Origin of the sequence: Anaerostipes sp. 992a, from assembly GCF_001940245.1 — a bacterium.
Taxonomy (GTDB): domain Bacteria; phylum Bacillota; class Clostridia; order Lachnospirales; family Lachnospiraceae; genus Fimousia.
Map to the genome: position 1 here is coordinate 1,440,824 of NZ_MJIG01000004.1, position 57,671 is coordinate 1,498,494.

The window sequence follows — 57,671 nt, forward strand, 5'->3', positions numbered from 1 at the left end:
TGCAATTGCTCTTGGTATAAGATGAAATGCATCTCACAGCTTCTTTTGATGTAATACCTTTATATTACATGAATATTCTATTGAGCAGATTTCTATTATACTATGCAACGTTATTGTCAATTTGTCTATGGGTTTCGACCACGATGGATGGTTTAAATACGAACATAACCAGTAGACGGACCTGCACCTACTTTTGCGATATATCCACTTTTAACCAGTTTAGTCAGAGTCCTTTCCACAGTAACCTTGCTGATATCCGGGCATAGTTCCATGATTTCTTTCTTGGTAATTTTCCCCACTTTATTATCAATCACTGCCTTGATTCTGTCTGGTTTAGAAAGACTTCTGTTTCTTAAGTGTTCTACACGCCCCTCAAATTCGTTATATGCTTTCAGGATAATTCCCAAATAGTATTTTACAAAAGGCTCATAGCTGTTTTCATTTTCGTGCCATCCACTGGAACTTGCCTGCAATGCTTCATAATAAGTTTCTTTCGTCTTTTCAATCAACATCTCAATACTGACATACTTTCCAACAATATATCCTGCTTTATAAAACAGAAGAAGCGTCAGCAGACGACTCATACGTCCATTTCCATCATTAAATGGATGGATACACAGGAAATCAAGAATAAACATAGGTATAAGAATCAGCTTATCTATGTGATCTGCTTCCCACGCTTCCAAAAAATTTTGGCATAGTTCATTCATAGCTTCTGCCGTTTGAAAAGCAGAAACTGGAAGAAAACGTGCTTTCTGATGACCTTTTGCATCTGTTTCTGCAATTACATTATCTGAATTTTTATAACTTCCACCGACATTCCCTTGAGAATATGAGTATAAATCCCAATGCAATTGTAAAATAATATTTGGTCTTGGATTGATATACCCATAACTTTCATGGATTGTTGCAAGCACTTCCCGGTATCCTGATATTTCCTGTTCAGATCGGTTACGTGACTCTGCGTTCTGGCTTACTAATTCTTCCAAACGTTTGTCAGTAGTATAAATACCTTCAATTCTATTAGATGCCCCTGTACTTTGAATCAAAGCAACCTCAAGCAAGGTTTTCAATTCATCTATATTGGCTTCGAGAAACAATTCCTGCTTACCTTTATGTTCGTGTATGCTTCCAACCATCTGAACAATTTCAGGCTTTAACAACTGCTCAGGAGTTTTTATATAATCGAAACTTCTCATAGGAATCTCCTTCATTTCAATATTATCTCCATCATTTTACCATCAAATGATGGAGATAAAACTCTGATTTAGCATTGTCATTATTGGCATGGGAATATACATCCGTGACCATGCTGACCTGAGCATTTCCGGAATGTCCCTGAACTGCCTTGATATCGCCACCATTCAGTTTCAGTAAAAAAATGTCAAGATAAGAAAAAAGGCAAAAAGAAACCTCCATATGAAAGAAAAATCATACGAAGGTAATATGCAATAATTATTCTGTTTTTATTTCAATTTACCATATACATCATCATTCACAGGTTCTAACCATTCGTTCGTTCCTTCAACACCAGGTACTTCAATTGCATCCTTGCCCTCTTCCTGATAATAACCTCTTCCTGCAACGCATACAAGAATCTGACCGCCGCCTTGCTTTGCGTGATGGATATGCCAGTTATTTCTACATCCCGGTTCAAAAGTTACATTAAAAATTCCCACCTGGCTTGTTGAGATTGGCGCAAGATAACTTTTTCCAATAAAATACTGAAAAAATGCATCATTTGGCTCTCCGATAGGGAATACCATTTCTTTTGCATTCTGTAAATGAAATTTAAGTGATGAATCAGTAATTCCCGAAGACATTAGCGCTACCACGTCATTTTTACATCGATATCCTGATTGTTCCAATTCTCTCCGAAGAGTACATCATCATTAAAATGAGCAAACTCGGGAGCAAATTCACCGAGTGCTGCTTTTCCTGCTGTCTGTACAATTTTAGACATCTGTGTCAACCTCCGTTACATATTCTGCTTGAAAAAATCGTCCATTTTATGAAAAGGAATCACATCCAGATTATCATAAAGATCTGTATGGACCGCACCGGGAATCACTAACAGTTCCTTATTTTCTGTGTATTGACTATCCTGGATCATGGCATCATAAGCATCCTTTCCAAAATAAAAACTGTGTGCCTTTTCACCATGCATGATAAGCACAGCACTTCTTATTTCATTGCTGTATTTTAAGATCGGCTGATTCATGAAAGACTGGCATCCAATACTATTCCAACCATCATTGGAATTAAGACTTCTTGCATGATAACATCTGCCCTTATAATACTCACTGTAATCCTTTACGAAAAATGGCACATCCTCAGGAACCGGCAACGGCATACATCCGCCTCCTCTGGAATACTCGCCCATTTTATACTCTTTGGTTCTAAGAACATTCAAAGCCTGCTTTTTCTTAAATCTGGATTCCTCGCTGTTTTCAGAATCAAAATAGCCATTTGCATTTACCCTGCTCATGTCATACATGGTAGACACCACAGTGGCTTTCACTCTTGTATCGAGGGCAGCTGCATTCAGGGCCATTCAGGGCCATCCCGCCCCATCCGCAAATACCGATGATACCGATTTTCTCAGTATCCACACAATCCTGCACGGAAAGGAAATCCACTGCTGCCATGAAGTCCTCCGTATTGATATCCGGTGATGCCATATATCTGGGAATTCCACCACTTTCACCTGTATAGGATGGATCAAAGGCAATGGTAAGATATCCCCGTTCTGCCATGGTCTGTGCATAAAGACCGGAACACTGCTCCTTTACCGCTCCAATAAGTCTATCCAGCTAACAATCCCTCATAAATCTCTTTATCCAAATCCTTAAAAACGTTAAAAATAATCTTGATCTTACTACCCGTTTCTTCTTTATATTTCTTCACAGTATCAACTGCAATCTGCGCTGCTCTATCATTAGGGAAACAAAATACCCCTGTGGAAATACAGCAAAAAGCTATACTTTTCACATTGTTTTCATCTGCGACTTTCATGCACGATTCATAACATGATGCAAGCAATTTCTCATGGTCCTTTGTCAATTTTCCCTGCACAATTGGTCCGACTGTGTGAATCACATAATCACAGTTCAGGTTGAACGCAGGTGTAATCTTCGCCTGGCCTGCAGGTTCCTCAAAACCCTGTTCATCCATCATTTTCTGACAGTAATTGCGTAACTGAATTCCGGCATACGTGTGGATACAATTGTCTATACAAGAATGACAAGGCTGATAACACCCAGTCATTCCGCTGTTGGCAGCATTCACAATGGCACCTGCATGGAGCCTTGTTATATCTCCTTGCCATATGTACAAATCATCCTGCACCGGTGTCAGTTCTTCTATACGCACAATACCTCTTCTGGCATTTTCCTCCTTAAGATACTCATCCTGTATTTTCTCAAATTCTTTGGTGATCGGGGCTGCCCATCGGATATTCATAAGGGAACGCAGTAATTTCTTTTGTTCCTTTTCTGCTCCTGGAATTCTTATCCGATTTTTATATTCAGGTTGTTCCTCAAGAAGTGTATCTATCAGGAATCTTCTTCTCTCAAACTGGTTCATACTTTTCACATCCTTTTCTCGATTGCTCCGACTGGACAATCTGAAAAACAATTGCCACAGTGCAGACAGTTACTCTGGTTTATTTTAACATGTATAGTACTTATATCAATACATTTTTGAGGACATTTCAAATAGCAGAGCTTACATCCAATACATGTATCTGTAACAAAATATGTCTATAACAGAAAAATCAGAATTTACCAACTCGAAAAATTGGAATTTGAAAGGTTGCTGTGCTGAAGTATTCTATCTCAGAATAGTTCAGGATGATTCTCCAATGAATCGGCTTCTGTTATTTCACGAACTACATGGCATGGCACTCCCACTGCAAGCGAATTGGGTGGAATATCTCTTGTAACTACACTTCCCGCACCGATAACACAACCATCACCAATAGTAACTCCTCCGCATATGGTGACATTTCCTGCAATCCAGCAATTGTTGCCAATAGTAATTGGTTTGGCGTATTCTTTATCGGCAAGAGTGCCGTCCTGCTTTACATACTGATTTCTGTCCTGCCAACGAAGCGGATGTATAGGTGTAAGAAGTGAAACATTAGGACCCAAAAATACATTTTCGCCAATTGTCACAGGGCAACAGTCAACACAAGTAAAATTGAAATTTGCATAAAAATTTGTTCCAATGGATGTGAAGCAACCATAATCGAATTGAACAGGTCCTTGAAAATAAAAGGAATCCCCAGCTATCCCAAGTTCCTTTATAATTTCTGCACGCCTTTCATCTGTTTCAAGGAGCTCGTTGTATTCTTTACTAAGCCTATGAGCTTTTGTTCTAAGTGCCACAAGTTCTTTGTCGGAAGGGTCATATATTTTTCCCGCTATCATTTTTTCTTTTTCAGTCATCTTTTATTTCTCCTTTATATATCAGGTCAAACGAAATAAATTTTACTTAGCGTATACATTATCAACGCTGCTATGAAAATTTTGATTTGTCAAATTCATAAAATCGGAATTCTATTCTTCATCAGGCGCCTGTCCGTCATGTGCCAACCACTTACATTCCGTTAATTCCATATTTGTAAATGTAGCCTTAAAAGATGAATCTTCTGGGCTACAAGCATAAATTCCAAACTGTATTTCATCATTAGCCTTATACACATGGCAAATTCGCATCTGCTTGTACGTAATTCCATCTTCCGAACACTCAATACAATAATCATCCTCTCGTCTACTAAATCTATACCACATAGACTTGATTCCTGCATCTATTTCGGTTGTTGCCCAATCCGAATATCCATTATTAGTCACTACACTTCCTAAATGCTGAAATTCTTCGTTCTCATACTCAATTGAACCCTTAAGCCAGTTCTCGCTATCAAGGTACATTACAATACCACACTGGTCAAAACGCACCTTGCTCTCAAACTCAGTTTTAACTACGAAAGAAAAGAATTTCTCAGATGTTTTCATCTGAAGCACAGGAGCATTATCGTTCCTGAAATGATAATAAGTACGCTGCCACAAATCAGTATGCGGATTAGTAATTATCTCAATCTTGTCCTCTGATATTGAATACTGCTTAGGTTCTCTTGTCCATTTCCATTGTTCTTTATTTATCTTCATTTTCATTTCCTTTCAACGTAAAAATTGGAAGTTACCGATGTGCTATTATAAAATGGCTACTGTTATATGCATAACGAGAATAACTATAAGAAATATCGCTAAATGTCTGTGCATATTAAACCATTTAGATTTTAATTTGGTTCGTGCATAATAGGTCCGTGCCAAAAGGACAATCAGCACCCATAAAAGAACTCCCGATATATTTTACAAGAAGAAGAATACACATTGCAAGAGATATCCACCTAACGATGCCATTCCATCGTATATTCTTCTTCTGATGTATTGGCATCTATTTCCTGATTCACAATTTTGAATCCGCAATGCTTGTAAAACATTACTGCTTTTGTATTTTTCTTATAGACATTTAAACTCAAAACTTCTCTTGTCTCCATGACTGTATGAAGCAATTCTGTTCCGATTCCTTTCGATTGTTCTGCTGCTTTTACAAAAATTCCTGCTATAAATCTTCTAATCATTTTCATGTTCCATTTCTTTTTTCTGGATGATTGCATCTCTGTCACTTAAGATAGCAAGCATCTCATCCACCAGATCCTCGATCCGGGGATTGCTTACCCGATACAACATTCACCCCTTTAATTTCGTAAATCTATTAAATCAGAATTCCTTCCAGATGATCCAGCTCATGCTGACAGATCTGCGCTGGCCAGCCGCTGAGCTTCTGTCGCTGTTTTTTCCAGTTCATATCATAATATTCCACTTCGATATTTTCATATCTTGTCGTTTTTCTCACACCGGTAAGAGACAGGCATCCTTCTTCTGTTTCATACGGAGTATCCTTACTCAACAGGACCGGATTAAACATCACGATATCTACAAATCCCATATTTACAATGATTACTCTCTTTTTCACACCGATCATATTGGCAGCCATGCCTACACAACCGGCACGATTTGCCTGTAAGGTGTCCTGTAGATCCTTTCCCACCTGCAGATCTGCCTTTGTAGCAGGTTCTGACTTTTGGCCCAGAAAGAACACATCTTTCATTATCGGTTTTACCATCTGTTACTCCTCCCTATCAAATCATTTCACATTCCAATTATAGCAACAAAATCATATTTCTACCATAGCGAGGTTTTTCTTTTCCATGTTGTATAAGGGGTTCTCTTTTCCCATACCCTCGATAACTGATTACTTTTGTGGCTGGAATTTCCATTAAGATATTCACAAAGTTCATACTTTTGCTCTGTGCACTTAAGATCAGGATTATTTCTTTTACAATATCCTGATATTTCATTTCTTTATCCTCCAAAATATAATTGATTATGGAGAGGCGAATATTATTATCCTTTTTAATGAAAACAAAATTTCACATAAATACTGGTCAACAAACGATTTCTTATAGCTCTCAATGATGGGGTTGGCAAAATATCATCTGAAAATTGGTATAAAAGAAGACCCGTAATGTCCAAAATCTTTGAACTTACGAGTCTTACTGCCGTTCCTTGCGGGAATCGAACCCACAGCTAACGCTTAGGAGAGCTCTGTGGTTCTGTCAATCCCTGTCAAGAACTGATATGTTTAGCCTTTTATTATCAAGGACTTTTTTTATTTTCGAATCAAATTCTGGTAATCTGAATACCCTTTCTGTCAAGACCAGATAAGACCTGAAAATTAGCAGATTCTTTGCAGCTGCTAACATCCGGGGAAAGCTCTGTTGTTACTGACAGATATCATCTTCCGGCTACCATCCCCTTACAAGCGGGAATGATAAACAATATTCAATTGACCAGATTTCTATTATTACTATACACCGTTATTGAAAATTTGTCTATGGTGTTTCGACCACGACAGCCGACTTAAATACGAACATATCCAGTTGCCGGCCCGGCACCTACTTTTGCGATATATCCACTTTTAACCAGTTCCGTCAGGGTCCTTTCTACAGTTACCTTGCTTATATCCGGACATAACTCCATGATTTCTTTTTTGGTAATTTTTCCTACCTTATTATCAATCACTGCCTTTATACGATCCGGCTTTGAAAGGCTTCTGTTCTTCAGGTGCTCTACACGCCCCTCAAACTCACTGTATGCTTTCAGTATAATTCCCAGATAATATTTTACAAATGACTCATAATTGTTTTCATTTTCGTGCCATCCATTAGAACTTTCCTGTAATGCCTCATAATAAGTTTCTTTTGTCTTTTCAATCAGCATTTCAACACTGACATACTTTCCGACAATATAGCCGGCTTTATAAAACAAAAGAAGTGTTAACAGGCGGCTCATTCGCCCATTTCCATCATTAAATGGATGGATACACAGAAAGTCAAGAATAAACATAGGGATAAGAATCAACTTATCTATTCGATCTGCTTCCCATGCTTCCAGAAAATTTGTACAAAGTTCATTCATAGCTTCTGGAGTCTGAAATGCCGGCACCGGGATAAAACGCGCTTTCTGATGACCTTCTGCATCTGTTTCTGCAATTACATTATCCGAATTTTTATAATTTCCACCAGCATTTCCTCCGGAATATGAGTATAAATCCCGATGCAATTGTAAAATAATATTGGGTCTCGGATTAATATACTCATAACTTTCATGGATAGTGGCAAGAACTTCCCGGTATCCGGATATTTCCTGTTCAGACCGGTTACGCGGTTCGGCTTTCTGTCTTACTAATTCTTCCAACCGTTTGTCGGTAGTATAAATACCTTCAATCCTGTTAGAAGCCCCTGTACTTTGAATCAAAGCAACTTCCAGCAGAGTTTTCAATTCGTCTATATTGGCTTCAAGGAACAATTCCTGTTTACCTTTATGCTCATGAATGCTTCCGACCATCTGAACAATTTCAGGTTTTAGCAATTGCTCCGGAGTTTTTATATAATCAAAACTTCTCATCGAAATCTCCTTCATTTTAATATTATCTCCATCATTTTACCATCAAATGACGGTGATATCAATTAGCATGATGGAGATATATTTTTAACATTCCTTTTAACGAAACCCGTTTTTCACTAAAATTACACTATTTTTCACTTCATTGTCTTCGCCAGTGACGTAAGAAGTGCTGCCATCTCAGGATTATTAAGGACCTTTGCAAGCAGCTCTGCATCCACGCCTTCCGGAACCGCTACCGTGTTTTGTGCTGTATTCGGATGCATCTGCGGATCCAGATCTTTTTTCTCATAAAATGCCTCTTCAAATAATTCTGCATTTTTCTTCCGGTCGTCATCCAGGATGTGGGAATATACATCCGTAACCATGCTGACCTGAGCATGTCCGGAGTCGCCCTGAACTGCCTTGATATCTCCACCATTCAGTTTCAGCTTATAGGTAACACTGCTGTGTCTGAGACTGTGGAAAACAACCGGTGGGAGATCATAGTCCTTAATCAACTGATTTAATGGCTTCCGGATCGCGCCATCCCCCAAAGGAAGACCAAACGTACTTGCCATGACCAGGTTATAGTCCATGTATTCATCTCCAAGAACTTCCTTTGTCTCATCCTGTTTTTCTTTCCATTCGATCAGCATCTTTGCGACAGACTTTGGAAGGAAAACCTTTCGGACACTGCTGTCTGTCTTCGGTGTTTTCAAAACACGGACTGTTTTATTGGTCTTGCTTTTTTCCGGAAATATCAGCAGCACATCTTTTGCATCCAACTCTTTTAAAGCGGATTTGCTCACTCGCTGGGATTCCTTATTGATAAACAGATATGCCCGGTTTTCCTCAATTGCTTCCTCCGAGATGTCCACACAATCCCAGGTAAGCCCCAGAAGCTCACTGATCCGGAGAGAGCAGGAGAAGGAAAGGTTCATTGCCAGCTTTAGCCGATCATCCTCACATACTTCCAGTGCGTACATCAGAGTTTCGGCAGTCCAGATCTCCCGTTTCTTTGTTTTATGTTTTGGTACGGTCGCATAGATACAAGGATTCTTCTCCATCAGCTCCCATTTGACAGCCTGTTTAAAACAGCTTCGGAGAAGTTTATGGATATCTCTGATGGTACTGGTAGATACATATTCATTCTTTCTTTTCCCAATTATAGGATTGACCACAGCCGGAGCTTTCAACAACCTCTGATAATATTTTTCAATAAAACGGGTATTGATCTCCGACAGTTTTTCATCCCCGATGATCGGAAGAATATAATTATTTATGAGAGAAACATTTCCATCATACGTGGATAATGCCCAGTTGTCCTTCCCATACAGAGCAACGTATTCTGCCAGAAGGTCCTTCATGGTTTTACACTGCGGGATTGTCATGGATCCCATTTCTTCTTTATACTCGATTTCTTTCTTGCGTTTCTTTGCCTCTGCCTTTGTAGCATAAGTTTCCCATTTCTGCTTCCGTTTCCCGTCTGCATCAGTATAGGAATAGATCACATTAAATTTTCCGTTTCGTTCTCTGATCGATGCCATAATCTAACAGCCCCTTTCTGTATTTCTCTTTTCCAGCCATGCTTCAAATTCTTTTCGTTTAATCCGAACATGATTCCTTATTTTTACAACCGGAAAATATCCTTTTGTGTACCAGACATTTATCATGGACCGGCTGACCTTTGCCATAAAGGCTGCTTCATCTATAGTAAGATACTGCAGATTGCCATTCCTTCCTCGTTCCCCGGTCTGTGCCAGTTTCTTTCTCCGATAATTCGCCAGTGCCACATTTTCTTCCATTGCCAGTTCTTCATAATCGTTCGCCGGATCCAGATGATATTCATCCTGTCCGTCCAGAAACTTCTGAAAGCTTTCCTTCGTGATTCTTTTTCGATCAGCGATCGTGACGAACTCAAAGAAATGCTGATACTTTTGACTATTCAGGATGCCATATACCTGATTTCTGGTGATTCCCAGCTGTCTGGCCATTTCCGGCATAGTGAGAGTAGCGGCCTCCATTTCCGCGTCCCTCTTTTTATCCTCCTTCGTGCGGTATCTGGACTGTCCGTCATACCATTTCTGAAATGCAGCTTTTGGTACACGTTTCCAGTAGTCCACAATCACGACTTCGATATTATTCCGCTTGATCAGGTCATAAACGACACCATCTGTAAGCTCCAGCATTTCTGCAAGTTCCGGAACAGAATAAGACCATTCTTTCAATTCCTTTCCCGGTTCTTCTCCGTTGACTTTATGATATTTAATCTGATTCGCATACCACTTTTCAAAACTCTCAATATTGACCCGCATCTTTCCGGCAATCTCTTTGGTCTCAAAAAAGTTTTTATGTACCAGCCAATACCGATCCGTCTTTTTAAGCCCCAGGAGCTCGCCCATCTCAGAAACACTCATCCATTTCTTTTTCGCAGAAGACAGCCTCTTGTATGGGCTGTTTGCTTTCACTTCCTTTATCAGTTCTTCGTATTCCTCGGTATTCTTTTTTCCCTTCTCATCCATGAAGCTTTCCTCCTTCTTCCCATACCATACCGCACTTTTTCAAAAAAATTTAGGATGTCGTTTTTTCATCCGGATAGGAGATTAGTTGGAAGATTCCGGCAGCTTATCCAGCCAGTCATCAAAGCTCTTTTTGGAAATACGGTACTTTCCGCCATCCAGCTGGATCCACCGGAACTCATTTTTCTTCAGAAGGTTATATATTGTCGGTCTGCTGACTCCAAGGATTTCCTGTAACTCTTTTACTGTATAACATCTTTTCTCTGACATATGTCATTACCTCACATTTCATCAATATAGAAGGTCAAATAAAAGTCCTTCTATATATCCAAAGATTCGGAGTGTCTTATACAACATGTTTTAGTAAAAAAATGTCAAGATGAGAAAAATTGGCAAAAAGAAACCTCCGTATGAAACAAAATCATACGATGCAAAAAGATTTATTATGTCATTTCTGAACATTAAAAGTATATTTGGAGAAATACACAAATTGGAATAGTTATTGTCGCAAAATAATCGAAGATTTTAACATCTCTTCAGTGATAATATAAACATTAATTTGTTCCTATAAAATCAGAAAACCACCAGTAGCCCTGCACTTTCTACTGGTGGTTCTTTTAATACGATGAATTATTTCTGTGTCTTTTTGAATACAATATTTTTCTTTCCTGTTCTACGAATCAATTCATCTTCTGTAATAACTTTTACCAAATTAATAATTTGTTTCCCAAGTGCCTCTTGATCATGGTAAAAAATAGTAGTCTTTACATTCTCAGCTGTAATTAATGTCGCTAAGATATCTTTGTCAGTCGGTCATTTTTTGCGGACAGTTCATACATGCTATCCTTTTCTGTTCTCTGCTCCTGCGTTTGCTCTCGTTTGATTTCTCCCTCCGTATCTTCTTGGCACAAGCAGGACAATACCTTGATGCACCAGAGCCCGGGACATATTCAACGCCGCACACCGTACAATTTTTAGCGGGCATTGCTGCCCACCGTTTTGTAGGTATGATATGTAATTCATCGACAAAGCCGATGAATTTATAGTAAATCTTGATTTCCTGCTTCACTGTTCCGTCTGCCATCTTCTCACGCTCCGAAACAAGTATCTTGTCTATGAGTGCGTTTATAACTGTTGCATCCAGTTCTTTTAAGCCTTGATAATTTCGGATAAGGGCGAGGAAGTCACGGATTCCCCGTGATTTCTCGTAGCTTTCATTAAGAGTTTCCGTCACCTCTTTCAGCCTTGCTTCAATTTCAAGCTGCTCTTTCTGGTATTTCCCCGACATCATCTCAAAATTCCGCTCGGTAATACGCTCCATGACCTTATCCTCGTAGAGAGAGGAAAACAGCCTGTCCAGTTCCGCAAGGCGTTTGTTCAGCTTCTTACGTTCTTTCTCTAATGCTTTCGCCCTGCTCTGGTCTGTTTCCGTGAGCCGCTTTTCTATGGCCCTGACCGCCTTTTCATCATTCACTGCCATATCCGCAAAACAGTTGATGTCGGCAAGAACGGCATTGAATAAATCCCTTGCTTCTATATTGTGGGCACTACACTCGCTTCTTCCGTTTCTTGCATAATTATTACATGAATACTGTACACAGTCGATAATCTCTGGGCGTTTCCTCCTGTGTACGTTCATTGCCCGCAGAGCACATCCGCAGTCCACACACTTGATAACGCCTGCAAAAATATTTACAAATCCTCCCTTGTTCTGTGGAAGCCTACGACTTGTAATAAGCTGTTGGACAATATCAAATTCCTCCTGCGTGACTATTCCCTCATGGGTATTGGGTATCACTTCCCATTCTTCGGGCAGCTTAGAGGGGCGTTTCTTGCTTTTCATATTGGCGGCAATCCGTTTGTAGCCTACAAGATTTCCCGCATATATCGGGCTTCTTAAAATGCTCCTCACGCTGTTCCCACTCCAAATATAGCGTTTGTCCTCGTTCCCCTCAAAATGACGTTCAAAGCCTGTTTCGCCACGCTCCGCCGCATAAGCGGCAGGGCGTAGGATATGCTGTTTATTAAGATGTCTGCAAATTTTGGCAACTCCATTCCCTTTTAATGCAAGGTCGAATATCTCTTTTACAACATGTGCCACTTTATCATCTATCAGCAGATGGTTGTGGTCGGCAGGGTCTTTGATATAGCCATAAGGGGCGGTAGTTCCCATGAATTTCCCCTGTTGAAACCTCGCCCGATATGCCGATTTTATCTTAACAGATATGTCAGCGGCATACATTTCGTTTAAAATGTTGCGGAAAGGCGTGATGTCCATAGCAGATTTATTCAAGGTATCTACGCCGTCATTGACCGCTATATACCTCACGTTATGCTCTGGGAAGAAAACTTCCAGATATAACCCACAATCAAGATAGTTTCTCCCCAGACGGGATAAATCTTTCGTAATCACGCAGTTTATCAGACCGCTTTCAATGTCTTTTATCATATTCTGGAAACTTGGTCTTTGGAAATTTGTACCAGAATAACCATCGTCCACATACGTTTTTGCTATGTGCCATCCCTGCTTTTTCACATAATCCGTGAGGATGGATTTCTGTGTCGCAATGCTCGCACTCTCGTTATCCGTACCATCGTCTTTAGATAAGCGGCAATAAATGCCGACTAAATAGATTTTCTTTTCTTCTTTGATTCCTGCCATACTGTAAAACCTCCGTATCTGTCCTATCTGTTTTCATGTCCCATTGCGTACATTCTAAGCGGACAGCCCCTCATTGTCGAAGGTGTCGCCCTCGGCAATCTTCTTCCGAATATCCTCGGAGATAATCGGGACAAACGCTTCTGTAACGGTCTGTGTGCCGACATATTCACGGCTGATTATCATCTGCACTGGTGCTTTTGGCACGATACGCTTTCTCTTTTTATCTGCTTTCTTATCCTCGCCCATACTTAAATCTTCCTTTCCAGACAGGGCAGGGAAGAGTTTGGAAATGTCCCCGCCCTGCCAATCAGATACCATTAATCCTCGCTGTTTAATTCTTTCTGTAATGCTTTAAGGAGTGCCGCCGCTTCATCAGCGTTCAGCGTGATTCCCTTGCCGCACTTTTCACGGTTCGGGGAAAAGCTGCGGATGTCATACTTCGGCTCTTTCCCATTCCATGAAATGAGATTGATTTCCTTTGTGTAGCCACTGTCGCCCGTAGACAATACTGCGATTTCCTTTACGATTTCATACTGGATTTCTCTCATTCTCCATACCTCAACTCTCTGTATTTACTTCCCGAAAAAAGAAGATTAGCGGCTGTCACGGTTGCGTTTCCTCTGCAACTCACGCTCCAAAAGTTTGATGATGGTTTCCTCCATCTGCTTCGGCGTTGTGTTCTTCGGAAAGTATTTTTTCAGCTTGCTTGTGTTGATTTTCAAGGTTTCTTTCTGGTTGCCCTTTTCCTCCGTCATAATCGCAAATATCGTATCCATGTCAAGCCGCCCGCTCTGGCTTAACTGTTTCATCCGCTGTGCCTGTGAGAGTGAGGGCGTTGCTTCTTCGCTCTCCATCGTGGCAAAGAGGTTTTCCTGCTCGTCTTTCTTCAAGAAGGACAGTTCCACCGCAGGCGTGAGGGCGATTTTCCCCTCGTCCACCATCTGCAAAATCGGCGGTATCAGTTCCGTCAGGCGGATAAAACGCTGCACGGTCATCCTGCCCACGCCGAAGCCCTGTGCCACCTTGTCGTCCGTCCGCAACTTCGTCACAACTTGTGACGAGGTTAAGTCTGTGCGGAAACCCTGCCGCTTCATGGCTTCGGATTTCATCTTGTAAGCAAACGCCCGCTCCGATGGCAGGATATTCTCACGCTGCAAATTGCTGTCTACAAGGGTGATGATGGCTCGGTCACGGTCTAAGGGCAGGACAAACGCAGGCACGGTATTTATCCCTGCAAGTTCAGAAGCACGGACACGCCGCTGTCCTGCAATCACTTCATAACCGTCCCCGTCCTCTTTCGGGCGTGTGATTATCGGCGTGACAATGCCAAATTCCTTGATGCTTTCCGCTAACTCTGACAGTGTTTCATCTTCTGCCACATGAAACGGATTGTCGGGGAACGGGTACAAGTCTTTGGTCTTTAACACCTTAAAATCCTGTTTCTTCATTCACATATCTACCTTTCTTTCGCTCTGCTTCTATGATTTTTCTGCAATTCTTCCAACACTTCGGGCGGTATTTTTGACAGCAGCCGCCCCATCTGCTCGTTGGTTCTCTGCAATTCAAATATCTTCTGATTCGCTTTCTGCACCTTTAGTTCCTGCTCGTACTTTTCATCACGCATACGCCCCGCATAGTCTGATTCCTGCCCAATTCTCTCTTTCAAACTGTCGATATACGCCTGCTGTTTCCCGATTTCCTTAGAGAATTTCTCCACGTCTGGCAGCCATGCAGAGAGTAAATCTAACGCTTTATCCCTTTTCTTCCCTGCGTTAAAGGCGTTGATGTCGGATAGGGCAGACACGATTTCTTCATACTGTTTATCAAGCCTGCCGCCTAATTTATAGAGCCATGTGGGGACGTGTTTCCGCTTGGTTTCCATTGAGGACTGCCCCCGTTCAAGCTGATTCCACCGTGAGGACATCCGCTCATGGTAGGCGGTCTGCCACTCGGATAATGATTTCTGGTTGCCTAAGATAGCTTTCGCTGACAGCTTATTGTCTGGCGTAATCGGCACAAAGCAGAGGTGCATATGGGGCGTTCTCTCGTCCATATGGACGACAGCGGAGAGGATATTCTGCTTTCCAACACGCTCCGAAATGAAGTCAAGAGCCGTCTGGAAATACGCTTTTTGTTCTTCGGGCGGTAACTGGTTCATAAATTCTGGTGAAGCTGTGATGAGCGTTTCCACCATCATCACGCTGTCTTTCCTTGTCCTGCACCCCGCTTCGGCTACCATGCGGTTAATCTCTTTCTTGTAGGTGTACTTTGGTGGTGCTATGAGATGGTAATTGTTTTTAGAGCGTTCCATATCTATATCTGGGTTGCTTTTGTAGGCTTCTTTCTTCCGCTCGTTGTGGCGTTCACAAGCCGCAACGCCGCCCGCTTTTCGTTTCTGGAAACGCAGGATTGCATAAGGCATAGGCGGATTCCTCCTTTCTTTCGGCGGGTGACCGTCCTTTGGGGTGACAGCGGTGACGGTGGTGACAGCAGTTTTGGGATACCCCCTGCCGACTGCCGCAACTGTCACCCTCACCCCCTGCATGACGGTCATGTCGATGATGACGGTGTTTTTGGGATACCCCCCTCGCAAGAGCCGTCACCGTCATGCCGCCATTCTTTTATCCGAAGCCGTAAGGCGTAGGATAGCAGGGCACAGCCCTGCCTTAAGGGAGTCCAGAGGGAACGTCTGGCACACGACTTTGCAGGGCAAAGTGTAGTGTGTTACACCCTGTAAACGCAGTCGGAAAAATCGGAATGATTTTTCTGACCGCAGGGGTGGTTTTACACGACCGAAAAGGGCGAGTAAATCTCACGCCTGCATTTTGCGTTTACGGGGTGTTCTCCCGTAGGGATGACAGCGGCAGGGTATCCTAAAATCACTGTCACCACCGTCACTGCTGTCACCCGCAGGGCAGAGCCGCCAGCTTTACATGGCTTTAAGCGTCAATGACAGTAACAGGGGGGTATCCTAATATCGCTGTCACCACCATCACCGCTGTCACCCGCCCTCCTTGCAAGGGCAATCCGCCTGCCGTCTTTCCTGCGGCTGTACTGGTAGCAGATACGGTTCTCGCTTAAAAATGTGGTGCGGTATTCATTCAGCCATTTCGTAATCACCGTGGGTATGGTTTCCGTTTCCCCCATAGCGGCTAACAGTTCCGTTGCCGTGCCTATCCATTCTTCCTTATCCCTCATAAAATCCACCAACCGAAAAAGGACATCTGGTATCGTTTCTTTCGCAAGCTGCTCCTGCGTTTTCCGCTCCACAAGCTCCCAACGGCAATCACGGAAACGCAGCGTGTATTCCTGATAAGGCGTGTCCCTGCCCGTCACATACAGCTTGGCGGTGTCAGACGCACGTTTCTCCTTTTCCAGAACAAAGGTAGCGTCCGCACTCCCCGTTAATCCTGTCGTCCCAGACACCTTGTTGAACACGTCGCTGTCATTCTGCTTTCGGATGTGGTGTACGACAATGACCGCCAGAGAGTGCCTGTCGGCAAAGTCTTTGATGAGGGAGATGTCCCCATAGTCGCTTGCATAGGCATTGTCTTTTGAAGCTGTACGGACTTTCTGCAAGGTATCAATGACAATGAGCCTGCTGTCTGGGTAATCTTTCAGATAATCTTCAAGCTGCACGATAAGACCGTCTGACAGCTTGCAGCTTGCCACGGCAAAGTGGAGCCGCCCGCTTGCTTCGTCCGTCAAACGAAATAACCTGTCCTGTATGCGGCAGAACGTGTCCTCAAGGCAGAGGTAAAGCACATCGCCCTCCATTGTCGGCATATCCCATAAAGGGATTCCCTGCGACACGCATAAGCATAGCTTCAGCATGAGCCAGCTTTTGCCTATCTTTTGTGAGCCGCAGAACAGCGATAAGCCTGTCGGGATAAGGCTGTCCACCACAAAGGATGGTTTCTCAAGCGGTTCATAAAGGAGCGTTTCGGCGTTGACTGTCTGTAACTTCTGCATGGCTTTCCTCCTTTCGGGCGGTGTCTTTGTTTTCGTTGCACATAGGCGTTGACCTCCTTAAAAATAGATTTACTCCCACGGAAAAAAGTGAGAGTATGTAATGCCGCCAATCCCACACAAATAAAAAACAGATTTCTTTTTCGGGCGGTGTCGGTCACGGTTGGAGATATTTCTTCAATTTCCGCCTTTACTTTCTCCTTTGCAATCGCAACAGATTTCTGTATTGCCGAAGCGGTGCAATGCTCCATAGCGGCGATTTGGTAAAAATTGAACTCATACTCGTAGTAGAGCAGGAAACGCCGCCTTTGTATCTCTGGAAGGCTCCCAACCGCCTTATAGAGCGTTTCATTCCGTTCTTCCTCAACCATGCGTTCATCAAGGCTCTTAGGCACACGCAACGCCCGTCTGTAAAGGGTTTCGTCCCATACCTCGTTAAACTCCCTGTGCCGCTCGTCCCATTAGAAAAGATTCCTGTTCCTGCGCTCCATCTGCCGAAACTCCATAAAGAACTGTTCCGACACTTCCAACTCGTGGGATTTGCCCTGCCCGTCCTTAAAGCTGATAAAATACCTTGTGCCGCTTTCCGTGGATTCCTCCCGAAGCGTGTATGCCTTAACCCTGTATGCCATCCTGTTGTCCTCCTGCAAATCGAGTAGGAGGAATTTCTCTTGATTGAGAAATTCCGACCTCTCACACCACCGTGCGTACCGTTCGGTACACGGCGGTTCAATCAACTTAACAAGTAACACACCTTTCGGTGTAGTAATCTAACATTGAGACTAATCCGAATGAGGTTAGTCTCTTATTGCTTATAGCTTGGCATACATCTGAACCTCGACATACTCTTGCGAACCCTTTAGCGTAGGATGTTCGCTTTGCTGCCCATTGGGGCACGCCTAGTTTCATTAAATTCTTTGCCCTGTTTTGTGGTGTTTTCCATTGTTTCCATATACACATACGAAGTCTGAATCGGATATGTTTATCCATTTCTCTGCACAGATGTTTCATACTCCCTATCTTGAAGTAGTTAACCCATCCTCTGATAAGTTGATTGAGTTTCTCCACTTTGTAGCTGTTGCTTACACCCCAGCTACGACAGGTGAGTTCCTTCATCCTCTTCTTGAATTTCTCAACTGATTTTGCATGTGGCTTCGCCTTGTATTGGTGTGCTCTTGAATCAAAATAGAATCCAAATCCAAGGTATTTGAGTCCTTGCGGTTTATCCACTTTACTCTTTGTCATGTTGACCTTAAGCCCTAGTTTCTCCTCAATGAATCGAGAGATATTTCTCATTACTCGATTTGCAGACATTTCACTCCCAACCATAATGATACAGTCATCCGCATATCTCGCGAAATTGAGCCCTCGCTTTTCCATTTCTTTGTCAAGTTCATTGAGCATGATATTCGCTAATAGCGGAGAAAGATTTCCTCCTTGCGGTGTTCCTATTACAGAGTCTTCATACTCATCATCAATCATAATTCCACTGACAAGATACTTTCTCACAATGGAGATGACATCTCCATCCTTGATTGTTCTTCCAATTAAGGTCATCAGCTTGTCATGATTTACTGTGTCAAAGAACTTTTCCAAGTCAATGTCTACAATCCAATCATTACCATCATTCATCATATCAAGTGCTGTTAGGATTGCTTGTTGTGCACACCTATTCGGTCTGAATCCATAACTGTGGTCATGGAATTGTTCCTCATAGATTGGTGTTAGTACCTGTGCAATGGCTTGTTGTACAAATCTGTCTGTTACCGTTGGTACTCCTAGGTTTCTGACACCACCATCAGGCTTTGGTATCTCCACTCTTCGTACTGGTTGAGGTTTGTATTTTCTTGTCCTCAACTGTTCCTTGATGATTTCGCCGTTCTTTGCAAGATGTTCCTTGAGTTCTGTGTACTTCATTCCGTCCACTCCCTCTGCACCTTTGTTTCGTACGACTTGCAGATATGCTCTGTTGAGATTATCACTAGATAATATCTGCTCCATTAGATTACTTGTGTCCATGCGTTCTTTCCTTTCCGTCTCGCTTGATTTGACCATCTTTTACCCGATTGGTTACGGCAGATGTTGTCATTTCTGCAATACGAGACATACTCAAACTGATTGATTGTTCGCCCCTTCACTCCATCCCCATTACAGAGACTTCTTCACTACTATGGGCTCGGCTGATTTCTCACAGTTCGTTGTTACTAGGCTGATGATACCTCTGTGAGACCTCCACGCTTAAGGTGCACGCTCTTTCCTCTCATCTATCCGCCACATTTACTCGTACTTCCAGCAACTTTTGGACTTCATCTCCTTTTGCAGACTTATCCGTATTTCCGAGCCTTATATGTGATTTCTGTCCGTCGGACCAAGAGTTTGCTTACAGCTTCCTTCAGATTCCACCTCACGATGGACACCCTTGCTGTTCGGCTATACACTTCCTCGTTGCCTAGGCGTGTTCGGGACTTTCACCCGTTAGAGCGCGCCCATGGCGCGCAAACAAAATGAGTGAGGGGATTTCCATCCCTCACCCAGTAGCCCGCAGGATGGCAGGCTGTTTTAGAAGCTATAAAATTTTCCGCAGCTTCTTCCGCAGATGGTCTAACCTCGCATAGATGGCACCAGTCGTCAAATGCACAAGCGGGGCAATCTCCTTTGTGGAATACCCCTGCATTTTCAGCAGGACGATTTTCAAGGTACGCCCGTCCACCGTGACTAATACTTGATAGAGATTTTCGCTCTCAATCTCTTCCAGTAACTCCGCAACCGTACCCACTTCCGCCTGCCGCTCCCTGCCTGCCATGTCCTCAAGATATTCCGCAACGTCATTCGTCCATCGGTAAAACCGCCTGTTGGAATTGAAGTCTGCCCTGTCCGCCATGCGTATCTGCTCAATGGTCGCTTCATCAACGCCGCACTCACGCAGCAGCTTTTCCTCCGCTTCTTTCCAGATACGCCATTTCCTGTCCTCCCGTCCGTGGTTGTATGCCATTCTTACTTCCTCCAATCAGAATTGATTGAGAGGGCAGAGAAAAGCCCCCTCATCTTCCCAAAGGAAAAAACAAGGGGGCTGAACGCCTTAAATTTTAATTTTCTATTATCTTTCTTAGTTTTATTAGGATTCTGGCTTTGCGTTTGTTTACAACGCTCTGGGTTATGCCCAACCTCGCCCCGACTTCACGCTCGGAAAGTCCGTCAAAAAAGATTGCCTGTATCAGCTCCTGTTCACTATCCGACAGCAAAGGCAGGGCGGCTTTCAGCCTGTCCACCATGACCGCATTGACAACGGTTTCTGCAATGTCCACCGCTTCATCAGTGATAAAGTCCAGAGGATTCCCCTCGCTGTCCGTAAATCCGTCGAGAGATAGCAGTCTATTCTTTGTATCTAATTTTTGCAGATAACGCCACCGTTCCTTGTCACGGTAGAAGTCTGTGTATTGCTCCCTCACGACTTCAAGCAGACAGCCTTGAATGGGGATAAACAGCTTGTCCATATAGGTCTGGTCGGATTCCCTGCAACGGCAGAACTCCGTGTAGGATAATTCCACATAGCCGCCACTTTCTCTGATATATACCTTTCTTGGTGCATATTTCACCATAAATACCTCCCATCTGAATTTTTGAAATGTAAAAAATCCAGATGGAGAGGCGGAGAACGACACCGCATATCAGAAACAGCCCTACGGCACTTTCCAACAAAAATCGACAAATCACAACCACCGGCTCAGCCGGTGGTTTGTACTTGCCCTATAAGGGCAAATTACCGGCACTAGAGTCTAAAGACTCATCGAATGGTTCGCCAACTGCAACATCATTTACCTATGGAGCCCTAAAGGGCTCATTTTATTTATTTGCTTTTACTGGCTCACCCGTAAACGGGTCAATATACTCTTTTAGTGTCATTTGATCATATTCTAAATCCTCTTTTAACTGATTTTGAATATACTCTTGTATTTTCTTTGCATTCTTCCCTACAGTATCTACATAATATCCTCGACACCAGAAATGTCTATTTCCATATTTATACTTTAAATTTGCATGTCGTTCGAATATCATGAGTGTACTTTTTCCCTTTAAATACCCTACAAAACTTGAAACACTTATACTTGGCGGAATCCTCACCAGCATATGTACATGATCTGGACAGATTTCTGCCTCCACTATTTCTACACCTTTTCTTTTGCATAGCATACTCAGAATATTAGCTATATCTTGTTTTAACTTTCCGTATGCCACTTTTCTTCTATATTTTGGTGCAAAAACAATATGATACTTACAATTCCATTTTGTATGTGATAAACTACTAATATCCATTTGGATAACCTCCTTTGATTTTATGTGGTTGGCGAACCAACATAATTATATCATTGGAGGTTTTTTACTGTAAGCTGAAGCAATGCTGACTCACCGGCTGAGCCGGTGGTTTCTTTGTTCCTCAAAGTTTCGTTTCTCTGCCTGAGAAACTCCACAATGATGAACAGGCTTAAAGCCTAACAAAGAAAAACCGCAAAGGCTCTGTGACCTTTACGGTTATAGGAAATAGTAATTCTATTGTATGGAGATTGTACTTCTACTTTCAAGGTGAGAAGTACCGTTGCACTGGCAGAAATTTTTTTAACTGGTTTCCTGCCGTTCTCTGATATGCTATGTATTGATAAATTTTGCTTCGTATGAGCAGATAGATAACTGCCCGAAAAAAGGACATAAAAAAATCCCTCCAAATTTAAAAACAAATTCAGAGGGTAATTTAGGGTATAACAAAATAACCCACCCGAATATCGTTTTTTTTATTTGGTGAGTTTGTTCTTTCAAATACGAAACAAAAAGAGCCGATGATTCGTGAATTGTTCCACAATTTCATCGGCTCTGCGTCTTAAGCGTCTGGCTCTTTGATGACAGTTATCTTCAAGTTGTCAACTTTAATCAATCTTTCTTGTCTGCATTTTGGACAATAAAGGGGATAATTCTCCAAAACAGTGTCCTTCCTAATTTTATTACGGGTTTTGCTCCCACAAACAGGACACAATATCCATTCGCATTTCATCATAATTAGTCTCTAATCCTTTCAAATCTCATTTTATATGACTTTTGCAAGCTGTTAAGCTAACTTGTGGAACATATGCCGAACCTTATCTATACGGCTATTCGGGCGGCGGGGTTGGCAAATAAATTTACCAATAGCTGGCTGGTATCCTTTTAACTCTGTCAAGCAGACTCCCTGCCCATTTGTGAAATAAGTTAAATCGTTCCTGTATTCTTGAATACATCTAGCAGGGATTTCTCCTTTCAGAATGACCTCGTCATTCTTTATCTGAGTACTTACAATATCTGCACAATACCTTGGAGCATCATGATACGCCCGTGAGAGATATTCCTGCGGTGCATAAATTTCAAAGTGGAGATATGGCTCTAATAGTTCTGTCCCTGCTTTTTTTAAAGCCTGCTCCAATACGATAGGGGAAAGCAGCCGAAAGTCTGCGGGGGTACTTACAGGACTATAATACAATCCATATTCAAAACAGATTTTACAGTCTGTCACTTTCCATCCATACAGCCCCTGCTCGCAGCCATAAAGAACCCCCTCCATAACCGCATTTTGGAACGATTGATTTAAATATCCAAGTGAAACTCTGCTTTCATACTGCACTCCGCTTCCAATAGGGAGCGGCTCTATGGACAACCCGACAGAAGCCCAGAAAGGATTTGGCGGGACTTCTATGTGGATGGTATATTCTGCTTTTCTAAGCGGTCTTTCCAGATAAATAACCGAAGGCTCTTTCATAGCCACGCCCACATGATATTTTTCTTCTAATAGCGAACAAATAACTTCTAACTGTACTTTTCCCAAAAAAGATAACATAATCTCATGTGTAACAGTATCAATGTCAAAATGCAAAAGAGGGTCTGTATCAGCAATCTCTGCGAGGGCATTTAACAGGGCTTCCCTTTGCTCCGGCTTTTGCGGCTCTACCGTTGTCCGAAGTAATGGCATGGGATTATCAATCCATGTTTTGTGAGGCAGGAGTTTTTCATTTCCCAGAATGTCGTTCAGTTTCAAAGTATCATCAGCTAAAATAACAATTTCTCCCGGACAGGCATGGTCAGCCGGGACGATTTCACCATTTGACGGAATACACATTTCTGTGATTTTTATTTTCTCTTTTTCAGATATTCTAATAACATCCCTCAAATGCAATGTTCCGCTATATATACGCACATAAACAAAACGCCGCCTTTTCTCTGAATATTCAATCTTAAAAACCTGCCCGCATAGTTCAGATTGACCTTCAGGCGTTGATGAATAAAATTTACTGGCAATTACTTCTATAAGCTGCCGAATCCCCAGATTGTTTTTAGCGCTTCCGTGATAAACGGGAAATAACGTTCCGTTTTGGAATCTCCTGTTTTCTTCCTGTTCCAGTTCTGACATTTTAAACGGTTTCCCTGACATATATTTCTCTAATAGTTCATCGTTTCCCATAATTACCGCATCCCACTGTTCCATATCGTCATTGTCCGTTACATTTATATGGGGATGCTGCCCAACCTTTTGCTTCACTATAATTTCCGAAGAAAGCTTTGCTTTCATTTCCCGATATACCATTGGCAAATCAATCCCCTCTTGGTCAATTTTATTGATGAAAAAAATTGTCGGAATCTTCATTATCTGTAGTGCATGAAACAGTATACGGGTCTGTGCCTGTATGCCATCCTTTGCAGAAACTAATAATACTGCTCCGTCTAATACGGATAAAGAACGGTATACTTCCGCCAAAAAATCCATATGGCCTGGCGTATCTATAATGTTGACTTTTACATCCTCCCACTGAAAAGATGTCACTGCTGTCTGGATAGTGATTCCCCTTTGACGCTCCAAATTCATTGTATCTGTCCTTGTTGTGCCTTCATCTACGCTCCCTAGTTCTGCAATTGCACCACTGGTATACAATAAACTTTCCGTTAATGTTGTCTTTCCTGCGTCAACGTGAGCCAGAATGCCTAAGTTAATTATTTTCATGTGATTTTCCTCCTATCAACACCCAAAAAAGGGCATAAAAATACCCAGTGATAAATACTCCTATCACTGGGTAAATAACTCCAATAGCCCCAAAACACTTATATGTTTTCGGGCATATAAAATTACATGATAAAAGTATTCTTAAACTGGGTACAAAAAACTAAGCCCCATATTAAAAGTGAAACGGGACTGCTACTTTTTGTTCCCACTATCAAATTGACAGTTTATTTAAGAATACCTTGCCGCATATTTATTAACTCCTTGTATAATACTGAATCTAATTATATTCCTTAACCCTTTATTTGTCAAGCTGACAAACTAAAGCAGAAAAAGCGGCAGGATTTCCCCCTGCCACTAATCATCTGTTTATGCAAAAATAATTTCCTTTTCCACAATCTCCCTCGCACAAGCCCTTATGTTATTGAGGCATCCTGTCCATTCTAAGGCGTTTTCTGCCTTTAGCTGTTCCGTTATGCCCTGTGCCTGTTTCATACCCTCTATGAGCCTTTCAAAGCGTTCCTGTGCCTGTCTGTTGATGTCGGCAAGGTAGGCGTTTAGCCTGCCGCTTGTAAGAAGATTGGTGTATGTAACTTTACGGTACTGTTTTAGATAATCTAAATGCCGTTGCCCCCAGATGCCTATTGCCTGTTCTTCTTCGGCGGGTACAGTTAAGCACGGTATCAAATAATCCCCTTGCCTTTCGTATTTGCCGCCCAGTTCCTCAAATAATGATTTTGCCATTGTCTGTTACCTCCACATTCTTTTTTATTTTGAATGTCCGCAAAATCCGTCCTACATCTGTCGCACACACAAGGCTGGCAACATCGTCCCTGGCCATGAGCTTTTTCAGGATACCGAACTGCTTCTTGGTTCCGGAAGAAACCTCATACTGCCAGTCAGCCGGGAAGATCGGCAGATCAGCATACGCCCACTTGCCGTATTTTGCATCGTAGGCTTCGGGCTGTGCCAACTCCACCAGATGGCCGACACACCAGCTGACAACATAGCCGTTGCCTTCGAGGTATCCATCTTCACGCTTGTTTGCCCCAAGCACCTTTGCGATACTCTGAGCGACTGAGGGTTTCTCAGCCAATACTAATTTCATTCGCATCTGCTCCTTTCCAAAAAAATAAGCAGCCACACACCGTAGTGCATGACTGCTATGTATGAAACTTATTCAATGTATTGTCTCAGTATTTCTTCCTCGTTTCCGATTATCAAATGACTTGATGATCGGGCTATTGCAGAATTGTATTCTCTTACAGCTTCCACCGAAACATCAATCTGTCTCTCTGTATTATCTCCGTTTATCACCAGTGCTTTTGTAGGTGATATAGGATAAAAAAATGTCAGCTCAGTAGTCTCAGCTAAATCATTATCGTAATCACATTTGAGGTTAATAATAGGTTGATCCGATGTAATAAATGGAATTGCTGTATTGTTATTAAGCAGTGCAATCGTAGTCTCTTTGCTCATCAACGAATATGCTAACGATGTTTGAATATGCCAAAAGAAAAATACCGACAGGTTTTCTAAATTCACCTTACTCAAGTCAATTCCGACTTTTGCAAAATCGAGTTTTTTGATTGAATCCCCAAACTGCTTCATCCAGCGCTCTTTTAATGGTAATGTTCTGAAATACTGGATACATATATCACTCAAAAAGTTGAACCGGTCATTTCTATCCAGATTATAGTAGAATCCTATTCCTTGCTCATCTATTATTCTGAAATACTTAACTAATTCACCCTCTATATCACAATAGAAATCTTCCATATTGTTATTCTTTTGAACACGAATAATCTGTTCGCACTTAGAGATTTCATGACGCAAATCATCAGGAATATTATTTTCCGTTCCAAATCGCTTTATCGCAGCTTGTTTCATTATATCAAGATTTTTTTGATTTTCAATCGGGAGAAGATAAGTCTCAATGAAAAACTTCATCTGCTCACGAACAACTGGACTCATAGTCTGCAAATAACAATCCAATAGCTTTTTTTCGTCTGAATTTAAGCTGTTGATTGTATAAAATGAATTTTTGAAGGCAATGGCTTCAGTTCCAGTCGGAAATAGCTTCTTTCTATCTCTCAGTACCCATACTGTATTGTTTTCTTTCCACTTTGATAAGTAAGCTTGAAAAACAAAATGATGTTTCTTTTTTACATTTTCTATCCTTTCCATGACTTTGCACCTCATATTCTTCTATGCTTTCTTTTTATTATAGCGGTTTGTCTCCCAACATCAAACCCAAATAAAAGAGCTATGTAAAAGCAGCCCGAAGGCTGCCCCAGGCATCATGCCTGTTACGGATTATACCGGCTCGTTGTCCTCCTCGTCAGCGTCGAAGCCAACATCATCGTCGTCCTCAAAATCCTCGCTGTAGCCGTAGTCCTCGTCAACGTCTACATAATCAGCGTCAGGGTCAGGCTTTGCCGCTTCTTTTTCTTTCTTCTTTTCCTGCAACTTCTTAAATGCGAAGAAACTACCGCCGCCAGCAAGCGCAAGCAGAGCAAGGATAGCCGGAATCATATTGGTCTTAGACTTCTCCACAGGCTCAGGCTCTGTGACCTCAGGCTCCGGTTCCGTCTCGGTCGGTTCTGGAGTGGTCTCAACCACAGGCTCGGTGTACTTGGCAGCATCTTCCTCGCTCATCAGCATCAGTAGGTCGGCTTCGTCCACCTGATTCAAGAAGTGAACCGTCTCATTTCCTTCATCGTCACGGTCGATGATGATATAAAAGTAATTTCCGTTCTTTGTGACCGCAGTAATAAACTGTTTACCGGTTTTGTCAGGAGAGCCGACATCATCAACCAGTGTCAGATTGCCATCGGGAGTGAGGGCAGATTCACTGGCGTCTGCGCCGGTGTCCATATTCTGCATGAACATATTCATGAACATCATAAGCAGCGCCATATCCATTTCGCTGTTCTGCTCGGCTTCCTCAATCAGCTCCAGATAGTCGCTGTGAACATAGCCATTCTTTTCAGGAACCGTGATCTGATACCAGTCGCCATCAACACCGATCACCTTTACTTCCTCGCCGGGGCGAAGCTGGTCGATGATCTCATAATCCATGCCTGCACCGGTACGCACATTCAGACGGGAACCGTTCGTGACCACCTTGCCGGTACCCATGCCATCGTCCTCGTTTTCCCCGGTATCATACTTCCAGTCCTCGCCGTTAAAGGAGAATACCACCGTACCATCTTCATCCACAGATACGCTGTACGATACTTCTTCCGTTTCCTGCTCCGTGGTTTCCGCAGGGGCAGTTTCCACGGTTTCGATACCGGAAGCCGCTGTCTCATCAGTATAGGCGAGAGCGGTTGTCGAAAACACGCTCATGCAAAGCACAGCCGCCAGAAAAGCGGCACACAGTCTTTTACTCTTCATTCTGCATCTCCTCCTCGTTCATAGCATTGATTGTCTCAGGCTTCGGAGCCATATCCGCAGCAAACATGCGGAGAAGCTCAGAAAGCTGGTCAGGGGTCAGGTTCGCAGCGTGAACCATTTCATGGATTTCGGAGTTTTCCTCCTCACGGTATCTGCGTTCCAGGTCTTTTACTCTGGCATCCCATTCAGCCCGTTTCCTACGGGCTTTCTCAAGGTCTGCACCAATTCTGTCTAATTTTGCACCCAATAGAATGTCCTCCTTAATTTCGGATTCTGCCGAAGCAGTAAAAATGCTGTTGCCAGTAACTTGTTTCAATCGAAGCATAAGAGATCGGGTTTCCACAGTGAATCATCATTCCATTGCCGACATAAATACCAACGTGCGATGCACCGGAGGTATCATAAGTGCCTTGGAAGAAGATGAGGTCTCCAGGTTTTGCAGAGCTTCGAGGAATAATGTCACATACACCCATCAGACCGTTTGCGGTCAATCTGCCAACGCTCCAGCCATTGCCGCAGTTATTGATGACCCACGAAACAAAACCGGAGCAGTCAAAGGAAGTGGAGGGGCTGCTTCCACCCCATACATACGGGTATCCCAGATACTTCTCGGCTTCCCGGATCATGTTGGCAAATCGGGTATCCGTCAGAGCTTCGCCCGGAATGTCATAGTCGGTGTATTCGCCGGTGACTGCATAAATGTCGTCCCCAAAGATGTCCGGGCGGTTCCCGCTTGTCTGGAGAAGTACACGGTATCGCTCCATTTCATCCTCTGTCAGACCGGAGTTTCCGATTACACGGTTCAAGCCCTTGTTTACCAGCTTCACATTCAGGATATAATACTCATACTCAACCTCAACTTCGTACTCATATTCCTCTGTCGTGGTCTCGCCGGTTTCCGGGTCTGTGGATGTCGATGTGCCGGTACGGGTCTCTGTACGGGTTCGGATTTCCACTTCTTCTGTCAAAATCAGCTCATACTGCTGATCGAACAGCCACCGCAGAGTGCTTTGCACTTCCTCACGGGTGTAATCCTCAAACTTCACCGTCAGATATGCCGCCAGCTCATAGGGATTGTGGTTGATCTCATCAAGGTCATAACGGTATTCATCATAACCGCTGTGAGTGCGCTCAATGTTGTTGATCTGATTTCTCAAGGCGGCTTCCAGAGCCTTGTAGTCATTGTCTGCCCCGATGATGTCCTCGTCCTTGGCAGTAAAAGAAGTTCCCAGAATCACCTGCGTTCCACCCTGAAACATGGCAGCACAAGAGGAAAACATACTGGAAATAACCATAAAAAGCAGTCCCGCCACCAGAACAAGCAGAATGGCTTTGGAGTGCGTGGTACAAAACTCCGTGACTCTTTCTGTGATTGTCTTGGCTCCCTGGGCTGCTTTTTCCGCACCCTTGGCAGCTGTTGTCTTTGCCGTACTGTTACCGGCTTTAGCAGCTGCGTATTCTTTCTTGATTGCCTGTTTCTGCCGCCAGCGGGAAAACGGGTTGGAACCGGCATCCGGATTGTCCTTCTTGAACTTCTCATAAAGGGCATCCACATTGGCTTTATCTGACTTTTGCACCAACTTATCAGCCTTATCATGAGCTTTCAGCTTGTGGCTGTAGATGGCGTGATCGATGGTGTAGGCAGTGGATTCCACTGCCCTTGTCGTTTCCTGTGCGGACTGAACACCGACATTATCATCTTCATACTCCGATACCGCCCGATGCACCTTGGATGTGAGTGTCACAGCCGTACCACGGGTGGCAAGCTGTTTTGCCGAAGATGGACGATCCACAGCCACGCTGTTGTCTGCCTTGCCGAAACGGAGCTTTGCTTTCCGGGAACCGGCGGCATCCGTTTCCTGACGCAGCTTGGTTGCCTTCTTTTTGGAAGCCAGCTTATCCACCGCTTTTTCTGCTTTGTCAGCCGCTTTATCCGCACGGTCAGCAGCTTTTTTCACCTGAGAATCCGCAAGGTCATCTTCGGTGAAACGGAGTCGTGTCGGTTTCTTCGCCATGCCTTACGCCTCCTTTGTTGCCACCACCTCATTCAGCTTCGTGGTCATAATGCGGTAGAGTTCCGTATCGGTCGGGAACCGGTCAATAAACGGCAGGATCACATTGCCATAGAACAGAAGTCCTTCGCCCTCACCGGAATTGGTCACATAGGACAGCTGGTGGGGAGAGATATTCAGACGCTTTGCCAGAATCCCTCTGTCCTCGCTTGCCTGATTCAACATATAGATGAAGTCAGAGTTTTCGAGGATATTGGCAATCTCCGGGGAACGAAGAAGGTCTTTGACATTCTGGGTAATGCCAGTGGGCAAACCGCCCCATTTACGGAATCTTTTCCAGATTTCTACGGAGTAGGTGGCCGTCTGCTCCTCCTTCAAAAGCAGATGAAACTCGTCAATGTAGTATCTGGTGGATTTACCGGCACTTCGGTTGGCTGTCACACGACCCCATACCTGATCCTGAACAATCAGCATACCGATTTTCTTCAGCTGATTGCCAAGCTCCTTGATGTCATAGCAGACCAGACGGTTATTGATGTCCACATTGGTTCGATTGTTGAACAGCTTCAAAGAACCCTTTACATAGATTTCCAGAGCCGTCGCTACATGATGGGCTTCTTTCTCGTCCTGCTTGAGAAGTGCGTTATACAAATCCTCAAGAACGGGCATATTTTCAGGAACCGGATTGTCAAAATATCTCTGGTAAATCTGATGCACACAACGGTCAATAACCGTCTTTTCAATGGGCTGCAAGCCATCCTTACTTCCCATAATCAACTCGCAGAGGGAGAGGATAAAGTCTGCTTTCAGGGCAACAGGGTTATCATCCTCAGAGTAATTGATATTGATGTCCATCGGATTGATATAGTTGGTGCTGGAAGAACTGATCTTGATTACCTGACCTTCAAACTTGTGAACCAGCGCCGCATATTCTGCTTCCGGGTCGCAGATGATAATGTCATCATCCGTCACGAGGAACGCATTGGTAATCTCACGCTTTGCGGAGAAGGATTTGCCGGAACCAGGCGTACCAAGGATAAGCCCATTGGGGTTTTTCAGTTTCTTTCTGTCCACCATAATCAGGTTGTTGGATAAGGCATTCAGACCGTAATACAGGCTTTCGGCACCATTCTGGAACAACTCCTGTGTAGTGAACGGTACAAAAATAGCCGTGGAACTGGTAGTCAGGCCACGACGAATCTCGATTAAATTCTGTGCCAGCGGCAGACTGCTCATCAGTCCCTGTTCCTGCTGAAAATCCAGTCGGCGCAGGTTGCAGTTATGCTTCTGGGCAATACTCTGTGCCTGGAACACATTGTTTTCCAGTTCCTGCTCGGTGCGACCGGTATTCATCACAAGGAATGTCAGCATGAACATTCGCTCATTCTGGCTCTGAAGTTCTTTCAGAAGCGCTTTCGCATCTTTACCGTAGGTGGCAAGATCAGAGGGAATGATGTCCATATCGTAGCCGGAACGGACAGCCTTTTTCTGTTCCTCGATTTTGGAGCGGTCAAGCTCTGTGATGGTTCGCTTGATGGTCTTGATAGCCGCCGTCTGGTCAACCGACTGGATGTGCATGGTCACGATCTGGCTTGACTCCATATCCAGAAAATCAGCCAGCATTCGGTCAGAAAGGTCAGAAGCGATAATTTGCAGATAGGACATCGAACCGTAGATACTGCCCATCTGGAAGGTGCGGCTGGTCTTAAAGGCAAACGCTGTCGGCGCAATAAAATCCTTTACGGACAGTCCGGATTCCACAAGATACTTCCAGTCAAAGAAGAACTTATCGTTGTCACCCATGTGGAACATGGAGTGCATCAGACGAAGCCGTTCCTTGCCATTCATCGTGGATGCAATCACACCCAAACGGCGGAAGTTGTTGAGCAGGTCATTTTCGATATGGTTCAGTCTCGGCTTTGCCTGACGCATGGACTCTGCTTCGATGCCGAAAGTCAGATACTTGGTCTTGGTCAGACCGTTATTGCCCTGAGAAAGCTGCTTTTTCAGAATCTGACTGTACTCGGCACGGGAAGAATTGAAGTTGTCCTTTCGGAACGGGATACGGATGCTCTTTTCAAAGCTCTCCGCATCGGTGCTCATGTTCATAAAGGACAGCTCAAACTGAACAGAGCTGTCGAAGAAATTCAGGAAACTGCACCACTCATCGAAAATGGCGGTTTTATCCTCCTGCTGTGCCAGCTGATAGTTGATGTCCTGAAACTGAATGGTCTTGGTATAAAAACTGTCGGTGACTCGGCAGATGCCGTCCGGGAACATTCTCTGGAAGGGAATGGACTGCTGGGCGGTCTGGGGAATCCCATTGTCTTTCTTTGCCCGTTCTACAACAGCCTTAATTTCTCTCTGCTGCTTTCGATTCAGATTTGCAGGCATTTTTACTTCTCTTGCCTGCGGTTTCTTCTTGAAAAACAATTCGCTCAACCTCCTTTTCAAGTTGATACTGACGCACCAGAGCGTCGTAATAGTTGTTCGTCTGATAAGGTCGAACCTTGGGACGAATAAATTTTACCTGAATGAAATGTCCTGCAATGACTTCCAGCGGCTGACCGTCCTTTTCGTACATAGCCAGAAAGAACAGGGGAAGCATGACAATCATCATTGTCAGTGCCGCAAGGCTTACATTTCCTGTACCTTTGACCAAAAAGAAAATCGGCACCCCAATGAGTGCCGCAGAGCCGAAACAGATCAGCTGTCGTTTTGTCAGATTGAAGAACACCTTTGTTTTTACCCTCGTCAGGTCACGGGGTACGGGGATATATGCTGCCACTGAAAACCTCCTTCCTTAGTGGGCAGAGAACACGCCCTTTGCAAGAGAACCGGTCTTAAAGAGGGTGAAGCACAGAAGAACCGTGTATCCCATGACACCCCAGATCGAAGCGATAATGTCCTCGCTGAAAGCGACCGACTGCACCAGCACCGCATAGATGCCGACACAGATCATAATCAGGAACCCCTGGAACCCGATTGCAAAGAGTGATCTCAGATAGTTCTGCCCAACGCTGCTCTGTTCCCTGTTCCCGAAGGTGGCAAAAGGAATCGGGGCAAGGCTGACCATGAGGTAAATCTCAATCATCCGTCCGTAGACAATGACGAAGATCACGATTGCCAATGCCGACATTGTGACCTGAACAATCAGGGATTGCAGGAACAGCCCCAATAGCGGACCGAGATCCATTCCCATCAGCGTATCTTCCATTGTTTCAAGTGCCGCCGCATCTATGGCGGTGTCTCCCGCAATGATACCGGCGCTGGCATTGATAACGTGCTGTGCCACATCGAACACAGCCATTGTGATATTGAATGTGTTTGTGATTAACATGACCGCAACGAAGGTCTTGAACACCCACTTGAAAAAAATCCATGTCTCAAAATTCGCCAGATTGTTGTGGTCGATAATCATTTGAATTAGCTCGTAACAGGCGATAAAGGTCAGTATCAAGCCTGCTATCGGGATAATCACTGACTCGGAGATGTTGCGTACCATGGCAAAGACGCCCGGCGAGAAATTCGCCGGGGTCATGCCAACGGAGGTTGCTATCTCGCCAACCTGGTTGTTGACGGACTCAAACATCCCCGACAGATTTCCCATGATGGCTGAAACGAGCATTTCTTTCAGCCAGTCTGTGATCTGTTGGAGTATGCTGTCCAAAGGCGATTACCTCCTTTTTGCGGATTAACCAAAGAGACCGGAGAGCAAGGGTACGAGGGTGGTTCCGATGAGGGCGACACCGCCGCCTGCCATGAGCTGTTTCATCCCCAATTAGGTGTAAAAACTCTGCTCGATGGCGGGCGGCGGCGTACAAAAAATCTATATGGTGTTGTTAAGAGAACCGTCCCGGCGGGACAGGTCAGGCAGTGACCTGTTCCACCTCCGGGATGGGTTTGAGATTAAAATGAATTTCGATAGAAATGTGTCTTGTTTTATCTTCGTCAATGCGCTCATGCACAACGATTTCTTTGATTAAGCGGTTGAGGGTGGCTGCGTCCAGCTCTGTGATGTTGGCGTATTCCTGAATGGCTTCCACCCATTGTTTTGCATCATTGGCAAGCTGGACTTCATCGGACAGCCGCTTTCTGCCCTCGGACACTTTTGTTTTAAGCTCCGTCTGCTCGGTCTGTGTCTTTTCCAGCATGGTGTTGAAATTCTGCTCACTGATACGCCCTGCAATCATATCCTCATAAAGCCGCATGACCATTTTGTCCAGAACCTCAATCCGTTCCTCGTCCCTTGTAAGGGAGCGTTCCATTGCTTCCCGCTGTTCCCGCTGCTCGGCTTCACAGGTATTGGTCAGGCGGTCGGCAACCGCTTCCCCGTCCATCAGGGCAGCTCTGGCACATTCCCGGATTTTCCGCAGCACATGGCTGTAAAGGGTGTCATAATCAATCCGGTGCTGGGTGCAGTGGTTCTTTCCAAAGGCATTGTAGGTCTTGCAGGAGTAAATCCGCTGGGGATGTTTAGCGTTTGTGTAGCGTACCGTCAGCGACTTCCCACACTCGCCGCATTTTAACAGTCCGGCAAACAGGCTGATTTCATTGGTCTGCCCCGGACGCTGGCGGGATTTCAGCTTGTTCTGCACAATGTCAAAGCTCATGCTGTCAATCAGCGGTTCATGCTGTCCCTCCACCACAATCCAGTCCTCCGGCTTCTTTTCCCCAATCGTGCCGATTTTGAAGCGGTAGTCCTTTTTCTGGGAAGCAATCGCCCCGGTGTAGACGGGATTCATCAAAAGGTCTTTGATAACGGAGAAGTCCCACATATACCGCCCGTTTTCTGGGTCTTTCTTTTCCCATTTGGTGCGGGTATTGCGAAGCCCCCGTTCCCGGTTCCACCATGTAGGGCAGGGGATTTTTTCTTTCTCCAGCCGTCTGCGGATATAGTTCGGACCATGACCGTTCAGGGCATATCCGAAAATCAGCCGCACAATCGGGGCGGTTTCCTCGTCAATGAGCAGATGGTTTTTGTCCTCCGGGTCTTTCCGATACCCAAACGGGGCAAGACACCCGGTAAACTGTCCTTTCTGCGCTTTCAGAAGATAAGAGGAATGGACTTTCTTGGAAATATCCTTGCTGTACATCTCGTTCAGGATATTCTTGAACGGGGCAATGTCGTTGTTATCCCGCAGGGTGTCGATGCCGTCATTCATGGCGATATAGCGGACACCGTTTCTTGGGAAAAAGTCCTCAATCAAATGCCCGGTTTGCAGATAATTACGCCCCAGTCGGCTGAGGTCTTTCGTGATGACAAGGTTGATCTGCCTGCGCTCAATGGCTCTCAACATTCTCTGTAGGTCAGGACGCTCCATGTTAAGACCTGTGAAGCCATCGTCCTGATAGACTGCCACAACCTCCCATCCCTGCTTTTCGCAGTATTTTTCCAGCATATCACGCTGGTTTGCGATACTGGCACTTTCGCCTTGCAGGTCATCGTCCTTTGACAGCCTGCAATAGACCGCCGCACGATAACCCCCGGCAAGTGCCGAACCGATTGTTCTGTATTCCATTTCGTTCATCATAGCCATTTACCCACACAATCCAGACGGTATCTGGCTCTTTTGAACCTCATCTTCATTATAGCCTATATCTTTCTTTTTAGCAAGATATTCTTTTGCATTTGTCTTTCCGTATTTCTGGGAAATCAGGCTGACGAACACATCAGTGGCGTCAAGCTCCCCGTCAAATACAGTGGTCACATGAATCTCTGTTTTGTTTTTTGCCATAGGCAGTTATCCTCCATACATGAAAATAGCCAGACAGAGGGTGTCGGCAACGAAGTCCGGCAACGGACTTCAAAAGACCTTGCAAACAATCTCAATCTGGCGATGGTTACTATTTATACTTTTCTTTTATTTTTTTGTTGTTTTGGTTGTTATAAGGGAGAAAAGCCCGGAAATAAGGGGTTTTTCCCGGCAACCGGCTCGGCAACGGGATAACAACAGGGGGTGCAACGGGCTGTCCTTTTCAGAATGGAAGCTCCATCTGTTCTGTGACCTCCACAAAACCGTCCATCGTTTTTTCAGACGGGTTGCCGGAGTCCGTTGCCGGGTTTTCACGCTCCCAGCCCTTTTGTCTGCCATATTCGGAAAACATTCTTGGGTTTGGGAAGTACCGCCAGCTGGAAATGCACTGGTTCATAATCTCGTTGATTTCCCGGATTTCCCATTGCTTCGGCTCGTCAAAAGCATGGTTCAAGGCTTCCTTATAGAGCTGCTTGGAGCAGACCATGCTCCCGGTGTATTTATCAAGATACGCCTGTATCATCCCGGCTTTGGTGTCCTCCGGCATAAAATCCCGCTGGTGTTCTTTGAGATACCGCTGCATGGCGGGGCTGAAAGCCAGCTTGAACCTGCCGCTTTTATAAATCTCCATCGCTTCCGCCCACATCTGCCCGATATAGGCTCTGGAAGCGGCTTCATCCTCCAAAATGTGAACTTCCGCCTGCTCCGGGTACACCATGACCGGGATAAAGCGGCGGTTGCCGGAACGGTCAAGGGGCAGGAAGTCAAGGGCATTGGAAGTGCCGCCAAACACGCACTGACGGGGGCGGTCTGCCGGGTGGGTTTCATAAGGTATCTTGTAGACCTCTTTCTGCCGGCTTAAAAATGACTTGATTTCCTCAATGCTCTTGGCGTTGGCGGTTGCCATCATTTCCGACATTTCAATAATCCAGTGACCTTGCAGCTTGCGGTACACATTGTCATCGTCCAGCTTCCGCAAATCATCGGAGAACCACTCGTCCCGGACTGCCAGCAGCCGGAAGAAGGTGGACTTTCCAGCCCCCTGACCGCCTACCAGACAGAGCATGATTTCAAACTTGCACCCCGGCTGAAAGGCTCGTGAGATTGCACCCAGCAGGAACAGCTTCAACGCTTCATAGGTGTAATCGTCTGCGTCAGCCCCCAGAAAGTGCCGCAGGCAGAAGCGGATTCGCTCTGTCCCGTCCCACACAAGGGTATTGAGATAGTCCCGGATGGGATGGTACTTGTTTTCATTCGCCACAATCCCGATGGCGTTATCAATCTTTTTCTCATTGGTAAGCCCGTAGGTTTCTTCCAGATAAAGAAGCAGATACTTCATGTCCGTATCGTTCAGGGCGGTGCTTTCTCTGTGAAAACCGATGGGCTTTATGATGTCCTTGCGGTCAGTCAGGATGTTGTATGCGATAGCCCCTGAAAGCAGAGGGTCACGTTGGAATACGGTCAGGCAGTTCCGTATGCTCTGACGGACACCGCCTTTCTCGGTGGTTTCCAGCCCCGCCTTGATTTCCTCAACGCTCTGGGGCGGCTGCATGGCGTTCATAGTGTTTTTTAGTTCTTGCTGCGTCTGCGGCTGCAAGTTCTGCCATTCGCTGTTCAAGCTGTATCACATCCTTTCCGTAGTCCGTAATCAAATCCGCTTTTTCCTCTGTTTCCCCGAACAGCAGCACATCCAGCAGATATTCCACTTGGGCTTGCTTCTGTAAGGCTTCCACAAACCGGGGATGAAAGGCTTCCTCCGGGGAGTGCGGGGCGTAGTCCGTTCTCCATGCCATCAGCAGATGGAGATAATCGGCAAGAATACGGAAGCAGCGATTCTTTGCTTCCTGAAACTGTTCCTCCGGGGATTTCTGCCGGGTCTTGGGCTTTTTTACCTTTCCCGGCGGTTTCCAGTCCTCATAGGAAAGCCCGAAGTCCTGTGCCAGCTGTACGGCGGCTTCTTTCTTTCCCAGCCCATACAGGGCGGCGGCAAAATCAATCACATCCCCATCCGCACCGCAGCCGAAGCAATGGTAACGCCGATCCAGCTTCATGCTTGGGGTTTTATCGTTATGGAACGGGCAGCAAGCCATCCCGTTCCGACCTACATGGATTCCATAATACTCCGCAGCCTGTCTTGTTGTGACGGACTGCTTCACAGCTTCGAATACATTCAAATCTATCCCTCCTTGAAAATAAGAAAAGCACCTGACATTCTCTAATTGAAAATGGCAAGTGCCTGTTAAAGTTCCATATCCTGTTGTCTGTGTTTCTCCTGTGCCGGGGCGGTTCTTTGTGCTTTTTTCTCGTCAGTCTTATCCTGCAAGACTTCTTTGATGGGCTGCTTCTTGGGCGGCTCTTTGCTTTCCTCTGTGCCGGGTGTGGCTTTCCGTACCCAGTAGCGGATGTCCCGCAGCTTCTTCAAATCCTCCTGTACCTCGGTCAGTGGTACTTTCAGCTCTGCGATTTCGCTGAGAAGCGTTTCCTGCTCCTGTTGCAACTCATTTTTCGTTTTATCCTTATCGTCCGGGTGCTTGGCAAGGTAGTCAGCGGCTTTCTCATACCGGGCAACCTCCGGGTGTTCCTGTTTGAATTTCCCCTTTATTTTCTTAAAAAATATCTTCTGGTACTTCTCATAGACAGCCTTACATTCCTTGCAGTCTGTCCGGCTGGCAAGAATCCCGTCAATCACTTTGCTCCGGGCTTCCTTTGGCTTCATCTGATTGCGGTAATCTGCGGCTGATTTCCCGGAAGATTCCAGAAACGCTTCTAAGTCCTCCACAGTGGAAAGCCCCTTTTGCCGGAGATAGGACAGGGCTTCGCTGACTGCCTTTAAGTCCTGTGAAGTTCCCCGGTTCTGTCCAGCCCTTGTCCAGTCCTTCCGTTCTTCCTTTCGTATCTCCATATACTTCATCAGCAGATTGGGAAGAAGTGTCGCTTCCTCCGCCGCCTTTTGTGCAAGCAGCTCCTTCCGTTTTTCTCCCAGCTCGGTAATCCAGCCTTTGAGGTTTTGGATAAGCTGCCGGATGGACTTCATCAGGCGGTTGGCGGCTCTGATTTCCCGGTTCAGGTTGCCGATATTCGTCTGGATACCTCGCTTTTCCATCTGCCGGACAGCAGTCCCCTCATGGACAGTGGGGACTATATCAAGCCCCTGTCTGGCATAGGAACGCAAGTCCACACGCTCCGGGCGGTCATTGGCGTCCAGATAGCGGTTCTGGATAACCTCCCATTCATGCCGCCAGATTTCACAATACTTCTGGTCGTTCCAGTCCACCGTATCCTCCTTGTGGCTTTTCCACCTGCCGGACGGCAGCTTTATCCGTTCCCCATTCTCGTCAAGGTCATAAACCTTGCGGCTCTTGGGAAGCCATTTTCCATGTTCATCCATTGCCCGCATGGTCAGCAGGACATGGGCGTGGGGATTGTGTCCCGGCGGATGGGGGTCATGGATGGCAAAATCAGCAATCATGCCTTTGGAAACAAACTGCTGTTCACAAAACTCCCGTACAAGGACAGCGTACTGGTCGGGCGGTATCTCTCTGGGAATGGTAAGCACCCACCGCCTTGCAAGCTGGGAGTTCCATTGCTTTTCCACCGCTTCGGCGGCATTCCATAAAGTATTGCGGTCTGCATATTCCTGTGGAGCATTTGCCGGGAGCAGGATTTCATTGTGGACGATACCACGCTTTTCCGGGTAGTGCTTTACTTGCTGGTCGTATTCACAGAACAGCTTTTCGCCGCTTTGGTAAGCAGCGGCGGCAACCGCAGACTGCCGCTGGCTGCGCTGAACAATCGTGATTTCGTTGTGTGGACAAGGCATTTCGTGTCCCTCCTTTCGCTAATTGGTGGATGGGGTGGCGTTTTACCACCTCATTTTGGGCAGAAAAAAAGCAGGAGACCTTTTTCAGATTTCCTGCTCGGTGTGCCACTGTGTGAGCGGCGGGTATTTAGTTGTAAAAGTTCGGGACAAGTTGACCCGATGTAAAGCTAACAAACTGGAATTGCACCAAAACAATCTAAGACAACAACGCTGCCCTACTTGCGATTTTTTCTTGTACTGCGGAAACAGTTTCTTGAATGGAATAAGTGGTCGTATCTATAACATTCGATTCATATATTCCCAGATTGCAAAATTGCTCCCACATGGTTTCTACCAATTCGATATTTGTCTTTCGGTCTAACTTTGAGCGTTCAACAGCTCGCTTCAAGGTTTCTTCCTTACTTGCCCTTAAAATAATATAATGCACCTCATAATGTTCCCGAACAAGACTTTGCCACGGCTTTAAAAACCACGGTCCGATAATACCGTCAACAATTACATCATATCCACCACGAGCATATCGCTTCGCAGCTTCTAAAAACGCTTCAATGACAATCAAATTTTGCTCATTTGATTCCGGCAAATGCGGTGGTATTGCCCCTTTACTCAAATAATGATAAAAGTCATCTGTGTGCATATGCACAGACTTTTCCAAATCTGATTCTTTTGCAACAGCAGATGCCGTTGTAGTTTTTCCTGTCCCCGGCGCACCTGTGATTACAATAATTCTACCTTGATTCATCTATATTTTACCTCCACAAATTACGATTTTCTTAATTCTACAAACTGGAATTTGAGTCTCTGTAAAGCTGGAATTAACCCATACAATTATTTTAATTTAGAGGTTCTTACGCAATTATCCGTATTTTGTAATTTTTCAATACTGGAATGCCAGTGTAAATCAGCATTCTCCATTTTTATTAAAGCGAAAAACGTAAAATTGCGGAAGAACCAATTTAGATATTCACAATTTTACTTGCCACAGTATCTCGAAAAACACTGTCATGTTCTACCAGGAGCATGGTCGGGGCAAACTCCGTTATGAGTTGTTCAATCTGCATACGTGAGTACACATCAATAAAGTTGAGCGGTTCATCCCATACATACAAGTGTGCCTTTTCACAAAGGCTTTTCGCAATTAGGACTTTCTTCTTTTGCCCGCCAGAAAAGTCTTTAATATCCTTTTCAAACTGTACACGCTCAAAGTCCATTTTCCTAAGAATTGCCTTGAACAAACTTTCATCAAGGTTGTTTTCTTCTGCAAACTCGGAAAGGGTTCCACATAAATACGATGTATCCTGTGGCACATAAGAAATTACAAGCCCAGAGCCAAGTGTTACTGTACCCGTATAATCTATGGACTGCCCGACTACCAACTTTAACAGGCTACTTTTGCCACTGCCGTTCTTTCCATCAAGCACAATGCGTTCTCCCTGTCTTATTTCAAACGAAACGGGTTCACAAACTGAAATGCCATCATAATAAACTACTACATTCGATAATGATGCAAGCAAATCTGTATGGTAATTAAGCGGTTGTATCTTGAGGGCTTCTGCGGTTTCCATATTTTTCAGCAATGCTGATTTTTGTTCGATTGTCTGTTGTTGTCTCGCTTCTATAGATTTTGAACGCTTCATCATTTTGGCGGCTTTATGACCGACATAACCTTTATCTGCTGCCCCAATTTTGGAAGCTTCTACACGTTCAGACCATACTGCAGCGCGTTTTGCCGACTGCTGTAATCGTCTGATGTCCTTTTGCAAACGTTCGTTCTGAGCCAGTTCAAATTCTTGCTGTCGCTCAAAATTTGACATCCATGATGAAAAGTTTCCTCTTTGCACTTCGATATTCGCTCGGTTAATCGATAGAATATAGTCAACACAATCGTCAAGAAAGCGACGATCGTGAGAAACTAAGATGAATCCCTTTTTCTTTTTCAGATATGCCGCCACACTTTTTCTCGCTTTGGCATCCAAATGGTTGGTAGGTTCATCAATCAGTAGGAAATGCCCTTCATTAAGAAAAAGAGCGGCAATCAAAACCTTTGTCTGCTCTCCGTTGGAAAGTGTTTCAAAAGGTCGCCAAAGCACATCGACATCAACATCAAGATAAGAAAGTTCTCGCATAAGTTCCCATTCTTCCGCAAGTGGGCAAATCTCCTGCAATATATCCTCTGTAATACGATTCTTATCTGAAACGGGATAAGGAAAATAATCAAACTGTACGGATGATAGGATTTTTCCACTATACTCATATTTCCCAAGCAGAAGATTCAGAAAGGTTGTTTTACCTCGTCCGTTTCTGCCCACAAAACCAAGCTTCCAATCGGTATCAACCTGGAAACTGACATTTTCAAAAACATTATCATAACTTGTCGGATATGAAAACGTAAGGTTTTCAATTTTAATCATTGACATAAATATTATCCTCCTTTGCATGTCATACGATACAAAGTCGGTTCGGTGAATGTTTACTACGTATAGATTTCACCAAAAGGAACCGACACTATACGGAGTGAATCATGTGTAACTATCTGTTCTGCACTATTCATAAAGCACCTCCAAAACAAAATAAGAGCCACAAGAAAGTTTATCCTTGCAGCTCGTCATAGCATAAAATAACACCACTAAGCAAAAGTGGCAACAGCACTATATTGAGTAAGATAGACATATAACTTTCTTGCAATAGACACAATAATGCCAAAGTATAGCACTACCGCATATTTTGATTTTATTTGCAAGAAAAGTTAATCATCTTCCCACCTCTTTCTAAATTTCAAAATATTATACCATAAATCGCAGGCAAATACAAGTGGTTATAAAAATTTAACAAATCGCTTATAATACAATCATATAACTTTACGCATTCCTTACTGACCGTAAAATTCCGATTTATTGCTGACTTTATTATACTTTATTGCCTATCGAAAAGATAGCATATTTTATGAAACTTGTCGGCTGGGAACAGCTTGCAGCGCAAGGTCTCCCCAGATGGCAAGTCCACAAAAGGGTAGCTGGCGGCAGCCAGCGCAGGGGAAGCGTAGCGTCCCCTGTTTGATTTGGAGCAGACCATGACTGCGGAAAATCACAGCCCCCCGGCGAGGAGCCTTCGGAGAACGCAATGCACCAACCTTTGGGTGGTGTATAATTGCGCCCTTAGTAAACTAAGGGGTTTCCGGCTTCTCACGTTCCAGCAGTTTCTTCAATAGTTCCTGCGTGTCCTGCCTGTGAAAAATGAGTGTCAACAACAGCATGACATCATCATCTGTCAGGCGTTCCGGCTCTTGCAGAAAACTTTCCAGCATACCGCCACGAGTACAGAGCCGGTGTGTCCGTTCTTTTCGGGTAAGCTGCTTTAGCTGGTGCTGCAATGCCTTTTCATCATTGATGGCTTTCCGCAGTTTCTTTTCACTCTTTTCCAACTCTCGGTTGAGCTTTTCCAGCTTTGAGGTATCAGGCAAGGGCAGCGTCCTCCTTTCCCGGTATCAGCACATAAATCCTGTTTGGTTCTCCAACGCCCTGACGCACTCGCATGATCAGTCCGGCGGTTTCCAGTTCATTCAGAGAACGCTTGACCGTCATGGGGCTGCGGGACAGGACTGCGGCAATGGCTGTGACAGGGAAGCAGATAAACAGGATTCCGTTCTCGTCCTCCTGTCCGTTGGATAGCATAGCGTCCAACATCCGGCAGTACATGACCTTTGCGGTGCTGCTGACTGGAAATCCTGTCAACGCTCTGGGAAAGGGCATACAGGGCGGCAACGGTGTGCCTATCGTCATAAATTCAAAATTCATTCGGTGTGTTCCTCCTTTTTCTTTGCTCTTTTGGATAAATAACGGGGGCAGTCAACCACAACCGCCCGGAAGCTCTGCTTGCACCCATGCTTGCATTTCCGGCATAATTCGTTGTAAGTGACACGCCCCCGGTCATTGAGGTAAAAAGAAAGCTCATGCTTCCTCTTTTTGCTCATTCTCGGCATATTGCGTTTCCTCCCGTTTTAGTGTATAGTTTCGGGGCGATTTTCGGCAAAATTACGGTCATAGAGCCGTCTAAAATCTCCAGAAGTATCAGCAATAGGGTAGACTATCCCCCTATCAGATTGTCGTGTTTCGGTATCAGTTCGCCAGTTCTCCCCGGTGTCGTTCCTCCCCTGAATCTCACAGCGGCGTATTGCTCCCTTTGGTACGCTCGTTTCGGTCAGGGTTCCTCCATATCCCTGCCAAAAGTCATGGCGCTACATCGCCGGGGAAGCATATCCCACACAGGCTGGTCATTCGATTGGAATAATCCATCGATGAACTACCTGTATCATAGAACATTTTTGTGCCCTGTGCCGTATGTCCACAAAGTAGGAATTAAGGGTAAAAATCAGAAATTTCCACGATTGCGGAAAGTATGATATAATCCAGTTAAGCGGCAGTAATGAAACCGCCGGAAAGGAGCGTGCGCCCATGAAAGGAGCGACAAGCATACAGGAACGCCTTTGGGAACTCCGCAAGGACAAAGGCTTAAATCTGGAAGAATTATCAGAGCTGACGGGCATTTCCAAATCAGCTCTTGGCAGTTATGAAAAAGAGGATTATAAGGAAATCAATCATGGCAACCTTATCACGCTGGCAGACTTCTATGGGGTTTCCGTTGATTATCTGCTGTGCCGGACAGAGAACCGGGAGCAGATCAACACGCCACTAACAGAGCTGCATTTGAATGATGAGATGGTGGCACTTCTGAAAGGCGGTCGGATTAACAACCGTCTGCTCTGTGAGCTTGCCACTCATAAGGACTTTATCAAGTTTCTTGCGGACATTGAGATTTATGTAGATGGGATTGCCACCATGCAGATTCAAAACCTCAACGCCCTTGTCGATACTGTCCGGCATGAAATCATTGAACGGTATCGCCCCGGCGAAGACGACCCGCATTTGAAAGTGCTGCAAGCCGCCCATATCAGCGATGATGAATATTTCAGCCACATGGTTCTTGATGACCTCAATCTCATTATCCGGGATATTCGGGAAGCCCACAAAAAGGACAGCGAGAGTGCGCCCCAGACCACCGTTGCCGATGAATTGAAAGAAAATTTGGAAGCGGTTGAAAATTTCAAGGGCAGTCGGGATGAAAAGCTGGTTGTCCTTTACTGCAAGCAGCTCGGCATCAACTATAAAAATCTGTCAGACGAAGAATTTCGCTGGCTCATTCGGATTCTACAAAAATCAAAGAAAACAGGAACTCCTATCAGTCAAAGGAAAAAACGGTAAAGAAAAACCGCTGTTGCATGGTTGTGTTTGCTTCCATGTAGCAGCGGTTGGTGCTATACTTATTCAGTTAAAATTTCAAAGCGATAAAGTGGAATTTATCTTAGAAATTACAGCAATGTTATTTTGATAAACTTTCAAGAATTGAAATATCATGCTTATCTTTATCTCTTAATTCATAACCTGAATGGAAAACTCTTTGGCCTTTTAAGGATATACAAGGAATTGTTTTTCCTTCAAAAAAAGCACTACCAAAGTAATCTTTTTCAAACTCATACCAGCCACCCTCTAAATCAGCTTGTTTTGAAGTTCCGTCCTCACTTAAAACGAACGGGTGAATGTCTAAGTAACCAAGTTCATCACTATATAACTCTATTCTAACCGGTTTCCAGTCTGTATCAATTTTATAGCCCAGATTCAAAAGCACATTTAACAATTTTTCCGTATGTTGAGCATCAAAATTTATATCTATATCTCTATGAATTCTTGTTTGTTTACCAGCTAAAATATCTACACCCCATCCGCCATCCAACCAGTATGTAATTCCAGTATTTTCGAATAATTCTATTACTTTCATTAAATCTTCTTTTGTTGTTATTTCTTTTCTACCCATACAAAGTCTCCTTTACAACTTCTAATTTGTAATAATCATTCTACCATACCGTTATGAATAAATCATCTCATGTAAAACAATTTCTTCTGCCCGGTTGTGAATGTTATTGCAACGCTGCACCCATTCCATTTGACGGGTACGCTTCAATTCCTCGGTCACGCCCTCGGCAGCTTTCATCTGCTCCATGATGGTGTCTAACCGTTTCTGTGCCTGTTCGTTCAGGTCTGCAAGATATGTCCACAATTCCCCGGTCAGGGTCAATGTGTGTAATCTGGCTGGGCAGACTTCTCTTAAATATTCCCGGTGCATCCGTCCGTACTTTCCGATGGGGCGGTGTTCCTCCGGCAACTTCAAGTCCGGGATGTAGTAATCTCCAACAAGGATATAATCAATTCCGTTTTCTTTTATTCTTGGTTTCAATTCGCTCATGTTCCTTACCTCCTGTGGAAGCAGGCTCGTCTGGTACTAACTCAATCACATCGGTAATCTCACAATTCAGCGTTTCGCAGATACGGGCTAATGTATCCATGCTGATGTGCTTTCCCTCTTTGCTCATGTTGGCAATCATATTTGTTGTCATACCAGCGGCAAGCCTTAAATCCTCTTTTCTCATATCACGCTCTAACAGTGTGTGCCAGAGTGGTTTATAGCTGATGTGCATATTGTTTTCCTGCCTTTCTATCCATACCACCGGAGCGGCTGCCCCGGCAGGAACTTTTCTCTTATTATAGCACCAATCTTGTGAAATCACAATTTATTCTTGTAGCCTGCCGCTGATACCGTCTGGATTGGCTTTTCCTTTCTTTTTGTTCCCTTTAATTAGCCATGAACTGCTTCATGCCCTGGGACTTTGCACCGGGGTTGTCGTTGCCGTAGCCTTCGAGCAGGTTGATTGCACCCCAGATGCCGAGACCTGCGCCGAGGGCAATAACGAGGGTCTGAAGAACGGTTACTGCGCTGTTGAAAAATGCCATAAATTTTTCCTCCTTGATAGAAAATAGGGTTGGGAGCTTCTATCCCAACCCGTGATTGATTGGTTCTTGAGCTTCCAGCGGCTGATTAGCCAAAGAGACCGGAGAGCAGAGGTACAAGGGTAGTACCGATGAGGGCAACACCGCCGCCTGCCATGAGCTGCTTCATACCTTGGGACTTTGCGCCGGGGTTGTCGTTACCGTAGCCTTCAAGCAGGTTGATTGCACCCCAGATGCCGAGACCTGCGCCGAGGGCGATAACGAGAGTCTGAAGAACGGTTACTGCGCTGTTGAAAAATGCCATATACTTTTCCTCCTGATATTTGAATTGGATTTTGAAATGAAAAAAGCCCTCCACGATACCGGAGAACCGATCGGAGGGCAGAGACAACGGGACAATTTCATGCAATCATATCTATCACCACCACCTCTCTTAGCAAAAAGAAAAGCCCTGACCGAAGTTAAACTTCACTCAGAGCAAAATCCTTGTAGACCATTTCATTTTTACTGCGTTTTCTGCCCACACTTTCCGTAGGGGCAAGATCAGGGTAGGTCGCCTGTACCTTCTGTCTGCTTCTGCGAACGGTTTCAAATCCCGGAAAACTGTGATTGTCCAGTTCCTTCAAAAACACGGGAACCGGCATAGAGCGAATGTCGATTCCACGCAGAACCGAATAGTGTTCCAACACTTTCAGATACAGATGATTGTCTGTATTTCTTGCCTTGGTATCATGCTCCAAAATGTTCTTAACCAGAGCAGATACCGTTTTCAGATTTTCCAAATGCAAACCTCCTTTGTTAATCGGCATCGACAACTACAAATTCATCACCTGCCTTTAATTTCAGTCTGCGGCTCAGGAACTGCTCGATGTTGAACTCATTCTTTTTGTCGAAGTCTGATGTGTACTTATAGTTCGGATGCTGTGTCAGATCGTACTTGTCAGACAGAAACGGTCTCACACCACGTAGCTGCAAGATGCACTTACCACCATCCAGAACTGCCAGCTCATCCACGGTCGCAAGGTCTTTCCCCAGCTTTTGATAATTCATGCCGTAGGATGGGCTGTTACCTCTGGTATTTGAGGTGTTGTAGGTGTCGATGGTCTCTTTCCCAAGTGCCTGATTCAGTTCTTTCAACGTGGTCGGCTCAGAACCGCCAAGGAAAATACGGGAATCCATGTTGCCGATGATGGTGTCCGAATTGTCCTTGTAAATGGCTTTCAGCTGAGACTGTGCCTGAAGGACAAGGCAGGCAGATATTTCACGGCTTCGGATAGTCGCCACCAACTTTTCCAGATTGGGAATCTGACCGATATTTGCCGCTTCATCAATCAGACAGCGCACATGAACCGGCAGTCTGCCGCCATACACATCATCTGCTTTTTCGCAGAGCAGGTTGAACAGCTGGGTATAAATCATAGAGATCAGGAAATTAAAAGTCGCATCCGTGTCCGACATAATCAAGAACAGTGCTGTTTTCTTGTCTCCGAGGGTATCCAACTGCAATTCGTCATAGGCTGTAATGTCCCGGACTTCCTGAATATCGAAGGGAGCAAGTCTCGCACCGCAGGAAATCAGAATACTCTTAGCTGTCTTGCCGGCAGCCAGCTTGTACTTCTTATACTGGCGAACTGCAAAATGATTTGGCTTTTTCTTTTCCAGAGCTTCAAACATCAGGTCAACCGGATTCTGGAACTCCTCGTCGTCCTCACGCACCTCCATTGCGTTTAAGAACTCGATCAGAGTGGAGAAGTTCTGTTCCTCAACCGGCGCTTCATAGTGGATATACCCAATCAGGGCGCAGTACAGAAGGGTCTCTGCTTTCGTCCAGAACTCGTCACCGGCTTTCCCGTCGCCTTTGGTATTGGCAATCAATGTCGTCACCAGCTTCAGAATGTCTTTTTCTGAATGGATATAGGCGAACGGATTGTAGTGCATCGACTTCTTAAAGTTGATGGTGTTGAAAATCTTGATGTTGTAACCATGCTTCAACAAAGCATTGCCGCACTCGATGACAATGCTGCCTTTCGGGTCTGTGACAACATAGCTGGAGTGCATCTGGAGAAGATTCGGTTTCAGCCAGAACCTTGTTTTTCCTGAACCTGAACCTCCGATAATCAAAACATTTTTGTTTCTGGCATTAGCAGGATTCTTCGGTCGGTTGGACATCATCAGCCGTTCCGTTTTCGTCAGGATAATATTGTCCTCAAACTTTGGAGCGGTGAACGGCTCAATGTCTTTGGCTGTACCCCAACGGGCAGAACCATACTCCACATTGTGCCGGTACTTCTTGGCGTTTTTGCTTTTCAGATAAACCGCAAGTCGAAGCCCTGCGCCACAGGCAATTCCCACCAGCAAATCCAGCGGGTAAAAGCTGGGAAGTGGATTGCCCAGGGCAACCGGAAGGGCATAAAAAAAGCTGAGGATTTTTGCAGAAGAATCTGCACCCTCAGCCAATCGCCATGCTTCTCCAAAATTCGTTGCAAATAATCCCACCAGAATATATGGGATGTTCAGAATCAGGAGCTTTTTCAAATTGATTCTGTTCATCACAAATCACGCTCCTGTTTCTTTTCCCGAACCTTCCTGGGGATAGCTGCTACCATCTCTTTGAACTTCTTCAGCTGTGCCAGAACGCTCGGTTTCTTATCCTTCGTCAATGACCTTGCCTGATGTTCCTTGCAGATAGCATCCAGGGCATCTGCATCCTTGGAACGGACAAAGACAAGATAACGGGGAGGATCAACGGACTTATCTTTTCTTACGGCAAAGTCCACACCGTATTTCTTGGCGAGCCTTTCAAAATCCCGGATGCCATCCTTATCAATTTCCACATTGGTGGCACCCTGATTCTGTCCCAGCAGCTGTTTCACGGATTGCTTTCCGTGAACCGCCGTATCTCTGGTTCCTTTTCTCGCCTTGACCTTTTCCCGGTGCTGCAAATATTTGCGAATACCGGCAATGATACTTCGAGCAGTCAGCCTTGTCGTGCTGATTGCCAGATTTATCGTCCTGTTTTCAACTTCTTCCTGCATGAATCATCACCTCCTGCAAGCAGTAGAATGAGGGTCATCGTGCCATATCTCTGCGGTCGTAATACAGATTTCCTCTGGCAACATTGGCATGACTGATAATCTTGATGTTCCCGACTTTCTGGTTGTCCAGAGCTTTCTGATACCCGGCTTCACTCAGATACAGACGGTTTCTTTCACCTTTCCAGCCAACAGGAGATTCATTGGTCAGCACATCAAAGATAATCATGTGCTTTGTGGCTTCATCGAATCTTGCCAGGTCCATATAGGTGTGTCCCTGATACTCCTTGGCTCCTGCCTGTATCCTGCGGCGTTCCATCAGCTCTGCAATCGTTGAGCTTCTTTCCATGATGCCTCCTTACAGCGCATCTCGATCAGGGCTACTCTTGCGTGGAGCGGGGTCAGCCTTGATAGGCGCATCTTCTTTTTTGACCATATCATCGGGCAACGGCAAAGCCATGATACTGCGCCCCATGCGGACGAAGGTTTCAGGCTGATGGAAGTGTTCTTCAAACTGCTTCATCAGCTCCGGGGAAAGGGAGGAAAAATCCTCCTCACCCAAACCGACAACCAGAAAGTCACCGGCGATGATGTCGTAGATCTCGCCGTCTCCGTCCCGCAGCGCACGATTCAGGTCTTTCCCCATAATTTTTCCCTCATCGTGCATCACCAACGCAACCGGCTCATTAAAAGGGTAAACAGCTTCAATGTCGCCACCGACAGCTTTCTGCAAATCCTCCAAGTCGCAGCCGATCTGAACCTGCTGGGGATACATGTGGGGCTTTACCAGAAGAACCGTCATTGTCTCAGCCTGTTCCTGCTGAATTTCACGTTCCTCCGTAGTGCCAAACTCAACGCCGATAAAGTTCTCGGAGTCCAGAATGTACTCGGAATTGTAGTAGGCTGATCTGACCTGTTCTTCTGCATCAGCACGGGACTTGGCTTCCACCGTTACCGTCTTTTCCAGAGTCTCGGTGATCTTTACATCATATTCCTTCAAACTTCATTACCTCCATTTCCTCAGATATAAGAAAAGCGACCATCCATGAACCTGTTACAGTTCATAAATAGTCGCTTCATGTTCCCACTGGGGGACACACATAGATTCCAGTTCCTCGATCAGTTCCTCTGGGGAAAAGAACAAATCCTCCGCACTTTTCAATATCTTTTTGAAAGCCCGGTACTCCGTCACATAGCCGGTATCGTCAGACCCGATCAGCATTGACACACAGCGGACAATGGCAAAGTTCATATCCTCCATAAGCCACAATTCGGTTTCATAGGTGGTTTTGATTTCATCTAAAACCGCCTGTTCCACATCGGAAATAATGAGGCAGGCACGCTGGTCAAACAGTTCCATGCCACGGTAATTGAAGCATTTCTCATAGCCACCGGCTACGGAATACTGATATACCGTCTGTGCCGCACCTCTCAATGCGGTGCAAACCTCCGGCAGACACAAACCACCGGCATAGCCGATCTCATCTTCATCATACCCCTCATAATCTTCGGGAGAAAACAGCTCAAACAGCCAGTCGATTGCTTTGCTCATTTCGCTTTCGTTAAACATCGGGATTCACCTTACCTTTCCATAGATTTCTCTCGTTTCTTCTGCCATTGCTCCAGCAGCTGAATGATTTTATCCTCCATCTGCTTGCTGGTGTATGACTTCGGGAAGTATTTCCGCAGGGAGTCGGTTTTGAATGTCACCCTGTCCAGCTCGCCCTTTTTGACCTCATTCATAATCTCGCACATGGCATCCAGCGTACACTCTCCCTCCTGTGCCAGTTTTTTGATTCTCTGTGCTTGTGAAAGAGAAGGCGCAGCCTGGGCAAAGTCCATAGCAGAAAGAAAATCCTGCTGTTCTTCTCTTGCGAGATAGGAAAGCTCCACGGCAGGATTGAATTTAATCTGACCGTTATCCACCATATCCAGAATTTCAGGAATAAGCTCTGTCAGACGGATATACCGCTGAATCTGTCTGCCGCTATCCGAATCAGACAGTGCATCTCTTGACTTGTGGCCAACTTGTCCACAAGTTTGCCCTTGATGCTTTATTGCATCTAATTTCATTCGGTAGGCAAATGCACGTTCACTCGGTAAAAGGGTTTCTCTCTGCAAGTTGGAATCAACCATCAAGATGATGGCTGCATCATCGTCCATATCACGGACAATAGCAGGCATGGTTTCTTTCCCGGCAAGCTCAGATGCACGATGTCTCCTGTGACCGGAAATAATTTCATAGCCACCGTAAGGATCAGGTCGGACAATCGCCGGGGTAAGAACACCGAAGTCTCGAACACTCTCTACGGTTTTCATCATTTCCTCGTCATCCACCACCCGGAAGGGATGTCCCTCAAAGGGGTGCAATTCAGAAAGCAGGATTTCCTGCACTCGCTCCTGCTGGGCTTCGGCTCGTGACTGGTCGGTAGAGAAAATATCATCGTACCCCTTCAAGCTGATGTTTGCGCCTTTTTTCTGCATTGTTTAACACCTCCTTTGTCAGAACCCGGTAGGCATCAGCCACTTTGCCTTTGGGGTCGTGCTTAAAGATACTGGCTCCTTCGGCACTGATTTCCTCTGCACGAACAGAACGGGGAATGTCTGTCTTGTAGACTTTCAGCTTTCCTCCATAACTTTCCCGGATCAGATTGCTGATGTCCTTGGAATAATTGGTTCTGCTGTCCACCATCGTCAGAAGAATACCCTCGATTTTCAATTTTGGGTTGATTTGTCGTCTGACCTTGTTGATGGTTTCCAGCAGCTGTTCCAAGCCCTTTGCCGGAAGATATGCCGCCTGAACAGGGATCAGCACATTGTCGGCAGCTGCCAAAGCATTGACTGTCAGCATACCCAAAGAGGGCATACAGTCCAGAAGAATGTAGTCATAATTCTGCTTGACCGTATCCAGGTACTGACGGAGAATGGTCTCCCGGCTCATGGCATTGACCAGGGAAACCTCTAAGCCTGACAGTTCAATATTGGCAGGCATCAAGTCCACACCTTCCGGGTGATGAAGAATGCCTTCGCCGGGGGCAATCGGCTTTTCCATCATAATCTTTCCCATCATGTCGGAAAGGGTGGGAGACAAGGTATCCGGGAACGGATTTCCCAGACTGACTGTTAAAGAAGCCTGTGGATCTGTGTCTACCAACAGAACCTTTTTGCCCTCCATTGCCAGTCCCACACCCAAATTTTCCGTGGTTGTGGTCTTGCCCGTGCCGCCTTTCTGGTTGACTACGGCGATAACTGTCGCTTTTTTCGCCAATATTCATCACCTCGCATTCTTTTATGTGTGCGCTTCATGTTTACCACCTCCCTCCAAGTTTCCCCGAAGCCATATCATGCCTGACCTTTGCGTCATAGTGGGCGCTTATGGTGTAGGGGGCGTTGTATATCGAAGCAAGTAGATACTGCTTGATATTGCGAACATCGGTTGTGTTCTCTTTGAAAGAACTCAATACAAATCTGATGTGTTCAGAATCCAGTTTCATAAAACTGCTTTTGACAATTTCAATGGGCTTATCATCACTGGCAATTCGTATTTGCTTCCGATTACTGCACATGACTTCAATAATCAAATGCAGAATTAGATCGAGTATCTCATGGTCATACGGATAATCCTGTTTCAGATAGTCCATAGAAAGCTGTTCATAAAAATACTGATAATATCGGGTAAATTCGTCAGTCTCATCGACTTCCTTTCCACAAAAACCGGAAGGAAAGAAAGGATCAGTATCACTAAAATCAATATAATTAGTATCAGTATTATTACCTTGTGCTTTTGACAGTTCTTGAATTGTGTTTTTGACAACTCCAGAATTGTCCTTTTGACAATTCAAGAATTGTCTTTCCACAGAACCGGAAATGAAATTCTTTACATAGATCAGGTTCGGTTTCCCAAGTCCCTGTCGCTTGCGTTCTATCAGACCGCATTTCTTTTCCAGCTCATCCAGCAGCTTCACCGCTTTCTTTTCAGCACAGCCTAACGCACCTTTGAGTTCTTCTATGGTGAATATGATATAGACACGGCCTTCCTCGTCCAGCCAACCGTTCCGGGCTGAGAGGTTCATGCGGTCAAGCAGAATACCGTAAAGCAGCTTGGCATCGGTTGATACATTCCAGAAGCAATCCTCGGTGAATAGCACCTTCGGAACACGGTAGAATGCGAACATCTCCGCTTGCTGCCCATAGAAATAATCATACGTCACTCATCCTCACCACCTCTTTCTGCGGGAAATACTCTTTTTTCAGAGGGGTTCTGCGGAAAGTCGTATCCTTCAGTTTATACGGACATCTGACAAAATAGCAGAAGCGGTACTTCCATCGGGGTTGATAATACTCGCAGTCTTTGCAACATTTCGGCTTGTCACGGCGATTGCGTTCATACTCATACATATCAACGCACCCCCACTTCCTTCATAATCTTCCTGGTACACCAGCCGATGCAGGGATGATCCCGCCCATAAGGACAACCTTCACATTCCGACTTCGGCTTTGGGGATACGGAGATTAAGTAGTAACAATTTTCTTCGCCCAGACAGCAGCCCGTTTTATTGTTTTTCCAAAAATGACAGTAGCGGCAGTCGTTTGGCTTGTCTGGGGAATAGACGATTTTACTCAAAAATCAAACCTCCAATCTTTCAGATTTACCCATGAATTTTGGGCATAAAAAAAGAGCGTCTATCCATCCCCGATACAGGGGCAAATAGACGCTCTATGTACATGATAGTATTCAATTTTATTTCTTATAACGGCTTAGCACTCGGAACATCCGCCTTTTGAATTAGCAAGGTTTTTAGCACGTTTTTTCGCCTAATTAGCTGGAAGCGCATTTTCATTAGCAAAAACGGCCCTTTTTCTGCTAATGATTAGCAGAAATTTTTGTCTTATCACAGCAGTTCGATTTTTTAGGGCTTGTCAAAAATCAGAATTTGAAGTAAAATTTGAAAACATTATTTCGTCTCAGCAATCACACTGGAATTTGTTAAAAAAGCCGAAAACCCTTGAAAACAAAGGCTTTCGGCGTTGTTAGCTGGCGTCCCAAAGAGGACTTGAACCTCCGACCCCACGCTTAGGAGGCGTGTGCTCTATCCAACTGAGCTATTGGGACGTATTTATTTTTTTGTCAGCCTCCGTAATGATCGGACTCAGCTCCCAACTAAGGTTTTTCCAAGGTGGCCGTTGTAACGTAACCTTAGGAGGCGTTTGTTTTATCCGTTAAACTAAAGGAACCCATCAGCCGTCGTTTCAGACGGCTGTTTTATTATAATATATTTTTCAAAATTTTGCAAAACTTATTTGATTACTTCTACGCCACCCATATATGGTCTTAATACTTCTGGAATGACAATGCTTCCGTCTGCCTGCTGATAGTTTTCCATAATCGCTGCAGTAGTTCTTCCAATTGCAACACCACTTCCATTTAAGGTATGAACGTATTTTGCTTTGTCTTTGATATTATCTTTGTATTTGATGTTCGCTCTTCTTGCCTGGAATTCTTCAAAGTTAGAACAGCTTGAGATTTCTACATAACGGCCATAGCTTGGCATCCATACTTCGATATCATATTTCATTGCTGCAGTGAATCCTAAATCACCGATACAAATCTTAACGACACGATATGGAAGACCTAACATCTGAAGTACTTCTTCTGCATCATGTGTCAATTTTTCTAATTCTTCATAAGAATCTTCTGGTTTTGTGAATTTTACTAATTCTACTTTGTTGAACTGATGCTGACGGATCAAGCCTCTCGTATCTCTTCCGGCAGATCCTGCTTCTGCTCGAAAGCATGCAGTATAAGCACAGTGCTTGATTGGCAGATCTGCCCCATCTAAGATCTGTTCACGATACATATTGGTTACTGGTACTTCTGCAGTAGGAACTAAGAAGTATTCTTTTCCATCTCCTAATACCTTATATGCATCTTCTTCGAATTTTGGAAGCTGTCCAGTACCTGTCATACTTTCTCTGCTTACCATAAATGGAGGAAATACTTCTGTATATCCGTGTTTGCTTGTATGAGTATCTAAGAAAAAGTTCATGATTGCTCTTTCTAATCTTGCACCCAGATCACGATATACCGTAAATCTTGCACCAGAGATCTTTGCAGCTGTTTCTGGATCTAAGATTCCAAGATCCTTACCAAGATCCCAATGTGCTTTTGGTTCAAAATCAAATTTTGTGGGTTCTCCGAATTTTCTAATCTCTACATTATCTTCATCCGTTTCACCCTGAGGTACGCTTGGATGTGGAATGTTTGGAATGGTTAACATCCATGCATTTAATTCTGCTTCTACTTCATTTACCTGTCCATTTAATTCTTTGACTTCATCTGCTAATTCTTTCATCTCTGCAAGTACAGCAGTTACATCTTCGCCAGCTTTCTTCATAGCAGGAATCTGTTTGGAAACCTTCTTCTGTTCGCTTTTCTTTACTTCCATCTCTGCTAATAAAGCTCTTCTTCTTTCGTCCAGATCTTTAAATTTTGATAAATCGAAATCTTCATTTCTTGTAGAAAGTGCTTTTTCCACTTCTTCAAAGTTGTTTCTCAATAATTTTATATCTAACATAATTTCCTCCTAATCACTATGCTATTCATTATAGTATAGATGCTTTTCATTTTCAATATCCAAGTCCTTCGGAAGCCTTATCGTGCACCATTGATAGATTCCACTTCTTCTTTGGAAAGTTCGATCTCACATTCTCCATGTTTAATCTCTTTTCCGTAAATATAACTTCCATTATTACTGTGCATACAATTTAAAATATAACCATCTTTTTTATCATTTAACATGGATAATGCAAAGCTCAGCTTTCCACCCATATCTTTAAACGCATTGTATCTTACCATTTTGCTCTTGGAGATACAGTTATCTACTCGATCAGAGATATCCAGGATATCCAAATCCTGCTGCTGCTGTTTTAATTCAATGCTTTTCATCAACGTATAATTCTCTTTTACATTTTCTTCCAAGGATTTACCATCGCTGCCTGCCATAAACTGTGCATATTTTTTATTTAATTTAGACAGCTTAACGAATAGAACAATTACCAGCACAAAAAGCACTGCAATTACTCCTGCCAATGCCATAATGATAATCTCTAAATCCACTCCGTACATTCTTTCACCTGCCTTATCTTTGTAATAATTCAATAATTCTTTCTAAATCATCCTGCGAATAGTATTCGATTTCAATCTTACCCTTGTTATTTTTCCTGTTTTTGATCGTAACCTTATTCCCAAGAATCTGTTTTAGATTTTCCTCTATATCTCGATAGAGGTATTGATATTCATTTGGTTCTTTTTCCTCTTTTTTTGCAGGTTTTGCCATGTCTTTTACAAGCTTTTCAATATCTCTTACGCTTAAGGCTTCTTCATATACCTTTTTTGCAACAGAAATCTGTATATCCGGATCCGTAATGGCCAGCAGTGCTCTGGCATGTCCCATAGAAATCTTTTCTTCTACTAACATCTCCTGCACTTCTTTCGTCAGCTTCAACAGTCTTAAGGAGTTGGTGATCGTAGACCGGCTTTTCGATACCTTTTGTGCTACCTCTTCCTGTTTTAATTCAAACTCTTCCATCAAAGTCTTATAAGCCTGTGCTTCTTCAATTGGATTTAAGTTTTCTCTCTGAATATTCTCAATTAAAGAAATTTCTACAATTTCATTTTCTTTGTATTCCTTTACGATGACTGGCACTTCCAAAAGCCCCGCAATCTTGGCTGCACGCCATCTTCGTTCCCCTGCTATGATTTCATAATATTCGTCTTTCTTCTTTACAACAATTGGCTGAATAATCCCAAATTGTTTGATAGACTCTGCAAGTTCCTGAAGAGATGCATCGTCAAATGTCTTTCGTGGCTGATTTCGATTCGGCTCTATCTCATTAACGGAGATCATGACACCCTGATCCGACGCTTCTGAAGATGATTTTCTGCGTCTTCTCTGGGGCGGCTGAGGTCCAGTCTCTGGAATTAATACATTCAATCCTTTTCCCAATGCATTTTTCTTCTTAGCCGTCATACGATACCTCACTATTATTAATTACTTCATCTGCTAGTTGATTATAGCTTTCTGCTCCTGAAGATTTTGGAGCATAAAAATTAATTGGCAATCCATGACTTGGTGCCTCTGCTAATTTTACATTTCTCGGAATAATTGTCTTATAAATATTTTGATCCAGACAATCCTTTACATTTTCCACAACCTGAAGGGAAAGATTGGTTCTTGCATCATACATGGTGAATACAACCCCTTCAATCGTCAGATCTGGATTTAAACTCTTCTGAATCAGACCAATGGTATAAATTAACTGTGTCAAACCATCCAACGCAAAAAATTCACATTGAATTGGTACAATTACTGTATCCGCAGCTGTCATTGCATTAACCGTTAGTATTCCAAGTGCTGGAGGACAATCAATGATAATAAAATCATAATCATCAATCACATCTTCCAGTTTATTTCTTAAAATCTGCTGCATATCCTTCTCTGTCAACAATTCAATTTCAGCACCTGCCAGATTTCGATTGGCTGGAAGAATCGATAACTGCTTAAACAGATTCTTTATAATGCAATCCTCTACCTGGAATTCATCATCTACTAGCAAGTCATATGTAGTATTTTCTA

At 44.3% G+C, this 57,671-nt stretch carries 59 protein-coding genes, 1 tRNA gene and 8 pseudogenes (2 of these 68 running past the window's edge); 1 reads left to right on the top strand and 67 read right to left on the bottom strand.

Going from position 1 to position 57,671, the window contains the following annotated elements:
* The 48 genes and pseudogenes from BHF69_RS11225 to BHF69_RS11475 all read right to left on the bottom strand — a co-directional run.
* A pseudogene (locus BHF69_RS11225) lies at positions 1–33 on the bottom strand (hypothetical protein); its annotated part reaches 395 nt to the left of the window's first position; the annotation flags it as partial.
* A 119-nt stretch (positions 34–152) separates the two neighbouring features.
* Positions 153–1,214 carry a Fic family protein gene (locus tag BHF69_RS11230; protein ID WP_075671579.1) on the bottom strand — a complete coding sequence of 354 codons (1,062 nt, stop codon included), beginning with the start codon at positions 1,212–1,214 and terminating at the stop codon, positions 153–155.
* Positions 1,215–1,466: 252 nt separating this feature from the next.
* A pseudogene (locus BHF69_RS11240) lies at positions 1,467–1,963 on the bottom strand (hypothetical protein).
* Positions 1,964–1,978: 15 nt separating this feature from the next.
* Positions 1,979–2,798, bottom strand: a pseudogene (locus BHF69_RS11245) (alpha/beta hydrolase); the annotation flags it as partial.
* Between the two features lie 7 nt (positions 2,799–2,805).
* A complete protein-coding gene (locus tag BHF69_RS11250) occupies positions 2,806–3,585 on the bottom strand; it encodes a protein-ADP-ribose hydrolase (protein ID WP_075671581.1) in 780 nt (259 codons plus the stop codon).
* Between the two features lie 5 nt (positions 3,586–3,590).
* A pseudogene (locus tag BHF69_RS14775) lies at positions 3,591–3,752 on the bottom strand (4Fe-4S binding protein); the annotation flags it as partial.
* Positions 3,753–3,836: 84 nt separating this feature from the next.
* On the bottom strand, positions 3,837–4,448 hold the full coding sequence (locus tag BHF69_RS11260; protein ID WP_075671583.1) for a sugar O-acetyltransferase: 612 nt from the start codon (positions 4,446–4,448) through the stop codon (positions 3,837–3,839).
* A gap of 111 nt (positions 4,449–4,559) precedes the next feature.
* On the bottom strand, positions 4,560–5,168 hold the full coding sequence (locus BHF69_RS11265; RefSeq protein WP_075671585.1) for a DUF1349 domain-containing protein: 609 nt from the start codon (positions 5,166–5,168) through the stop codon (positions 4,560–4,562).
* Positions 5,169–5,410: 242 nt separating this feature from the next.
* Positions 5,411–5,644, bottom strand: coding sequence for a GNAT family N-acetyltransferase (locus BHF69_RS11270; protein WP_242946142.1), 234 nt, complete (start codon positions 5,642–5,644; stop codon positions 5,411–5,413).
* 134 nt (positions 5,645–5,778) lie between these two features.
* A complete protein-coding gene (locus BHF69_RS11275; RefSeq protein ID WP_075671588.1) occupies positions 5,779–6,189 on the bottom strand; it encodes a peptide deformylase in 411 nt (136 codons plus the stop codon).
* Between the two features lie 37 nt (positions 6,190–6,226).
* Positions 6,227–6,424 (bottom strand): hypothetical protein, encoded by a 198-nt coding sequence (locus tag BHF69_RS11280; protein WP_075671590.1) that lies wholly within the window; start codon positions 6,422–6,424, stop codon positions 6,227–6,229.
* A 562-nt stretch (positions 6,425–6,986) separates the two neighbouring features.
* On the bottom strand, positions 6,987–8,048 hold the full coding sequence (locus BHF69_RS11285; protein ID WP_075671592.1) for a Fic family protein: 1,062 nt from the start codon (positions 8,046–8,048) through the stop codon (positions 6,987–6,989).
* 119 nt (positions 8,049–8,167) lie between these two features.
* Positions 8,168–9,559: a tyrosine-type recombinase/integrase gene (locus BHF69_RS11290; RefSeq protein WP_075671594.1), complete on the bottom strand. Its 1,392-nt coding sequence runs from the start codon at positions 9,557–9,559 to the stop codon at positions 8,168–8,170.
* A gap of 3 nt (positions 9,560–9,562) precedes the next feature.
* Positions 9,563–10,534, bottom strand: coding sequence for a helix-turn-helix domain-containing protein (locus BHF69_RS11295; RefSeq protein ID WP_075671596.1), 972 nt, complete (start codon positions 10,532–10,534; stop codon positions 9,563–9,565).
* 81 nt (positions 10,535–10,615) lie between these two features.
* Complete coding sequence (locus BHF69_RS11300; protein ID WP_075671598.1) at positions 10,616–10,801, bottom strand: helix-turn-helix domain-containing protein; 186 nt, start codon at positions 10,799–10,801, stop codon at positions 10,616–10,618.
* Between the two features lie 535 nt (positions 10,802–11,336).
* On the bottom strand, positions 11,337–13,193 hold the full coding sequence (locus tag BHF69_RS11305; protein WP_001820670.1) for a recombinase family protein: 1,857 nt from the start codon (positions 13,191–13,193) through the stop codon (positions 11,337–11,339).
* Positions 13,194–13,247: 54 nt separating this feature from the next.
* Complete coding sequence (locus BHF69_RS11310; protein WP_001820669.1) at positions 13,248–13,439, bottom strand: hypothetical protein; 192 nt, start codon at positions 13,437–13,439, stop codon at positions 13,248–13,250.
* A gap of 71 nt (positions 13,440–13,510) precedes the next feature.
* Positions 13,511–13,741 carry a YdbC family protein gene (locus tag BHF69_RS11315; protein WP_001206986.1) on the bottom strand — a complete coding sequence of 77 codons (231 nt, stop codon included), beginning with the start codon at positions 13,739–13,741 and terminating at the stop codon, positions 13,511–13,513.
* Positions 13,742–13,786: 45 nt separating this feature from the next.
* Positions 13,787–14,641 (bottom strand): ParB/RepB/Spo0J family partition protein, encoded by an 855-nt coding sequence (locus BHF69_RS11320; RefSeq protein ID WP_000743700.1) that lies wholly within the window; start codon positions 14,639–14,641, stop codon positions 13,787–13,789.
* Positions 14,642–14,649: 8 nt separating this feature from the next.
* On the bottom strand, positions 14,650–15,615 hold the full coding sequence (mobV, locus tag BHF69_RS11325) for a MobV family relaxase (RefSeq protein ID WP_001820668.1): 966 nt from the start codon (positions 15,613–15,615) through the stop codon (positions 14,650–14,652).
* A 517-nt stretch (positions 15,616–16,132) separates the two neighbouring features.
* Positions 16,133–17,165, bottom strand: a pseudogene (locus tag BHF69_RS11330) (AAA family ATPase).
* 154 nt (positions 17,166–17,319) lie between these two features.
* Positions 17,320–17,794: pseudogene (locus tag BHF69_RS14040) on the bottom strand (RNA polymerase sigma factor).
* 106 nt (positions 17,795–17,900) lie between these two features.
* The gene (ltrA, locus tag BHF69_RS11340) at positions 17,901–19,181 is read right to left on the bottom strand and encodes a group II intron reverse transcriptase/maturase (protein WP_158022527.1); all 1,281 of its coding nucleotides are present in this window, start codon (positions 19,179–19,181) and stop codon (positions 17,901–17,903) included.
* Between the two features lie 547 nt (positions 19,182–19,728).
* Entirely contained in the window at positions 19,729–20,154 is a 426-nt protein-coding gene (locus BHF69_RS11345; protein WP_000323895.1) for a sigma-70 family RNA polymerase sigma factor, read from the bottom strand.
* Between the two features lie 94 nt (positions 20,155–20,248).
* Entirely contained in the window at positions 20,249–20,758 is a 510-nt protein-coding gene (locus BHF69_RS11350) for a sigma-70 family RNA polymerase sigma factor (protein ID WP_105116765.1), read from the bottom strand.
* A 247-nt stretch (positions 20,759–21,005) separates the two neighbouring features.
* Positions 21,006–21,476: an IS200/IS605 family transposase gene (tnpA, locus tag BHF69_RS11355; RefSeq protein ID WP_075669051.1), complete on the bottom strand. Its 471-nt coding sequence runs from the start codon at positions 21,474–21,476 to the stop codon at positions 21,006–21,008.
* A gap of 559 nt (positions 21,477–22,035) precedes the next feature.
* Positions 22,036–22,209, bottom strand: coding sequence for a cysteine-rich KTR domain-containing protein (locus tag BHF69_RS11365; protein ID WP_002779755.1), 174 nt, complete (start codon positions 22,207–22,209; stop codon positions 22,036–22,038).
* Between the two features lie 51 nt (positions 22,210–22,260).
* Positions 22,261–24,180, bottom strand: a complete 1,920-nt coding sequence (gene tet(O), locus BHF69_RS11370) for a tetracycline resistance ribosomal protection protein Tet(O) (protein WP_028086456.1) — start codon at positions 24,178–24,180, stop codon at positions 22,261–22,263.
* Positions 24,181–24,546: 366 nt separating this feature from the next.
* Positions 24,547–24,921, bottom strand: a complete 375-nt coding sequence (locus BHF69_RS11375) for a TnpV protein (protein WP_001129922.1) — start codon at positions 24,919–24,921, stop codon at positions 24,547–24,549.
* 46 nt (positions 24,922–24,967) lie between these two features.
* A pseudogene (locus BHF69_RS11380) lies at positions 24,968–25,285 on the bottom strand (toprim domain-containing protein); the annotation flags it as partial.
* A gap of 68 nt (positions 25,286–25,353) precedes the next feature.
* Positions 25,354–26,364 (bottom strand): DUF4238 domain-containing protein, encoded by a 1,011-nt coding sequence (locus BHF69_RS11385; RefSeq protein ID WP_075671600.1) that lies wholly within the window; start codon positions 26,362–26,364, stop codon positions 25,354–25,356.
* 129 nt (positions 26,365–26,493) lie between these two features.
* Positions 26,494–27,576, bottom strand: coding sequence for a CD1107 family mobile element protein (locus BHF69_RS11390; RefSeq protein ID WP_075671602.1), 1,083 nt, complete (start codon positions 27,574–27,576; stop codon positions 26,494–26,496).
* Complete coding sequence (locus tag BHF69_RS11395) at positions 27,566–27,823, bottom strand: DUF4315 family protein (protein ID WP_075671604.1); 258 nt, start codon at positions 27,821–27,823, stop codon at positions 27,566–27,568. Before BHF69_RS11395 ends, BHF69_RS11390 begins: the two co-directional genes overlap by 11 nt.
* Before the next feature lie 13 nt (positions 27,824–27,836).
* A complete protein-coding gene (locus BHF69_RS11400; RefSeq protein WP_075671606.1) occupies positions 27,837–29,591 on the bottom strand; it encodes a C40 family peptidase in 1,755 nt (584 codons plus the stop codon).
* A 3-nt stretch (positions 29,592–29,594) separates the two neighbouring features.
* The gene (locus BHF69_RS11405; protein WP_075671608.1) at positions 29,595–31,982 is read right to left on the bottom strand and encodes a VirB4-like conjugal transfer ATPase, CD1110 family; all 2,388 of its coding nucleotides are present in this window, start codon (positions 31,980–31,982) and stop codon (positions 29,595–29,597) included.
* Positions 31,942–32,376, bottom strand: coding sequence for a PrgI family protein (locus tag BHF69_RS11410; RefSeq protein ID WP_075671610.1), 435 nt, complete (start codon positions 32,374–32,376; stop codon positions 31,942–31,944). Before BHF69_RS11410 ends, BHF69_RS11405 begins: the two co-directional genes overlap by 41 nt.
* A 15-nt stretch (positions 32,377–32,391) precedes the next feature.
* Positions 32,392–33,258 carry a VirB6/TrbL-like conjugal transfer protein, CD1112 family gene (locus BHF69_RS11415; protein WP_075671612.1) on the bottom strand — a complete coding sequence of 289 codons (867 nt, stop codon included), beginning with the start codon at positions 33,256–33,258 and terminating at the stop codon, positions 32,392–32,394.
* Between the two features lie 24 nt (positions 33,259–33,282).
* Positions 33,283–33,366 (bottom strand): annotated as a pseudogene (locus BHF69_RS11420) (Maff2 family mobile element protein); the annotation flags it as partial.
* A gap of 91 nt (positions 33,367–33,457) precedes the next feature.
* Positions 33,458–35,128 carry a recombinase family protein gene (locus BHF69_RS11425; RefSeq protein ID WP_002584321.1) on the bottom strand — a complete coding sequence of 557 codons (1,671 nt, stop codon included), beginning with the start codon at positions 35,126–35,128 and terminating at the stop codon, positions 33,458–33,460.
* A complete protein-coding gene (locus BHF69_RS11430) occupies positions 35,129–35,326 on the bottom strand; it encodes a hypothetical protein (RefSeq protein ID WP_002592708.1) in 198 nt (65 codons plus the stop codon).
* Positions 35,327–35,567: 241 nt separating this feature from the next.
* Complete coding sequence (locus BHF69_RS11440) at positions 35,568–36,905, bottom strand: virulence-associated E family protein (RefSeq protein WP_002584323.1); 1,338 nt, start codon at positions 36,903–36,905, stop codon at positions 35,568–35,570.
* Positions 36,874–37,518, bottom strand: coding sequence for a CHC2 zinc finger domain-containing protein (locus BHF69_RS11445; RefSeq protein WP_002584324.1), 645 nt, complete (start codon positions 37,516–37,518; stop codon positions 36,874–36,876). The genes BHF69_RS11440 and BHF69_RS11445 overlap by 32 nt, the downstream gene beginning before the upstream one ends.
* A gap of 65 nt (positions 37,519–37,583) precedes the next feature.
* Positions 37,584–39,164, bottom strand: a complete 1,581-nt coding sequence (gene mobQ, locus BHF69_RS11450) for a MobQ family relaxase (protein WP_002584325.1) — start codon at positions 39,162–39,164, stop codon at positions 37,584–37,586.
* Positions 39,165–39,360: 196 nt separating this feature from the next.
* Positions 39,361–39,906, bottom strand: coding sequence for an AAA family ATPase (locus tag BHF69_RS11455; RefSeq protein WP_002584326.1), 546 nt, complete (start codon positions 39,904–39,906; stop codon positions 39,361–39,363).
* A gap of 214 nt (positions 39,907–40,120) precedes the next feature.
* Entirely contained in the window at positions 40,121–41,581 is a 1,461-nt protein-coding gene (locus BHF69_RS11460) for an Lsa family ABC-F type ribosomal protection protein (protein WP_002584327.1), read from the bottom strand.
* A gap of 746 nt (positions 41,582–42,327) precedes the next feature.
* Positions 42,328–42,624 (bottom strand): DUF3847 domain-containing protein, encoded by a 297-nt coding sequence (locus tag BHF69_RS11465; RefSeq protein ID WP_002584328.1) that lies wholly within the window; start codon positions 42,622–42,624, stop codon positions 42,328–42,330.
* Positions 42,617–42,958 (bottom strand): DeoR family transcriptional regulator, encoded by a 342-nt coding sequence (locus tag BHF69_RS11470; protein WP_002584329.1) that lies wholly within the window; start codon positions 42,956–42,958, stop codon positions 42,617–42,619. Before BHF69_RS11470 ends, BHF69_RS11465 begins: the two co-directional genes overlap by 8 nt.
* Positions 42,955–43,143 carry a hypothetical protein gene (locus BHF69_RS11475; protein WP_002584330.1) on the bottom strand — a complete coding sequence of 63 codons (189 nt, stop codon included), beginning with the start codon at positions 43,141–43,143 and terminating at the stop codon, positions 42,955–42,957. The genes BHF69_RS11470 and BHF69_RS11475 overlap by 4 nt, the downstream gene beginning before the upstream one ends.
* Before the next feature lie 472 nt (positions 43,144–43,615).
* On the opposite strand from BHF69_RS11475, the gene BHF69_RS11485 reads away from it, so the two are divergent.
* Positions 43,616–44,422 (top strand): helix-turn-helix domain-containing protein, encoded by an 807-nt coding sequence (locus BHF69_RS11485; protein ID WP_002584331.1) that lies wholly within the window; start codon positions 43,616–43,618, stop codon positions 44,420–44,422.
* A 118-nt stretch (positions 44,423–44,540) separates the two neighbouring features.
* Here BHF69_RS11485 and BHF69_RS11490 read toward each other — a convergent pair whose 3' ends face one another.
* The 19 genes from BHF69_RS11490 to BHF69_RS11590 form a co-directional block, all read right to left on the bottom strand.
* Entirely contained in the window at positions 44,541–45,032 is a 492-nt protein-coding gene (locus BHF69_RS11490; RefSeq protein WP_002584332.1) for a nucleotidyltransferase domain-containing protein, read from the bottom strand.
* Positions 45,033–45,083: 51 nt separating this feature from the next.
* On the bottom strand, positions 45,084–45,461 hold the full coding sequence (locus BHF69_RS11495; RefSeq protein WP_002584333.1) for a TnpV protein: 378 nt from the start codon (positions 45,459–45,461) through the stop codon (positions 45,084–45,086).
* Complete coding sequence (locus tag BHF69_RS11500) at positions 45,421–45,693, bottom strand: helix-turn-helix domain-containing protein (RefSeq protein ID WP_002584334.1); 273 nt, start codon at positions 45,691–45,693, stop codon at positions 45,421–45,423. The genes BHF69_RS11495 and BHF69_RS11500 overlap by 41 nt, the downstream gene beginning before the upstream one ends.
* 154 nt (positions 45,694–45,847) lie before the next feature.
* On the bottom strand, positions 45,848–46,006 hold the full coding sequence (locus tag BHF69_RS11505; RefSeq protein ID WP_005929973.1) for a Maff2 family mobile element protein: 159 nt from the start codon (positions 46,004–46,006) through the stop codon (positions 45,848–45,850).
* Positions 46,007–46,091: 85 nt separating this feature from the next.
* Positions 46,092–46,307 (bottom strand): Maff2 family mobile element protein, encoded by a 216-nt coding sequence (locus tag BHF69_RS11510; RefSeq protein ID WP_002576404.1) that lies wholly within the window; start codon positions 46,305–46,307, stop codon positions 46,092–46,094.
* A 157-nt stretch (positions 46,308–46,464) separates the two neighbouring features.
* A complete protein-coding gene (locus BHF69_RS11515; RefSeq protein ID WP_075671614.1) occupies positions 46,465–46,785 on the bottom strand; it encodes a hypothetical protein in 321 nt (106 codons plus the stop codon).
* A 16-nt stretch (positions 46,786–46,801) separates the two neighbouring features.
* Positions 46,802–48,553, bottom strand: coding sequence for a VirD4-like conjugal transfer protein, CD1115 family (locus BHF69_RS11520; RefSeq protein ID WP_075671616.1), 1,752 nt, complete (start codon positions 48,551–48,553; stop codon positions 46,802–46,804).
* Entirely contained in the window at positions 48,553–49,038 is a 486-nt protein-coding gene (locus tag BHF69_RS11525; protein ID WP_075671618.1) for a PcfB family protein, read from the bottom strand. Before BHF69_RS11525 ends, BHF69_RS11520 begins: the two co-directional genes overlap by 1 nt.
* 34 nt (positions 49,039–49,072) lie before the next feature.
* A complete protein-coding gene (locus tag BHF69_RS11530) occupies positions 49,073–49,384 on the bottom strand; it encodes a DUF5720 family protein (RefSeq protein ID WP_075671620.1) in 312 nt (103 codons plus the stop codon).
* A 9-nt stretch (positions 49,385–49,393) separates the two neighbouring features.
* The gene (locus BHF69_RS11535; protein ID WP_075671622.1) at positions 49,394–50,035 is read right to left on the bottom strand and encodes a DUF3846 domain-containing protein; all 642 of its coding nucleotides are present in this window, start codon (positions 50,033–50,035) and stop codon (positions 49,394–49,396) included.
* Positions 50,036–50,089: 54 nt separating this feature from the next.
* A complete protein-coding gene (locus tag BHF69_RS11540) occupies positions 50,090–50,605 on the bottom strand; it encodes a hypothetical protein (protein ID WP_075671624.1) in 516 nt (171 codons plus the stop codon).
* Between the two features lie 11 nt (positions 50,606–50,616).
* The gene (locus BHF69_RS11545) at positions 50,617–51,519 is read right to left on the bottom strand and encodes a ParB/RepB/Spo0J family partition protein (RefSeq protein ID WP_075671626.1); all 903 of its coding nucleotides are present in this window, start codon (positions 51,517–51,519) and stop codon (positions 50,617–50,619) included.
* Positions 51,476–52,303, bottom strand: a complete 828-nt coding sequence (locus BHF69_RS11550; protein ID WP_075671628.1) for a ParA family protein — start codon at positions 52,301–52,303, stop codon at positions 51,476–51,478. The genes BHF69_RS11545 and BHF69_RS11550 overlap by 44 nt, the downstream gene beginning before the upstream one ends.
* Positions 52,304–52,343: 40 nt before the next feature.
* On the bottom strand, positions 52,344–53,246 hold the full coding sequence (locus BHF69_RS11555) for a DUF6017 domain-containing protein (protein WP_075671630.1): 903 nt from the start codon (positions 53,244–53,246) through the stop codon (positions 52,344–52,346).
* 825 nt (positions 53,247–54,071) lie between these two features.
* Positions 54,072–54,148, bottom strand: a tRNA-Arg gene (locus BHF69_RS11570).
* Between the two features lie 184 nt (positions 54,149–54,332).
* Positions 54,333–55,610 carry a serine--tRNA ligase gene (serS, locus tag BHF69_RS11575; protein WP_075671636.1) on the bottom strand — a complete coding sequence of 426 codons (1,278 nt, stop codon included), beginning with the start codon at positions 55,608–55,610 and terminating at the stop codon, positions 54,333–54,335.
* Between the two features lie 77 nt (positions 55,611–55,687).
* On the bottom strand, positions 55,688–56,161 hold the full coding sequence (locus BHF69_RS11580; RefSeq protein WP_075671858.1) for a DUF4446 family protein: 474 nt from the start codon (positions 56,159–56,161) through the stop codon (positions 55,688–55,690).
* Between the two features lie 13 nt (positions 56,162–56,174).
* Entirely contained in the window at positions 56,175–57,065 is an 891-nt protein-coding gene (locus BHF69_RS11585) for a ParB/RepB/Spo0J family partition protein (RefSeq protein ID WP_075671638.1), read from the bottom strand.
* Positions 57,055–57,671: the 3' portion of a ParA family protein gene (locus tag BHF69_RS11590; protein ID WP_075671640.1), read on the bottom strand. 166 nt of this gene lie beyond the right edge of the window; only the last 617 of its 783 coding nucleotides appear in the window; its start codon lies off the right edge, out of view; the stop codon is at positions 57,055–57,057. The genes BHF69_RS11585 and BHF69_RS11590 overlap by 11 nt, the downstream gene beginning before the upstream one ends.

Bases quoted from the DNA above. Each gene is read 5' to 3' on its own strand.
- BHF69_RS11230 (WP_075671579.1), bottom strand. From the start codon at position 1,214: ATGAAGGAGATTCCTATGAGAAGTTTCGATTATATAAAAACTCCTGAG.
- BHF69_RS11250 (WP_075671581.1), bottom strand. From the start codon at position 3,585: ATGAACCAGTTTGAGAGAAGAAGATTCCTGATAGATACACTTCTTGAG.
- BHF69_RS11260 (WP_075671583.1), bottom strand. From the start codon at position 4,448: ATGACTGAAAAAGAAAAAATGATAGCGGGAAAAATATATGACCCTTCC.
- BHF69_RS11265 (WP_075671585.1), bottom strand. From the start codon at position 5,168: ATGAAGATAAATAAAGAACAATGGAAATGGACAAGAGAACCTAAGCAG.
- BHF69_RS11270 (WP_242946142.1), bottom strand. From the start codon at position 5,644: ATGATTAGAAGATTTATAGCAGGAATTTTTGTAAAAGCAGCAGAACAA.
- BHF69_RS11275 (WP_075671588.1), bottom strand. From the start codon at position 6,189: ATGGTAAAACCGATAATGAAAGATGTGTTCTTTCTGGGCCAAAAGTCA.
- BHF69_RS11280 (WP_075671590.1), bottom strand. From the start codon at position 6,424: ATGAAATATCAGGATATTGTAAAAGAAATAATCCTGATCTTAAGTGCA.
- BHF69_RS11285 (WP_075671592.1), bottom strand. From the start codon at position 8,048: ATGAAGGAGATTTCGATGAGAAGTTTTGATTATATAAAAACTCCGGAG.
- BHF69_RS11290 (WP_075671594.1), bottom strand. From the start codon at position 9,559: ATGGCATCGATCAGAGAACGAAACGGAAAATTTAATGTGATCTATTCC.
- BHF69_RS11295 (WP_075671596.1), bottom strand. From the start codon at position 10,534: ATGGATGAGAAGGGAAAAAAGAATACCGAGGAATACGAAGAACTGATA.
- BHF69_RS11300 (WP_075671598.1), bottom strand. From the start codon at position 10,801: ATGTCAGAGAAAAGATGTTATACAGTAAAAGAGTTACAGGAAATCCTT.
- BHF69_RS11305 (WP_001820670.1), bottom strand. From the start codon at position 13,193: ATGGCAGGAATCAAAGAAGAAAAGAAAATCTATTTAGTCGGCATTTAT.
- BHF69_RS11310 (WP_001820669.1), bottom strand. From the start codon at position 13,439: ATGGGCGAGGATAAGAAAGCAGATAAAAAGAGAAAGCGTATCGTGCCA.
- BHF69_RS11315 (WP_001206986.1), bottom strand. From the start codon at position 13,741: ATGAGAGAAATCCAGTATGAAATCGTAAAGGAAATCGCAGTATTGTCT.
- BHF69_RS11320 (WP_000743700.1), bottom strand. From the start codon at position 14,641: ATGAAGAAACAGGATTTTAAGGTGTTAAAGACCAAAGACTTGTACCCG.
- mobV (WP_001820668.1), bottom strand. From the start codon at position 15,615: ATGCCTTATGCAATCCTGCGTTTCCAGAAACGAAAAGCGGGCGGCGTT.
- ltrA (WP_158022527.1), bottom strand. From the start codon at position 19,181: ATGGACACAAGTAATCTAATGGAGCAGATATTATCTAGTGATAATCTC.
- BHF69_RS11345 (WP_000323895.1), bottom strand. From the start codon at position 20,154: ATGGCATACAACCACGGACGGGAGGACAGGAAATGGCGTATCTGGAAA.
- tnpA (WP_075669051.1), bottom strand. From the start codon at position 21,476: ATGGATATTAGTAGTTTATCACATACAAAATGGAATTGTAAGTATCAT.
- BHF69_RS11365 (WP_002779755.1), bottom strand. From the start codon at position 22,209: ATGATGAAATGCGAATGGATATTGTGTCCTGTTTGTGGGAGCAAAACC.
- BHF69_RS11375 (WP_001129922.1), bottom strand. From the start codon at position 24,921: ATGGCAAAATCATTATTTGAGGAACTGGGCGGCAAATACGAAAGGCAA.
- BHF69_RS11385 (WP_075671600.1), bottom strand. From the start codon at position 26,364: ATGGAAAGGATAGAAAATGTAAAAAAGAAACATCATTTTGTTTTTCAA.
- BHF69_RS11390 (WP_075671602.1), bottom strand. From the start codon at position 27,576: ATGAAGAGTAAAAGACTGTGTGCCGCTTTTCTGGCGGCTGTGCTTTGC.
- BHF69_RS11400 (WP_075671606.1), bottom strand. From the start codon at position 29,591: ATGGCGAAGAAACCGACACGACTCCGTTTCACCGAAGATGACCTTGCG.
- BHF69_RS11405 (WP_075671608.1), bottom strand. From the start codon at position 31,982: ATGCCTGCAAATCTGAATCGAAAGCAGCAGAGAGAAATTAAGGCTGTT.
- BHF69_RS11425 (WP_002584321.1), bottom strand. From the start codon at position 35,128: ATGGCTATGATGAACGAAATGGAATACAGAACAATCGGTTCGGCACTT.
- BHF69_RS11430 (WP_002592708.1), bottom strand. From the start codon at position 35,326: ATGGCAAAAAACAAAACAGAGATTCATGTGACCACTGTATTTGACGGG.
- BHF69_RS11440 (WP_002584323.1), bottom strand. From the start codon at position 36,905: ATGAACGCCATGCAGCCGCCCCAGAGCGTTGAGGAAATCAAGGCGGGG.
- mobQ (WP_002584325.1), bottom strand. From the start codon at position 39,164: ATGCCTTGTCCACACAACGAAATCACGATTGTTCAGCGCAGCCAGCGG.
- BHF69_RS11455 (WP_002584326.1), bottom strand. From the start codon at position 39,906: ATGAATCAAGGTAGAATTATTGTAATCACAGGTGCGCCGGGGACAGGA.
- BHF69_RS11460 (WP_002584327.1), bottom strand. From the start codon at position 41,581: ATGTCAATGATTAAAATTGAAAACCTTACGTTTTCATATCCGACAAGT.
- BHF69_RS11470 (WP_002584329.1), bottom strand. From the start codon at position 42,958: ATGAATTTTGAATTTATGACGATAGGCACACCGTTGCCGCCCTGTATG.
- BHF69_RS11475 (WP_002584330.1), bottom strand. From the start codon at position 43,143: ATGCCGAGAATGAGCAAAAAGAGGAAGCATGAGCTTTCTTTTTACCTC.
- BHF69_RS11485 (WP_002584331.1), top strand. From the start codon at position 43,616: ATGAAAGGAGCGACAAGCATACAGGAACGCCTTTGGGAACTCCGCAAG.
- BHF69_RS11490 (WP_002584332.1), bottom strand. From the start codon at position 45,032: ATGGGTAGAAAAGAAATAACAACAAAAGAAGATTTAATGAAAGTAATA.
- BHF69_RS11495 (WP_002584333.1), bottom strand. From the start codon at position 45,461: ATGAGCGAATTGAAACCAAGAATAAAAGAAAACGGAATTGATTATATC.
- BHF69_RS11500 (WP_002584334.1), bottom strand. From the start codon at position 45,693: ATGCACATCAGCTATAAACCACTCTGGCACACACTGTTAGAGCGTGAT.
- BHF69_RS11505 (WP_005929973.1), bottom strand. From the start codon at position 46,006: ATGGCATTTTTCAACAGCGCAGTAACCGTTCTTCAGACCCTCGTTATT.
- BHF69_RS11510 (WP_002576404.1), bottom strand. From the start codon at position 46,307: ATGGCATTTTTCAACAGCGCAGTAACCGTTCTTCAGACTCTCGTTATC.
- BHF69_RS11520 (WP_075671616.1), bottom strand. From the start codon at position 48,553: ATGAACAGAATCAATTTGAAAAAGCTCCTGATTCTGAACATCCCATAT.
- BHF69_RS11525 (WP_075671618.1), bottom strand. From the start codon at position 49,038: ATGCAGGAAGAAGTTGAAAACAGGACGATAAATCTGGCAATCAGCACG.
- BHF69_RS11530 (WP_075671620.1), bottom strand. From the start codon at position 49,384: ATGGAAAGAAGCTCAACGATTGCAGAGCTGATGGAACGCCGCAGGATA.
- BHF69_RS11540 (WP_075671624.1), bottom strand. From the start codon at position 50,605: ATGTTTAACGAAAGCGAAATGAGCAAAGCAATCGACTGGCTGTTTGAG.
- BHF69_RS11545 (WP_075671626.1), bottom strand. From the start codon at position 51,519: ATGCAGAAAAAAGGCGCAAACATCAGCTTGAAGGGGTACGATGATATT.
- serS (WP_075671636.1), bottom strand. From the start codon at position 55,610: ATGTTAGATATAAAATTATTGAGAAACAACTTTGAAGAAGTGGAAAAA.
- BHF69_RS11580 (WP_075671858.1), bottom strand. From the start codon at position 56,161: ATGTACGGAGTGGATTTAGAGATTATCATTATGGCATTGGCAGGAGTA.
- BHF69_RS11585 (WP_075671638.1), bottom strand. From the start codon at position 57,065: ATGACGGCTAAGAAGAAAAATGCATTGGGAAAAGGATTGAATGTATTA.